Raw genomic sequence first — 56233 nt, forward strand, 5'->3', positions numbered from 1 at the left:
ATTTCCTTGGCCACGGACACACCGTCCTTGGTCACCGTGGGGGCGCCGAACGCGCCGCGAAGTACTCGGTGTGCAGCGCGTCTCCGGGCCAGTCAGTCTTTGCGGCCGCGTCGCGCACCGCCTTCATGAAGCCGCCGGGACCGCAGACGTAGAGGTGCGTATCCGGCGCGCGCTCGGCCAGCAGCGCCTGCAGGTCGATGCGTTGCGATGCGTCGCCCTGGTCCAGATGAAGGCGCAGATGCGCAGCGAGCGCGGGATCGCGCAGCGCCTCGGCGAACGCCAGGTGCTCCTCGCTGCGCGCGAACACGCACAGCGTGAACGACGCGCCGCGCGCCGCGAGCGCCTGCGCCATCGCGAGCAGCGGCGTCATGCCGATGCCGCCCGCCATCAGCAGGTGGTGCGCTGCTTCTTCGCGCAGCGGAAAGGTGTTGCGCGGCGTGCTGATCGCGATGAGGTCGCCCTCGCGCACGCGCTCGTGCATCGAGGCCGAGCCGCCGCGGCTCGCAAGCTCACGCTTCACGCCGATCACGTACGACGGCGCGTTCGACGGTCCCCGCGCCAACGAGTACTGCCGCGAGAAACCCCCCGGCATGTGCACGTCGATGTGCGCGCCCGCCTCGTACCCCGGCAGCGCGCGCCCCCACGGATGCGCCAGCTCGAAGGCCAGGATCTCCGGCGTCTCGCGCGAGATGCGTTCGACGCGGACGGTCAGCGTGCGTTCGAGGCTCATGGTGTGGTGTCTCCCTGCTTTCTTCAGATGTTCTGCAGCTTGCGCGAAACGCGCTCGATGAAATGCGTGCGGTCGCGCGCGGTGACGGCGTTCATGTCGTGCAGCTGCAGCCAGGTCACCTTGCAGCGCCAGGCGAACAGTGCGCGCAAGCCCCGCGTGAACAGCCGCCGCCCCGGGTCGCCGATCACCTGCACGAACCAGCGCGGCGACCCGCCGGTGGTCACCACCGTCAGCCGCCGGATGTGCCGCATGCCCGACTTCGCGAGCTGGCCCTTGCGCTCCGCGGGCAGGAAGGCCACGCCCGGCAGCCACACCCGCTCCAGCCAGCCCTTGAGCATCGAGGGCGGTCCATGGAACCAGGTGGGGTAGACGAACACCAGGTGCTCGGCCCACAGCAGCGCTTCGACATGCGGTTTCACGCGTTCGCGGATGAGCTCGGGGTTCTCGAGGTAGGCGATGCGCTCTTCGCAGGTGAGCGTCGGATCGAACCCCTCGGCGTAGAGGTCGATGGCCTTGACGGGATGCCGCGGCTCGAGTGCTTCGAGCGCGGTGCGATACAGGGCGTGGTTGAAGCTGTCAGGGTTCGGATGGCAATGGACGACGAGCGTTTTCATGGGAGGGCCGGTTCGCCTGTCGGCGAGACGGGGTCAGAGCCCAAGGAACAAAAGGCCGCGCGGTGCCTTATGGCAACCCAGGCGCCGGCATCTGACCCCGGCGCAAGCCCCGCGCGACCCACGGGAAAAAACAGCGATGCGAATTACTTGCCGGTGAGCTTCTTGCGGACGTCGACGCCGACGCCCTTGTTCACGAACTGCGTGGTCACGACCTTCGCGAGATCGACCTCGCCCGTCTTGTAGAGACCGGCCTTGACCATCTTGTCGTAGAAGTCCTTCACGCGGGCTTCGTCCATCGCGCCGATGCCCTTGGTGAGCGACTCGCCGCTGTCCACGATGCCCATCTTCTTCATGAGTTCGATGGAGCCCTGCGAGGCGGCCACGGGCGAGTCGGGGTTGATCTTGGCGATCATCTCGTTGGCGGCCTTGTTGTCGCCGTAGAGGTAGTTGTTCCATCCGATGATCGAGGCCTCGACGAACTTGCGCACCGTCTCGGGCTTGGTCTTGATGAGGTCCGCGCGCGTCTCCACGGTGGTCGAGTAGGTCGAGAAGCCGTTGTCCGCCAGCAGCTGCACCACCGGATCGAAGCCGGCCTGCGCCTTGATCGACAGCGGCTCCGAGATCGCATAGCCCTGCTGGATCGATTTCTTGTCCGCCAGGAACGGGCCGACGTTGAAGGTGTAGGGCTTGAGCTGCGAGTCCTTGAAGCCGTGCTCGGACTTCATCCACTGCCAGAAGCTGAACTGGCCGTCCTTGCCGATGAAGGCCACGGGCGCCTTGGTCATGTCCTTGAAGGTATCGAAGCCCTGGCCCGGGTGCGCGAACATGGCCTGCGGGTCCTTCTGGAAGAAGGCCGCGACCACCACGGTGGGCACGCCGTTCTTCACGTTGTCGAAGGACTGCAGCAGGTTGCCGGTCATGAGGAAATCGACCTTGCCCGCCGGCAGCATCGGCCGGTTGTTGACCATCGGGCCGCCCTGCTGGATGTCCACGTCCAGGCCGTACTTCTTGTACGTGCCGTCCACCAGCGCCTGGTAGAAGCCGCCGTGGCCGGCCTGCGCCTTCCAGTTGGTGGCGAACACCACTTTTTCCTGCGCCTGCGCGGCGAAGGCGGCGCCGACGAGCGCCAGGCCGAAGGCAAGCGGCCGGAGATTGAAAGCGGGGATGCGCATGGGGACGTGCTCCTGTGGAGGTTTTGAAAGTACGGGATGCGGAGACTAAATCTTTTTCTCAGCGCTCGACGGCCATGTCCGGGTGCCATCCGCGCGTTTTTCCGGGGTTCATCAAACCCATCGGGTCGCTGCGCTTCTTGAATTCGATCTGCTGCGTGTCGATGGTCTTCATGCCGCCGTCCTCGATGGTCACCACATGCGGGTTGAAGATCTGGCAGCCGCCCTGCGACTCGATTTCGCGGATCAACTCGTACTGGTGCGCCTCGCCCTTCCAGCGCACGAGCAGGATGCCGAAGGTGCCGCACTCGCCGCCCGCGCGCGCGAAGTCCTGGTGCTGCAGCACGTCGTCGCCGAAGATTTGCAGGTGACGCTCGACCACCGCGGGGTCGAACGGCTGCGCATACGCAACCTGCAGGTAGGTCCAGCCGCGGTCGGCCTTCAGCGCCTGCAGCGTCGTGTGGTTGAACGCGCACTCGTAGGCGGGCGGGAGGCCCTCGGCGAGCAGTTCGGCCTCGGTGCCTGCGACGGAGATCGTGCCGCCGTGCGCATCGGCGAGCGCGCGGAACTCGGCCATCGACTCGGGCGAAACCATGGTGAACACCGCATGCCGGTCGATCGGAAAGCGGTCGCGCATCGCCGTGTAGTACGGCGAGAAGCGCGCCTCCACGGTCGAGAGCAAAAAGATGTCGAGCGTCGGCGCCTGCGCCGCGATGCCGAAGTCCAGCGCGCCGCGGTAGGTCTCGAACAGCACCGTGCAATGCACCCATTCGACGGCCGGGCTCAGCGCCACTTCCACGTCGAGGATCACGCCGTTGGTGCCGTACGCATGGTGCACCTGCTGGATCTCGTCGCCCTGCAGTTCGATGATGCGCGGCGCGTGCTCCACCGTCATCACGCGCGCGCGCAGCAGGTTGCCGGGGTCGCGCAGGATGCCGTGGCGAAACGATCCGATGCCGCCGAAGCCGCCCGCGATGAAGCCGCCGATGCTGGCCACATGCCAGGTCGAGGGCCACATGCGCAGCGCCTGCCCGGTCTCGCGCGCGGCCAGGTCGATGTCGTGCATGCGCGCGCCGGCCTCCACGCGCAGGCGGCCGTCCTGGATGTCGAGCACGCGGCACATCTGCGTCACGTCCAGCACGATGCCGCCTTCGAGCGGCACGCACTGGCCGTAGTTGCCGGTGCCGCCCGCGCGCACGGTGAGCGGCAGCTTCCACTTCGCGGCCACGGCCGCGGCCTGGCGCACGTCGTCCTCGGTGCTGACCTTCACCACGAGGTCGGCCACGCAGCCCGCGAGCTGCGCGGTGAGGATGGGGCTGTACCAGTAGAAGTCTTTCGACAGCTGCTTTCGCTGGCTCGGCGCGGTGACGAGGTTCAGGCCGCGAAGGTCTTCGCGCACGGCATCCCAGTCCGTGGCCGTGTGCATCGCCCTAGCGTTCACGGCGCATTTCGCTTTCATGCCAGTGGCCCAGCACCATGCGGGACAGCGCGGCGAACACGATGAAGATCACGATGCCCAGCAACGACACCAAGAGCAGCGCCGCGAACATCATCGGGATCTCGGTGCGAAAGCTCGATTCGAGAATGCGCGAGGCCAGGCCCGTCTCCTTGCCCGCAGTGCCGGCCGTGAACTCCGCCACCACCGCGCCGATCAGGCTCAGCCCGCCCGCGATCTTCAGCCCCGCCATGAAGTACGGCAGCGCGCTCGGCGCGAGCAGGTAGCGGAAGGTCTGCCACGGCGAGGCCTTGTAGAGCTGGAACAGGTCGCGCAGGTTGCTGTCCGCGCTCTTGAGGCCAATGACGGTGTTCGACAAAATCGGAAAGAACGCCACGATCCATGCGCACAACAACAGCGCCGCGGTGGTGCTCGAGACGTAGATCAGGATCAGCGGCGCGATCGCGATGATCGGCGTCACCTGCAGGATCACCGCGATCGGAAAGAGCCCGATCTCCACCCACTTGAAGAGCGCGAACGCGATCGCCAGCAGCACGCCGCCGACGATGGCCGCCAGCAATGCGAGCAGCGTGAGCTTCACCGTGAACCAGAGCGCGCTGGACAGCGTGTCCCAGTTGTCGAACAGCGTCTTCAGGATGAGCGAGGGCGCGGGCAGGATGTAGTGCGGGATGTTGTTGGCGCGCACCGTCCATTCCCACACGAGCAGCAGCAGCGCGACGATGGCCGCGGGCACCACGATGCGCAGCAGCGATTCGCGCCGGCGCAGCTTGTCTTCATGCGCGCGCAGCGACGCCTCGGAGGGCGCCGCGTCCACGTCGGCGAGGGCGACGGGTTCAGTGATCGATGTCGACGCCATGCAGGGCTCCATGCAGGGATTGCGAGACTGCCGTGCAGTGCGCGTTGTAGCGGCTCGAGGTGCGGAACTCTTCGCCGCGCGGATAGGGCTCGTCGATGCGGATCTCGTCGATCACGCGGCCCGGTCGCGCGGCCATCACCACGATGCGGTTCGAGAGATACACCGATTCGTACACGCTGTGCGTGACGAACACCACCGAGAAGCGGTGCTCGCGCCAGATGGCCAGGAGGTCGTTGTTGAGCTTGATGCGCGTCATTTCGTCAAGCGCCGCGAAGGGCTCGTCCATCAGCAGGAGGCGCGGGTGCGTGACCAGTGCCCGCGCAATGGACACGCGCATCTTCATGCCGCCCGAGAGCTCGCGCGGGTACACGTCGGCGAAGCGCGAGAGGCCGACCATCTCCAGCACCTGTTGCACGACCGGCGCCGCGGCATCGCGGCTCTGGCCGGCCAGCTTGAGCGGCAGCCACACGTTGTCGAACACCTTGGCCCAGGGCATGAGCGTGGGCTCCTGGAACACGAAGCCCAGGTCGCGGTCGCTCTGCGTCTTCCCGGTGTTGGCGCCGGACCAGTGCATGTCGCCCGAGCTCAGGCGCGTGAGCCCCGCGATGAGCCGGAGCGCCGTGCTCTTGCCGCAGCCCGAGGGGCCCAGGAAGCTGATGAAGTCGTGCTCGCCGATGTCGAGCGTCATACCCTGCAGCGCGAGCGTGCCGTTGCCAAAACGCTTGCTGACGTGGCGCAGGCTGACCAGCGGCGGGGTGGATGGCGTGGTGCTTTCCATGGTGGGGGCGAGCCTAGCGCCAGGCCGGTTCGTTGGCGAGGCGCGACAGCGGAAAGCGGTCCACCTCGTGCAGCAATTCGACGAAGCGCCGGCCCACGTGGTCGAGCACGGCGGCGCCCTTCTCCGCGGTGGCGCGCGTGGCATCGCCGGCCGCGCCCGAGGGGTTGATGTCGTGCATCTGCCAGCCGAGCTTGCCGCTGGGGGTGATCGAGAGGAACTTGTTTTCTGCGGCCAGCTGCTCGGTCATCGAGCTGAAGTTCTGGAACTGGTCGCGCCGCACGTAGTCGGGCGTGAGGTGCAGCATCACCGAGCTTTCCAGGTCGCCCGCATGGATGCCGTGCTTGCCCTCGTGCGCGGTGAAGAGGCCTTCGGGCAGCCCGAGCGTGTACCAGTTGGCGGCCACGACCATCATGTCGTGTTCTTCGCGCAGGTCGCGCGCCACGATGTCCATCACGCTCATCTGGCCGCCGTGGCTGTTGTAGAGCACGAGCTTGCGCACGCCGGCTTTGGCGACGCAGGCGCCGATGTCCTTCCACAGCGAGATCAGCGTGTTCGCCGACACGGTGAGCGTGCCCGGGTAGCGCGAATGCTCGTTGCTCTTGCCGTAGGGCACGGTGGGCAGGAACAGCACCGGCAAATCGTCGGGCAGGTGCGGGAGCGTGGCGCGCACCATGCCGTCGATGGTGGCCGTGTCGGTGGACATCGGCAGGTGCGGTCCGTGCTGCTCGGTGGCGCCCACCGGCAGCACGGCGATGAGCCGTTCGCGGTCCAGGCGTGAGAACTCTTCGCTGGTCAGGTCGGACCAGAAGCGGCTGCGCAGGGTGGGCGGATTCATCGGGTGATACCTCGTGATGCGACGGCCGGATGATGACTTAAATCATCCAATCGGTCAAAAAAAGTGGCTCAGCAATTACCCGTACGCCTACGAGACCGCCCGAAAATGCCGTCCAAACCAGATCAACTGGTCAATGGCGCGCGGCTACCAGCGCACGCGCATCCCCACCTGCCCCTGCATGCCCGACTGCTCGCCGTCGTTGCCGATGGCGCGCGTGTACGCGAGGCCGCCATACACCGCCACCGTCCTGTTCACCTGCCCCACCACGCCCGCGCCCACTTCGAGCGCGCTCGCGGTGCGGCGGTTGCCGACCTGGTCGGTCGGGCCGAAGAAGAGCGCGTTGGTGCCGCTGAAGGTGTGCCAGAGATTGGCCTTGAGGTAGGGCTTCCAGGTGCCGCCCGCGGCGCTGAAGCTGCCTTCCAGCCGCGCGCCGACGCGCCCGGTGACGGCGTTGTCGCGCTGGAAGCGCACGGTCGAGAGGCCATCGTCGAAGTCGTCGACCGAGCTGCGCTGCCAGATCAGCTGCACCTGCGGCTGCAGCGAGACGCTGTCGCTCAATGCGAAGGGATAGCCGGCCTCGAGCGAAGCGGTGATCGTCTTGCCGTGCGGCCGGCCGCCGCGCCCGAGCGTGGACTGCGCCTCGGTCTTGAAGCGCGTGGCCATGAGCACGGCGTCGCTGTACCAACCGCTCGTCGCGACACGCGTCCAGTACGCGCCGAGGCTGTAGCCCTCGACGCTCAGGCGCCCCGTGGCGGCGTTGGTGGCGCCGCCGGCGATGCCGCTCGTGTCGCCGCTCGCGCGCGTGTAGCCGCCGAGCACGCCGACGCGGTGGCGCCCGCCCGAGGCATCGGTGCCGACGAGAAAGTCATGGCCCAGCTGCAGCCCGTGGATGTTGCCGTCGAACTGCGGGTTCGCATCGCCGCGCAGGCGCTGGCGCGTGCTCTCGCCGAAGACGCGGCCCCACGAGGCCTGCCGGCCTTCGCCTTGTTCACCTTCCGCGAGCAGTTGCTGGTCGCCCTGCCGGTCGTGAAAGCTGCCCAGCTGCGCGAGCCCGAGCTGGCGCACCACCAGCGGCACGCTGCTGTAGAGCGCCACCTCGGGCCGGTACAGCTTGACCTGCTCGACGGCAGGTGCCGGCGCGCCCGGCACGCCCGGCGTTTCCGCGATGACTTCGTAGGCTTCGGCGAGCGACCCCACCACCACGCCGCCAACCAGGAAACCGTTGTTGCGCAGGTACCAGTTGTCCGGGTTGTTGCCCGCCGCGCCGCCGCGAAAGAGGCGATAGGTGTACGCGCCGGCCTCGACCGGCTGCGTGAGCGAGAACGCGTGGGTTGCCGTGGTGCCGCCGTTGACCGTCTGCACCACCAGGATGCCGTCGGCCAGCGTCGGCGCGCCCATGCCGCCGCGGTTGACCACGCGGATCGCGGTGCCGCCCGAGGCCGTGCCGCCATCGATCACCAGCCGGTCGGAGGGCGCGTTGTCGCCGGCCAGCACGGTGTTGATCTGCATCAGCGCGCCGTTGCCCAGGTAGTTGCCGCGCACCGTGAAGGCGCCGAAGTTCACGCCGTCGTTCGGGCCGGGCAACAGCGTGCCCTGGTTCGTCACGTTGCCCGCGAAGGTGCCGGTGCCGGCGACCGTGGTGCCGGGGAGCACGGCGATGACCGGGCTTGTCAGCGTGGCGGGCAGGTTGAAGCGGCCCGATTCGATGCGGATGCCGTCCGAGAAAGTCGCATCGGTGAGCCACGACCATCCGGCGCCGCGCATCGTCAGATTCTGGAAATTGCGGAAGGCGTTGTCCACCGTGCCGCTGCCTTCGAGAAAGGCGTTCGCGATCGCATTGCCGCCGTCGGCGCCGCCGCGGATGACCGAGCCGGTCTGCAGTATCAGCGTGCCGTTGCCGAGCGCACCCATGTAGAGCGCATCGCTGTTGCCAGCGCCGCCATGGCCTTCGATGGTGCCCGCGTTCACCAGTGTGTCGTTGCCGTTCTGCCCGCGGTAGCCGTAGCCGTTGGCGCTCGAGAGCAACGCGCCGGCCCGGTTCTCCACGCGCGAGAAGAAGCTCAGGCCCAGGGTGTTGGCATGCACCGCATCGGCCCCGCCCGAGGGCGAATTGGCGCCCGTGGTCGCTATGGTGCCGGTGTTGACCAGCAGGTTGGCCGCGAGGTTGCCGCCCTGCAGGTACACGCCCTTGGCCGAATTGCCGCTGGTGGCGATGGTGCCGTTGTTGACGACCGTGTTGCCCGGCCCCAGCGTGGAAATGCCGTGCGAGCTGCCGCCCGTGGTCGCGATGGAACCGTTGTTGGTGATGAGGGTGCGCGTGCTGCTGTTCGACGTCACCAGCATGCCCGAGGTGCCGCCGCTGGTCGTGCGGATGGCGCCGTTGTTGGTCATCGTGTTGTCGTTGCCCGTGGCCACCATCGCCGCGCGCGCCGAGCCCGAACCGCCCGAGACGGTGAGGGTGCCGTTGTTGGTGATGCTGCTCGCATCGCGCACCAGCAGGGCCTGCGTGGCGTTGGTGGTGAGCGTGGCGCCGTTGTCCACGGTGATGGCGACGCCGGTGCTGCCGGGCGCTGCGATCACGCTGGCCGAGCCGGTGGTCGCGTCGCTGCAGACCACGCTCTGGCCCGTACCCGGCGTCGCGGTCGGGCCACAGGCCGACTGGGCGGTGCTGGCCGCGAGCCCTGCGAGGGCCGCCACGAACCATGAAAGAGGAGATGCCGGAATCCGGCAGGAAGATCGGGCGCGCTGCTCCAGACGCATGTCCTTGTTCCTTCTTGTTTTTTGCACGGCGCGGGGCCTTGCATCGGCCCATTATTCAGTGCAATTCACAATTCGGAAACCCGAAAACTTCCGTACTCACCGGGGCGAAGCCCGGTGTTCGCGCCTTCAGCGCCGCACGATATAGCGCGTGACCACGGGCGAGCTCTCGCCGATGTGAAAGGCCAGCCGGCGCTCGCGCAGCGCCATGTCGCTCGCGGTCGCGCGGTTGAAGCGGCGCAGGTGGTCGGTCCACGATTCGTCCACGATCTGCTCCACGTAGCGGCTGGGCTGCGCGATGTCGTGCAGCAGCTCCCAGCCGATCGCGCCCTGGCTCAGGCGCGCGCGGCGCGTCTGCTGCATGACGATGTGGAAGGCCGCGGCGCGCGCCGGCTCGATGAGGTATTCGACCGTGATCACCACGCGCCCTTCTTCCTGCGGTGCCTCGGCCGGGGGACCCGCGGCCCAGCCGGCTTCGGCGGGGCTGGTGTCGTCCTCGCCGGTCACGTCGGTCACCCAGCGCAGGGCGATGAGCATCAGCAGCGTGCCGCTCACCGCGGCCACCGCCAGGCTCAGGTTCAGCGCCGTCATGGTCGCCACCTGGCCCCAGATGGCCGCGCCGATCGCGCTCGCGCCCATGATGGCCATCTGGTACATCGACATGCCGCGCGCGCGCACCCAGTCGGGCAATGCGAGCTGCGCCGACACCGAGAGCGAGTTGGCCACCGTGATCCACGCCATGCCGCCGAAGAACATCGCCGGCACCGCGACCCACGCGTTGGGCGCGAAGGCCATCACCGCCGTGGCGCCCGACTGCAGCAGCGTGCCGCGCAGCACCAGCTGGTCGCGCCCGAGCGCCTGGCGCAGCCGCGGCAGGAACAGCACCGCGACGATCGCGCCCGAGCCCATCGCGGCCAGCAGCAGCGTGAAGGTGCCCGCATCGCCGCCCTTCAAGTTGCGCGCCAGCAGCGGCAAGAGCGCGAGCAGCGCCGTCGAGTGAAAGAAGAAGATCGAGATGCGCGTGAGCACCGCGCGCATGCGCTGTGACTGCCGCACGAACTGCACGCCCACGCGCATCGCGCTCACGAGCTTTTCGCGGCCCAGCGGATTGGGCGTGTGCTCGCGCCGCCAGCGCAGCACCACGAAGCCCGAGGCCACCGACAGCACCGCGTTGAGCGCGAACACCCAGATGGTCCCCGCGCTCGCGATCAGCATGCCGGCCGTGAGCGGGCCGATGATCCGCGAGGCGTTCATCGCGATGCCGTTCAGGCCCAGCGCCGCCGGCAGCTGAGGGCGCGCCACGAGCTCGGGCACGATGGCCGAGAACACCGGCCAGCGCAGCGCAAGGCCGATGCCGTTGGCGAAGGTCAGCGCGAGCAAAAGCGGCGCGGTCATGAGGTCCAGCGCCAATGCCGCGCACAGCACGATGGCCGTGCCCGCGAGCCAGAACTGCGTGGCCACGAGCCAGCGCCGGCGGTCCAGGATGTCGGCCAGCGCGCCGCTCGGAAGGCCCAAAAGAAAAACGGGCAGCGTGGAGGCCGACTGCACCAGCGCGACCCAGATCGGCGAGGTGGTCAGCGAGGTCATCATCCACGCGGCGGCCACATCGTTCATCCACATGCAGATGTTGGCGATGAGCCAGGTGCTCCACAGCATGCGGAACACGGGGAGCTTCAGGGGCTCCAGGGCCGCGAACTTGGAGGGTTGCGGCCGCGTGGGCGGAAGGGGCGTCTCTTCGGTCGTTATGGGTGGCATGTGGCGCTATTGTCGCGCGCGGGTTTTTCTCAACCGCGGTCGCTGCGTGCGAGGCGGTGTTCGAGCCTGCGCAGCATCGTGGTCAGCACCAGCGTCATCACCCAGTAGATCAACGAGATCGCGAGGTACGGCTCCCAGTAGCGCGCATAGGCGCCGGCGACGGTGCGCGCCGCATAGGCCAGCTCGGCGAGGCCGATGGCGGAGACCAGCGACGTGTCTTTCAGCAGCGCGATCGCGTTGTTGCCCAGCGGCGGCAGCATGCGGCGAAAGGCCTGCGGCAGCACCACGTAGCGCATCACCTGCGCGGGCGAAAAACCGATCGAGCGGCCCGCATCGAACTGCCCGCGCGAGATCGACTGGATGCCCGCGCGAAACACCTCCGAGATGTATGCCGCCGAGTTGAGCGTGAGCGCCACAACCCCCGAGATGAGCGCGCCGTGCTCCTGCTTCAAGGTGCGCGCGAGCTCGCCGTCGATGAGGATGCCGCTCGCTGGATGGATGAACACCGGCATCACCGCGAAGTGGATCAAAAGGATCTGCACGAACAGCGGCGTGCCCCGGAAGAAGCTCACGTACACCGTGGCCGGCCAGCGCAGGAAGAAGCGCGCGACCCAGGTCCACGGCGCATGGCGCGGCTGCGCCAGGCGCGCGAGCGCGAGGCACAGGCCCCAGCTCGAACCCAGCAGCACGCACACCACCGTCATGCGCAGCGTCATCCACGCGCCTTGCCAGAACAGGTCCTTGTATTCGACCAGGATGTCCCAGCGAAACCATCCAAACAAGAGGATCGGTTGTTCCATATTCATCGCCTTCGCGTCATCACTCTCGAAAAAACAAACGGCCGCTTCGAGGGCGGCCGTGATCGGGTCACAGGTGCCGTGCGGCTCAGCGCACGTTCGGGTCCTTGTTGAACCACTTCTTGTAGATCGTGACGTAGCTGCCGTCGGCGCGCACCGCGGCCAGGCCCGCGGTGAGCTTGTCCAGCAGGGCCTTGTCGCCCTTCTTCACGACGATGCCGAAGCCCTCTTCGGGAAAGGACTTGTCGTCCAGCGTCTTCAGGTCCGCATGCTGCGCCACGCGGTAGGCGATGACGCCGTTGTCGCCCATGGCCGCATCCACGCCGCCGCCGGCCAGCTCCGAAATGATGAGCGGCGTGCTCTCGAAGCGGCGGATGTTGGGGCTGGTCTTGCCGAATTCGCGGGAAGCGATGTCGTCGGCGGTGGAGGCGCTCACCACGGCGATCTTCTTGCCCGCGAGGTCTTTCAGCGAGGCGACCGTGCTGTTCTTCGGAAGCGCGATCAGCTGGCGCGCCGCGAAGTAGGGCGGCGTGAAGTCGTAGCTCTGCTTGCGCTTGTCGTTGATGGTCACGCCCGAGATCACCAGGTCCACGTCGCCGTTGTTCAGCGCGCCGAAGATGCCGGTGAACGGCGTGTTGACGATCTTGATCTTCAGGCCCTGCTGCTTGGCGATGGCGTTGATGATGTCGATGTCGAAGCCGACGATCTGCTTGTCCTTGTTCTCGAACGCGAAGGGGGCGTAGGTGGCGCTGGAGGCGACGGTGAGTTCGCGGTTCTGTGCCTGGGCACCGAAGGCGAGGGTGGCGGCAAGGCCAGCAAGGCCGAGGGCCAGGGCGCGGCGGATGGGGTTCATTCGAGGGTCCTCTGTGTCCGCTGGGCGCGGTGTGTGGTGGGCGAGGATTTTAGGCTGGCGCTATCGGGCACCCTTTTGTGCGCTTCGCCAAGCGGAATGTGAGTGCTTCGACTGAGTCGTTGCCGCCTGCGCGCCGGCGGGCTAACTAAGGTTCTCCGGGCGGGGCCGGGGGCATCGCGCGATGGCCGTTGCGGGCTGTCAGTATCCGGGGCTTCCCTTTTTCAGGAGCCCCGCATGAACCGGCGACTCGGACCTGTCTTTCTTTTTTGTGGCATCGGCCTCGCATGGAGCGCCACCGGCGCGCTGGCCGCCGACCCGGCGCCGCGCTTCGACCCGCAGCGCCTGTCGCAGATCGTGAAGACCATCTCCGGCGACGACTTCGAGGGCCGCGCACCGGCCACGCCGGCGGAGGCGAAGACGGTGGACTACCTCGTCGCCCAGTTCAAGGCCGCGGGCCTCCTGCCCGGCGGCGACCTGGAAGGCGGCAAGCGCGGCTGGACGCAATCGGTGCCGCTCGTGAAGACCGAGTTCCGCGGCGCGCCGCAGCTCACGCTGCAGGTGGGCGCGCAGCGCGATGCGTTGGTGCAGGGCGAACAGATCGCGGTGCGCGCCGCGATGGATGGCTCGACCTCGGTGTCGATCCAACAGGCACCGCTGGTCTTCGTGGGCTACGGTGTGAGCGCGCCTGAGCGGCGCTGGGACGACTACAAGGGCGTGGACCTCAAGGGCAAGATCGCGGTCGTGCTGGTCAACGACCCCGATTTCGAGACGGGTGCAAACGGCACGGGAGACTTCGGCGGCAAGGCCATGACCTATTACGGCCGCTGGACCTACAAGTTCGAAGAGGCCGCGCGCCTCGGCGCGCTGGGCGTGCTGATCGTGCACGAGACCGCGCCGGCCGCCTATGGCTGGGCCACGGTCAAGAACTCCAACACCGCGACCATGCTCGACATCGAGCGCGACCAGCCGGCGGCCGTGCACCCGAAGCTCGAGGCCTGGATCCAGCGCGACGTGGCGGTCGAACTGATGCGCCGCGCGGGCCTGGACTTCGAGGCGCAGAAGAAGCTCGCGCAGACGCGCGAATTCCAGCCGCAGCTGCTCAAGGACGCGAGCCTCACGGCCGAGTACGCGATCGCGCGCGAGGTGATCGTTTCGAAGAACGTGGTCGGCCGCGTCGAGGGCCGCCGGCGCCCCGGCGAAACCGTGATCTACAGCGCCCACTGGGACCACCTGGGCGTCGGCGCGCCCGATGCCAAGGGCGACAGGATCTACAACGGCGCCGTCGACAACGGCACCGGCCTCGCCGCGCTGATCGAGATGGGCCGCGCCTTCGCGAGCGCGCCGAAGAAGCCCGAGCGCTCCGTCGTCTTCCTGGCCGTGACCGCCGAGGAGCGCGGCCTGCTGGGCTCCGAGTTCTACGGCGCCAAGCCGCTGTACCCGCTCGCCAAGACCGTGGCGGTGATCAACATGGACGCGCTCAGCCCCGAAGGCCCGTCGCGCAACTTCAGCACCTCGGGCAGCGCCGCGTCGCAGCTGCAGGACCTGCTGGTCGAGGAGGCCAAGGGCTTCGGCCTGGCCTACGCGCCGGACCCGCACCCCGAGGCCGGCTACTTCTTCCGCTCCGACCATTTCTCGTTCGCCAAGCGCGGCGTGCCGGCGCTCTCGTTCGACTCGGGCGACGACTGGGTGCAAGGCGGCCTCGCGGCCGGCGAAGCGGCCAGCAAGGCCTACACCGCCGACCGCTACCACCAGCCGGCCGACGAATGGCGCGCCGACTGGTCCTTCACCGGCATGGCGCACGACCTGCCGCTGCTCTACCGCGTGGGCGAGACGCTGGCCAACAGCAAGCGCTGGCCCGAATGGGGGCAGGGCTCGGAATTCCGCGCGACGCGCGAGGCGAGCCGCGGCCAGCGGCGCTGACCGGGGGCGCCTGCCTTCGGGTGCCTTCTCTTCAGCGGCCGAAGAGGAGGTAGAGCGCGACCAGCGCGACCACGACAACGACGATCGTCTTCTTCCAGCCGCTCGCCGGGGTCGCCTCCGAGGTCGAGGACGACGTCCAGGTGAACGTCCGCGTCTGCGTGGCGGGGGATGACGAAGACGATGAAGTCGATGAAGAAGGGGGCAGGACGAACGACCCGGACGGCAAGGACGTCGAGGAGGACGTCGAGGAGGACGTCGAGGAGGACGACGAGGTGCTGAAGTCCAGCGAATCGAGGGAGAACGTCGTCGTGGTCGAGGTCTTGCGCGTCACCGTCGTCGCGCCGTCGATGCGCGCGATGGCGTCCGCGACGATGTCGGGGTGCGACGTGCGGCCGGCCAGCGCCCTGAGTTCGCCGTCGCTCAGAGCGCCCGACCGGAGCACCGTCCAGGCGAGCGTGGCGGGCAGCGAATCGGGCGCGGCCCAGGCTTCCTGGTGGGTGGGCAGCATCGAGAGGCTGTGCGCGTGCTGCGTTTCGTCGATCAATTGCAGGTTCAGCAACTGGTCCAGCGCGTTGGCGCTGACGCCGTCCTGCATGCGGCGGTCCAGCAGACGGATGTGCAACTGCGCCCAGGGCGGCAGCGGGAATTCGCCGCTGAGGAGGTCGGTGGCTTCGGAGACGATGGCCTGGGCTTCGTTCTCCTGGCCCGCGGCGGCGCGGGCGGGGAGGCCGGCGAGCTGAGCCTGCGAAATGATCTCGCGGGCGACGACCCAGGCGAGGGCTTCGGCGGGGGTGCGAAATGTGGCGTTGCCCAGTTCGGGATCGCTGGTGGCTGTGGTGTGTTCGGCGTCGGTCAGCAGGCGGATTTGCTGCAGGTGGTCCATTGCGCGGCGGCTGGGGTCGAGATGCATGCGGCTCCCTCTTCTTGTCTCGGTGAGGGGGTGGATGCTCGCATACCGCTCCCGAAGACCTCGGCCTGGCGGAAACGCCGGCGCGTTGCGCGTCGTTCGCATCGTTGAGCGTCAGCCGAAAAGGTCCTCGCATTGGACGTTCTTGCGTTTCAGCCGCGCCATTTCTTTGGCGGAAATCTTCTTTCGCGTGTCGATACTCCAAACGTTTTTGTAGGGTGCCTCCGCGCCGCACCAAATACCGGCGGGCGCGATGTATTTCCCATCTTTGGATATCACGCGAAGATCATCTGGAATGTCGGTTGAATCATAAGAAATTCGACCATCAAGATGGTCAATTCTTTGCCTGGCCATGCTTTCAGAATCGTGCTTTCTGATGCTGAAGGGGAAGATTATTTCCTTGAGCGATGGCAGTCGCTTCACTGCAATCGAGGTTCTCACGGCAAGTTCATTTCCCCCAGTTTTGTACATGTCCTGCAAATAAGTCAAATAAATCTGGCCTTTTGCATTGAGGTCCAGGATGTTGTCTCCGCTCGATTCTCTGACGAGGCGGATCTTCGGATTTTTTCGGCACTGAGCGTATGCGGTGGATAAATCAATAAAGTGGGTATAAAAAGGAATGCCGTATTGCTTTTCAATGTGCTTGAAAATCAAAAAGTGTCGATCGCCTGAATAGCGAAAACTGTCGAACTCCAGATCGACCGAGCATTTCAGTGACTCCCCGCCCTTATAGAGGGTAAGAATTCGATTGTCGGAATTCAAAACGATCACCTCCTGTGCGTGGCAAACCAGGGAGATAAGGGAAAGCAGAGCAAGGGAAACGATTTTTTTCATTTGAATCTTATTGATCGAGAAGGATTTTTTTGGCCGATCTCGTGTTTATCAGCCGCCGGTCCCAGTCCATTTCTCCCCCGTTGATGGCACGGGTGACCGCCTTGGATATGGTGGTTTCCTGTGCTTGATCGTTGGGCAGGAAATGGTCGGTGGCGGCGCTCGCCGCGCCGGCTGTGCGGGCGGCCGAGCGCAGGTGGCTCGTCGGCTGGCGCGCGCTGGTCGGGGTGCCCGCCGGGAGATAGACGTAGAGGCTTCCGAAGACGCTGTCGGTGCGGCCGTTCGCGGTCGGTGGCGGGGGCGCCGGCGGATCGACCCAGTTCCGTTGTCGGGTGGTGAGCGTCTCGACGTTCCCCGCGTCGCAGCAGATCTCGAAATGGATCTGTCCTTCGTGGCCGTAGATCTGTCCCGGCGTGCCCAGCGCCTCCTTGCGACAGACCCGATCGCCGGCCTTGAGCGGCGCGTGAGTCCCGGCGTGCCGGGCGATGCTGCCCAGATGCATGCACGCGCTGTAGTAGGTGAACTCGGTGGCCACCGTTCCCGCCGCGCCGATCTCGCCCTTGTGTTCGATGACGACGCAACCATCGCTGGTCCATGCGGCGCTGGGCGTGTCGCTGTGGAAGGGGTTGTAGTTGAGCGGGTGGGTGACGTCGCTGTTCGGCGCGGTCGGCGGATGCACGAAGACGACGGTCCCGTCGGCGATGGCGCGCACCGGCAGGTACGCACCGGCCGCCTGCGGCGCCTGGATGTGGAGGCCGTTGTGCCACGCGAGCTGCAGGCTCAGGGGAAAGGAGCCCTCGGGGGCGTTGGTGCTCGAGAGGCGGGACGTCGGCTGCGCCATCGCGGCGTCCAGCCAGGCGGCTTCGGATTGCGAGGCCCGTGCAGGCAGGAAGGGCGGGCTGAGGATCATGCGAACCGTGAAGAAAGTGGAAGGCCGGGCACGTCCCAGCCGGGTCTCCACAGTCTTGTCGGCTCACCGATTTCGCACTGCAAACAATGGTCACCCCCGCATGCGAGGGGCGCACAAAACCCGCGGGAAGCGGGCAAAAGTCATGGGTCGGGCCGCGCGCGCGGCTACTTCGCCAGATGCCCCAGTGGCAACGCGCTGCTCGCCTTCACCTCGCCCAGCGAGAAGCTCGTGTGCAGGTCCTTCACGTTCGGCAGGTTCATCAGGTGCTGGCGCGCGAAGGCCGAGAAGCCGTTCAGGTCCTGCGCCACCACCTGCAACTCGAAGGTGCCGGTGCCGCTGATGTAGTGGCAGGCCACCACCTCGGGCATCTTGCGGATCGCGTCTTCCAGCTTGCGGGTGGCCTCGTTGGTGACGCGCTCGGTGTCCACGCGCACGAAAGCGAGCACGCCCAGCCCGATCTTGTGGCGGTCGATCTCGGCGCGGTAGCCCTTGATGAAGCCCGCCTCCTCCAGCGCCCGCACGCGGCGCCAGCAGGGCGCGGCCGAGAGGCCCACGCGCTGCGCAAGCTCGGCGTTGGTGAGGCGCCCGTCGGCCTGCAGTTCTTGCAGGATTGCGAGGTCGAACTTGTCAATGCTTTCCATATGGGTGGATATTAAGCAAGATTCTTTCTGGAACCGCGTTTTTCAGGGCAAAGAACGCAAACACCTGTCGCGGACCCCGGCATACACTTTGCGTGATCATGGGCTCGCGCCCTACCGGGCACAGACCCACAGCCAATCCAGCCAGGCCCACAAGGCCCTGCCAATACGGAGACAGACAACATGAACGCCCCGCTGCCCGAGCACATTCGCCGCGCGCTAGAGACCGTCACGCTCGACGACAAATACTCCCTCGATTACGGCCGCGCCTTCATGAGCGGCGTGCAGGCCCTCGTCAAGCTGCCCATGCTGCAGCAACTGCGCGACAAGCAGGCCGGCAAGAACACCGCCGGCTTCATCAGCGGCTACCGCGGCTCCCCGCTCGGCGGCTACGACCAGGCGCTGTGGAAGGCCAGCAAGTTCCTGAAGGAACAGAACATCGTCTTCCAGCCGGGCGTGAACGAAGAGCTCGCGGCCACCGCGCTCTGGGGCACCCAGCAGCTGGGCTTCTCGCCGCAGGGCACCAACAAGTTCGACGGCGTCTTCGGCATCTGGTACGGCAAGGGCCCGGGCGTGGACCGCTGCTCGGACGTCTTCAAGCACGCCAACATGGCGGGCACCACCGAATTCGGCGGCGTGATCGCGGTGGCCGGCGACGACCACATCTCCAAGAGCTCCACCGCCGCGCACCAGAGCGACCACATCTTCAAGGCCTGCGGCACGCCGGTGTTCTTTCCGACCAGCGTGCAGGAAATCCTGGACCTGGGCATCCACGCCTTTGCGCTGAGCCGTTTCTCGGGCGTGTGGTCGGGCATGAAGACGATCCAGGAGATCGTCGAGTCGAGCGCCACGGCCATGATCGACCCGGAGCGCGTGGAGATCGTCATTCCCACCGACTTCGAGATGCCGCCCGGCGGCCTGCACATCCGCTGGCCCGACCATGCGCTGGAGCAGGAAGCGCGGCTCATGCACTACAAGTGGTACGCCGCGCTCGCGTACATCCGCGCCAACCGGCTGAACCACAACGTCATCCAAGGGCCGAACGATCGCTTCGGCATCATGGCCAGCGGCAAGGCCTTCAACGACACGCGCCAGGCGCTGCTGGACCTGGGGCTCGATGACGCGGCCTGCCGCCAGCTGGGCATCCGCCTGCACAAGGTGGGCGTGGTGTGGCCGCTCGAAGCGCAGCTCACGCGCGAATTCGCCACCGGCCTGCAAGAGATCCTGGTGGTCGAGGAGAAGCGCCAGGTCATCGAATACCAGCTGAAGGAAGAGCTCTACAACTGGCGCCCCGACGTGCGCCCCAACGTGGTCGGCAAGTTCGACGAAGGCGAAGTGCACGCGGCCGAGGGGTACTCCGGCGGCGAATGGTCGATGCCCAACCCGACCGCGCACACGCTCCTGCGCGCCAACGCCGACCTGAACCCCGCGCTGATCGCCAAGGCCATCGCCGCGCGCCTGAAGAAGACCGGCCTCCTGGCCGCGGCCGGCGCCGACATGACCGCGCGCATCGACGCGCAACTGGCCATCCTGGAAGCCAAGGAGCGCTCGATGGTGGTGCAGCAGGCCTCCACCAGCGTGGCCGACGCCACGCGCCAGCCGTGGTTCTGCTCGGGCTGCCCGCACAACACCAGCACCGTGGTGCCCGAAGGCTCGCGCGCGATGGGCGGCATCGGCTGCCACTTCATGGCCACCTGGATGGACCGCTCCACCATCGGCTTCACGCAGATGGGCGGCGAGGGCGTGCCGTGGGTGGGCCAGCAGCCCTTCACGACCGACCAGCACATCTTCGCGAACCTGGGCGATGGCACGTACTTCCACAGCGGCCTGCTGGCCATTCGCCAGAGCATCGCGGCCGGTGTGAACATCACCTACAAGATCCTCTACAACGACGCGGTTGCCATGACCGGCGGCCAGCAGGTCGGCGAGCGCCCCGAAGGCCACTCGGTGCTGCAGATCGCCGAGAGCCTGCATGCCGAGGGCGCCAAGAAGGTCGTGATCGTGACCGACGAGCCCGAGAAGTACGAGGGCGTCTCGATTCCGGGCGACCACGTGCAGGTCAAGCACCGCGACCTGCTGGACGACATCCAGCGCGAATTCCGCGCGATGGCCGGTACCACCGCCATCATCTACGACCAGACCTGCGCGACCGAGAAGCGCCGCCGCAGGAAGCGCGGCACGGCCGTCGATCCGGCCAAGCGCGTGGTCATCAACGAGCTGGTGTGCGAAGGCTGCGGCGACTGCAGCGTGCAGAGCAACTGCCTCTCGGTGGAGCCGCTGGAGACCGAATTCGGCCGCAAGCGCACCATCAACCAGAGCAGTTGCAACAAGGACATGAGCTGCCTGAAGGGCTTCTGCCCGAGCTTCGTGACCGTCGAGGGCGGCCAGCTCAAGAAGAAGAGCAAGAGCAAGGGCGCGACGCCCGCCGAATTCGGCCTGATGCCCGAGCCCACGATCCCGTCGCTCGCGGGCGGCAAGGTCTGGGGCGTGGTGGTGGCGGGCGTCGGCGGCACCGGTGTCATCACCATCGGGCAACTGCTGGGCATGGCCGCGCACATCGAGGCCAAGGGCATCGTCACGCAGGACGCGGCGGGTCTCGCGCAAAAGGGCGGCGCCACCTGGAGCCACGTGCTCATCGGCGACACGCAGGACGACATCCGCACCACGCGCGTGGGCACGGCAGCGGCCGACCTGATCCTGGCCTGCGATCCGCTGGTCACGGTCAACGGCGAGACCATGGCGCGCATGCGCGAAGGGCGCACGCACGTGGCGCTCAACAGCCACAGCGCGCCCACCGCAGCCTTCGTGCGCAACGCCAACTGGCAGAACCCCGAAGACGCCTGCGCCGCTGAAATTGCGCGCGCCGTGGGCATCGACGGCATCGGCACCTTCGACGCCGATGCGGCCGCCACCACGTTGATGGGCGACAGCATCTACGTCAACCCGATGATCCTGGGCTACGCCTGGCAGAAGGGCTGGGTGCCGCTGGCGCACGAGTCGCTGATGCGCGCCATCGAACTGAACGCCGTGGCCATCGAGAACAACAAGACCGCCTTCGAATGGGGCCGCCAGGCCGCCGTTCGCCCCGAGGAACTGCAAAAGCGCGTGCGCCCGGGCCAGGTCATCGAGTTCAAGAAGCGCGAGACCGTCGAGAGCCTGGTGGCACGCCGCGCCGAGTTCCTCGCGGGCTACCAGAACGCCGCCTACGCCGAGGCCTACAAGCAGTTCGTCGCCAAGGTGCAGCAGGCCGAATCGTCGCTGCCCGGCAAGACGGCGCTCACCGAAACGGTGGCGCGCTACCTCTTCAAGCTGATGGCGTACAAGGACGAATACGAAGTGGCGCGCCTGCACACCGACCGTTCGTTCCTGGACCGCGTCGAAGGCATGTTCGAAGGCGACTACAAGCTCAACTACCACCTGGCCCCGCCGATCATTGCCAAGAAGAACGCCAAGGGCCAGTTGCAGAAGCAGAAGTTCGGTCCCTGGATGCTCACGGGCTTTCGTTTCCTCGCGAAGCTGAAGGGCCTGCGCGGCACGGCGCTCGACATCTTCGGCCGCACCGAAGAGCGCAAGACCGAGCGCGCGCTGATCGCCGAATACCGCGCGAGCATCGACGAGGTGATCGGCGCCCTGCGCGCCGACAACCACGCGCTGGCGCTGGAAATCGCGAGCCTGCCCGAGCAGATCCGCGGCTACGGGCACGTGAAGGAGCGCAACCTGGTGGCCGCCCGCACGCGCTGGAGCGAGCTGATGGCCAAGTGGCGCAATCCGCAGGGGCAGCGCGCGGCGGCCTGATTTTTCAGCCGCTTCAGTCTTCGAAGAGCGCCCATTGGGCGCTCTTTGCTATTCAAAACGTAGCAAATAACGGCCGCGCCGGATACCCGGAAAGCCCTCCCCACCGCGCCGGATAAGCCGGTGGGCGGGCGCCGTGCCCCGAATACAATGCCCGGTGCTGTGCGCGGCGCCAAGCCCCGCCGAGCTTTGACTTGCGGCCCGCGTCCCGTGGCCGCACAGAGATGGAACGGCAGGCCCGGCCCGCGCTCCTCTCGCTTTCTATTCCCTATCTCTCTCTCCTGGAGACGCTCTTGTTCATTTCCTCTGCTTTCGCCCAGACCGCGCCCGCAGCCGCCGGTGGCGGCGACATGTTGTCGTCGCTCGGCAGCATGCTGCCCCTGGTGCTGATGTTCGTGGTGCTGTATTTCGTCATGATCCGCCCGCAAATGAAGCGCCAGAAAGAAGCCCGCGCCATGATCGAGGCCCTGGCCAAGGGCGACGAAGTCGCCACGGCCGGCGGCGTGCTCGGCAAGATCACCTCCATCGGCGACCAGTACCTGGGCCTGGAGATCGCCAACGGCATCGAGATCAAGATCCAGCGCAGCGCCGTGGTGCAGGTCCTGCCCAAGGGCGCCGTCAAATAAAAGCGTGAGCTGATCCTTGCGCTTTGCGGCGCAGGGCCCCAATTCACGCCGTGTCCCGTTTCTTGAAAAGCGCTTTCTCATGAACCGTTACCCGGTCTGGAAGTACACGATCATCGTGATCGTGTTGCTCGTGGGGCTCGTCTACGCCCTGCCCAATTTCTTCGGCGAGTCGCCTGCGGTGCAGGTGTCGGCGGCCAAGTCCACCATCAAGATCGATGCGTCGACGCAGGCCCGGGTCGAGGGCGTGCTCAAGGCGGCGGGCCTCGCGCCCGACCTGCTGACGCTCGAGCCGACCGCCGTGCGGGCGCGCTTCGTCTCCACCGACGACCAGATCAAGGCGCGCGACGCGCTGACGCAGGCTCTGGTACCCAACAAGGACGAAGCCTCCTACGTGGTGGCGCTGAACCTCGTGTCGCGCTCGCCGCACTGGCTCACGGCGCTGCATGCGTTCCCGATGTACCTGGGCCTCGATTTGCGCGGCGGGGTCGACTTCCTGCTGCAGGTGGACATGCGCGGCGTGCTGGACAAGAAGGCCGAGTCCTTCGCCGGCGACATCCGCACGGGCCTGCGCGACAAGAAGGTGCGCGGCAGCGCGGTGAACCGCAACGGCCAGACCGTGGAGATCACGCTGCGCGACGCCGACAGTCTGGAGATCGCCCGGCGCCTGATCCAGGACCAGATGCCCGACCTGAGCATCGTGGAGAGCCAGCAGGGCACCGAGTCGCGCATCGTGGCGAGCATCAAGCCCGAGGCGGCGCGCCGCTTTCAGGACGCGGCGCTCAAGCAGAACGTGACCACGCTGCACAACCGGATCAACGAACTGGGCGTGGCCGAGCCGGTGATCCAGCAGCAGGGCATCGACCGCATCGTCGTGCAGCTGCCCGGGATGCAGGACCCGGCCCAGGCCAAGACCATCATCGGCCGCACCGCCACGCTGGAGATGCGCCTGGTGGACGAAAGCACCGAAGGCCGCGCGGCCGAACAGGGCACGGGGCCGGTGCCGTTCGGCTCCGAGAAATTCCTGGATCGCTCGGGCCGCGCCGTGATCGTGAAGAAGCAGGTGCTGGTCACCGGCGAAAACCTCACCGACGCGCAGCCCGGCTTCGAGCAGCAGACCAACCAGCCCAAGGTCGACCTGACCATGGACTCCAAGGGCGGCAACATCATGCGTGACGTGAGCCGCGAGAACTACAAGAAGCGCATGGCCATGCTGATCTTCGAGAAGGGCAAGGGCGAAGTGCTCACCGCTCCCTCGATCAACGGCGAGCTGGGCAACCGCTTCCAGGTGTCCGGCGCGATGACCGTCTCCGAAGCCAACGACCTCGCGCTGCTGCTGCGCGCCGGCTCGCTGGCCGCGCCGATGGAGATCATCCAGGAACGCACCATCGGCCCGACGCAGGGCGCCGAGAACATCAAGAAGGGCTTCGACAGCGTGATGTACGGCTTCGCCGCGATCATGGTGTTCATGTGCATCTACTACGCGCTGTTCGGCGTGTTCTCGTCGATCGCGCTGGCAGTCAACCTGATGCTGCTGGTGGCCATTCTCTCGATCCTGCAGGCCACGCTCACGCTGCCCGGCATCGCGGCCATGGCGCTGGCGATCGGCGTGGCCATCGACTCCAACGTGCTGATCAACGAGCGCGTGCGGGAAGAGCTTCGCAACGGCGCCTCGCCGCAGGCGGCGATCCATGCGGGCTACGAGCGCGCCTGGGGCACGATTCTGGACTCCAACGTGACCACGCTGATCGCGGGCATCGCGCTCCTGGCCTTCGGCTCGGGCCCGGTGCGCGGCTTCGCGGTGGTGCACTGCATCGGCATCGTCACCTCGATGTTCTCGGCCGTGTTCTTCTCGCGCGGTCTCGTGAACTTCTGGTACGGCCAGAAGAAGAAGCTCAAGAGCGTGTCGATCGGCACGGTCTGGCGCCCCAAGACCGACGGCGCCGACGCCGTGGCCGTGGCCGAAACCAAGTAAGAGGCAGCACAGAGCCATGGAATTCTTCCGGATCCACAAGACCATCCCGTTCATGCGCCACGCGCTGGTGCTGAACATCGTCTCCTTCGTCACCTTTGCGCTGGCCGTGTTCTTCCTGTTCCACCGCGGCCTGCACCTGTCGGTGGAGTTCACCGGCGGCACGGTGATGGAAGTGGCCTACAAGCAGTCGGCCGACGTCGGCAAGGTGCGCGACGTCGTCGCCAAGCTGGGCTACCAGGAGGTGCAGGTGCAGAGCTTCGGCACCTCGGTGCAGATCCGCCTGCCGGTGCAAAAGGGCATGACCTCGACCCAGCAGAGCGACCAGGTGATGGGCGCGCTGAAGGCGGTCGAGCCGACGGTGGAGCTGCGCAGCAACGAGTTCGTCGGCCCGCAGGTGGGCGACGAGCTCACCAGCAACGGCCTGAAGGCGCTGGCCATGGTGGTCGTGGGCATCATGATCTACCTGGCGTTTCGCTTCGAATGGAAGTTTGCGCTGGCTACCGTTCTGGCCAACCTGCACGACGTGGTGATCATCCTGGGCTTCTTCGCCTTCTTCCAGTGGGAGTTCTCGCTGGCGGTGCTGGCGGCGGTGCTGGCGGTGCTGGGCTACTCGGTGAACGAATCGGTCGTGATCTTCGACCGGGTGCGGGAGAACTTCCGCCGCTACCGCAAGCTCACGACGGCCGAAGTGATCGATAGCGCGATCACCTCGACCATCAGCCGCACGATCATCACCCACGGCTCCACGCAGCTGGTGGTGCTGTCGATGTTCTTCTTCGGCGGCCCGACGCTGCACTACTTCGCACTGGCGCTGACGATCGGCATCTGCTTCGGTATCTACTCCTCGTGCTTCGTGGCCGCGGCCATCGCCATGTGGCTGGGCGTGAAGCGCGAAGACCTGATCAAGGGCGGCCCGACCAAGCGCGACGGCGAATCGGAAGACGACCCGAACGCCGGCGCCGTGGTCTGACGGATACTTCAGGGTTCAACAAAGCGGGCGGCACGGCTGCACCGCTGTTCGTATGCAACGCCGGGCATTCTCCGCACTTGTGCGGTGGCGTTTCCCGATGCAAGCTCGCGGTTGTTGCTGACGAACAGTTCCCCTTGAGTTCCCCTTGGCCTTCCCGATCTTTCAATGAGCATTGCGCGGTCCGCCTCTTCCCTGCAGCTCGCACGCGAGACGCGTGAGCGTTTCGTATTGGCCACGGAAGGGGCCATCGTCCCGCTGGCCCGCGCGATCCGCGACCGACTGACGCAGCTGGCTTCCGAGGTGAGCAACGCCCGCGCGATGCAGGAGCACCGCGACGATTTCGTGGCGTTCCAGGGGCAGGCCACGCAATGGGTCACGCTCGCGCAAGCGGGCTGGCGCAAGGCCCTGGGCGCCGGCACCCAGACCGGCGGCCTCACCACCTTTCCCACGGCGCTGCGGCTCGAGCTCATCGGCGACGAGGTCGTCGAATCCAACATCCTCGCCTCGCGCCTGGCGCAGGTGATCCACGACAAGGCCAGCTTCGAGCTGAGCGACCTGCGCCTGCGCATCCAGCACCTGGAAGGCACGAGCGAACTCGATTCGAAGGACGTGCTCAAGCCCGAGACGCTGGCCAAGCTGCTGGTGGAGCAATGGCTCGCGGCGGGCCTGAGCCGCGAGCTCTGGAGCCGCGTCCAGGACACGGTGCAGCTGCAACTGCTCGACGTGGTCGTGAAGGCCTACGAGGGCGCCAATGCCTTCCTGATCGCCAACGGCGTGATGCAGGAGATCGACCTCAAGAGCTTCGTGCGGCGCACCGGCAATGCCGGCGGCGGCGGCAACAGCGGCGGCTTCAACAGTTCGTTCGCGGCCGGGGCCTCGACGGCCACGGCGCCGATGGACCAGGGCAGCCAGCACGGCCAGCAACGGCCCGGCTTCGGCGCCCAGGCGCCGCAACAGCAGCAGGCCTCCGTGCCGATGCCCGCGTCATCGACGATCGGCGGCTCGCCGCTCACGATCGCACGGCAGCGCGCGCAGACCGCGCTCCTGAGCCTCAAGCGCTTCGTCACCGCGCGCATCGGCGGGGACACCACCATCGTCACCGCCCAGAACTCGATCGCGGCCACGGCCCAGGCGGGACGCGCGACCGGCCCCGGCTCGGGCGGCGGCAATGCGGCTGGTGGGGTTGGTGGGGTTGGCGGCACCACCGCGCCCCGTGCGTTCTCCAGGACCTTCGCCGGCGCCATCGCCGATGCCGAGGCGGCCTACCGCATGGCGGCCACGCAGTACATGGAAGCGTCGGGCGAGCAGGCCACGATGATCCAGCAGACCGCGGTCGACCTGCGCCGGCGCAGCGCCGAGCTCAAGAAGCGCGCGCCCACCACGGCCGACAAGGCCACGGTCGAGATCGTCGCGCTCATGTTCCAGGCGATCCTTGCGGAAGAGCGGATTCCGTTCTCGGCGCGCGTGTGGTTCGCGCGGCTGCAGATGCCGGTGCTGCGCGTGGCCATCGCCGAGCCCGAATTCTTCGGCACGCTGCAGCACCCCGCGCGCATGCTGATCGACCGCATGGGCTCCTGCGTGATGGGGTTCGACGCGGCCGCCATCACCGGCAGCGCGCTCGAAGGCGAGATCCGCCGCGTGGTGCAGGTGATCGAGCAGTACCCCGAGACCGGGCAGCGCGTGTTCAAGCTGGTGTTCGACGAGTTCGTCGCCTTCCTCAGCCGCTACCTCACGCAGAGCGACAGCACGCAGCGCGTGATGAGCGTGGCGCAGCAGGTCGAGCAGAAGGAAACGATGGCGATCCAGTACACCATCGAGTTGCGCAAGATGCTCAACGACATGCCGGTGCGCGACGAGATCCGCGAGTTCCTCTTCAAGGTCTGGGCCGAGGTGCTGGCGATCGCCGCGCTGCGCTACGGCGCGCAGGGCGAGCAGACGGTGATGTTGAAGCGCGTGGCCTCCGAACTGGTCTGGGCCGCGAGCGCCAAGCCCAACCGCACCGATCGCGCGCGCGTGATTCAAGATCTGCCGCAGCTCTTGCAGCGCCTGCGCCAGGGCATGGCGCTGCTGGGCATCGTCGACGAGCCGCAGGAAGCGCACATCAAGACCATCGGCGCCACGCTGTCCGATGCGTTCCTCTCCAAGACCGAGGCCATTCCGCAGGCCAAGATCGAAGCCATGGCCGAGCGCCTGGCGCACCTGGAGGATTTCGTGAGCGACATCGGCGGCACCGCCGACCTGCCGCTCGATGCCCACAGCATCGAAATGTTGCTGGGCGTGGATGCCGCCTCGATCGAGGTGGTGCCCGACGCCGCCGGCGTGCAGGTGCCCGAGGACATGCTGGCCTGGGCGCACGAGCTGCAGGTGGGCAACTGGTTCATGCTGGACCACAACGACCGCGTGAGCCAGGTGCAGTTCGTCTGGCGCAGCGATCGGAAGCAATTGCACCTGTTCGCCACGGCGGACGGCCGCAGCTTCCTGATCCAGGCGGGCCGATTGGCGACGTACCTGCAGGCGGGCCTCCTGGTGCCGGCCGAGGAAGAGACGCTCACGGTGCGCGCCACGCGCGAGGCGCTGGCGAAGCTCGATGCGAACCCCGAGCGTTTGCTGAACTAGCGAAGCCCCTTCGAGAACGCCGCGGAACCGGCTTCGCCGGGCCGCAGGCGTTGCCCCCGGAAGGGGGTTGGCGCAGCGGCACGAAGTGCGCGAAGCCTGGGGGAGAGCCTAGTGCGCGGTGCGGCCTTCGCGGCTTTCGCAGAGCTCATCGAGCACCAACGCATCGGGCTCGATGCCGGTGCTCCAGTGCACCATCAGCACGATGATCTTGAGCTCGTCGAGCGCGACCGGATCGCCCGGCGCGGCCATCGCGCGTTCGATCACGATCTCGCGCAGTCCGCACGACAGCACGTCCGACGATTCGAGAAAGCGGATGAAGCCCAGGCACTCGGCGCCCAGGTGCTCCTGCTCGGCCTGGGAGTAGACGCGCATGGCGTCGTCCGACTGGGGCAACGAGGCTTCGGGCGCGCCGCGGAAGCTCACCGTGGCGGTGGCATCGTCGTCGGGATCGAGCTCCAGCTGTATGCCTTGCGTTGCGAGGCTCAGGCCGTCGAGCCAGTGAAGGGCATCGCGGATCTCGTCTGCCTCGAAGCCGTGGGCGCTGAGCTTGCGGCCCAGTTGTTCGGGTTCGGGGCAGGCATCGCCGCGCCAATAGTTTTCGTAGACAAAAACAAGCACTTCGAACATGAGCCCAATATAGCCCACGAACATGCAAGCGGGGCTAGGTGGATGCCATTCGTTGAAAGAGCCCGCCCGGCAGGCGTGAGATGTGCCCGTCCAGTTCGAGCTCGAGCATCTTCGCCTGCAGTGCCGCGGCGCTCCATCCGGTGCGTGCGCTGAGCGCGTCGAGGCTCACGGGCTCGAAGCCGAGCGCGTCGAGCAGCGGGTCTTCAGGCGCGGAGGTGTCGTTGGCTGCGTGGCCGTTCGAGGGTGTCACGTTTGCCGCAACGCTCGTGCGCAACGGCGGCAGCTCCTCGAGGATGTCGGCCACCGACTCGACCAGCTTGGCGCCCTGGCGGATCAGCGCATGGCAGCCGCGCGATTGCGGCGAATGGATCGAGCCCGGAATGGCGAACACTTCCTTGCCCTGCTCCGAGGTGAGCCGCGCGGTGATGAGCGAGCCCGACGCCAGCGCCGCCTCGACCACCAGCGTGCCGCGCGCCAGCCCCGCGATGAGCCGGTTGCGCTTGGGAAAATTCTGCGTGAGGGGCGGCGTGCCGAGCGGCAGCTCGCTCACGATCAGCCCCTGCAAGGTGATGCGGTGCGCGAGGTCCCGGTGCCGCGCGGGGTACACACGGTCCAGGCCTGTGCCGACCACGGCGACCGTGGCGAGCCGCGGCGCATCGCCGGCGGCGTCGAGCGCGCCCTGGTGCGCTGCGCCGTCCACGCCCAACGCCAGTCCCGAGATCACGGGCAAGCCCGCATCGCCCAGCGCGCGCGCAAAGCTGCGCGCGTTGGTGGCGCCCTGCGGTGTCGGATTGCGGCTGCCGACGACGGCGATGCTGTTCTGCAGTTGCGTGAGGTCGAAGTCCGCGGCGCCGAGCACGTAGAGCATCAGCGGCGGGTCGGCCATTTCGAGCAGCGATGCGGGGTAGCCGGCATCGCCGAGCGTGACGAGGCGGCGGGTGACGCCGCCGGCATCGGCCGTCTGCAGCCACTGCCAGGCCAGGTCGATCGATGCCTGCAGGCCGTGAGGCGGCTGCTGCAGCGCCTCGGCCTGCGCGGTGCTCACGACCTGCCGCAGCGCGGCATTGCCCTGCGCAAAAATCCCTTCGGGCAGGCCGAAGGCCGCGAGCAGCTTGCGCGCGGCGCCGTCGCCGATGCCCGGCGTCAGTGAAAGCCGCAGCCAGCCTGCGAGTTCTGCGCGTTCCAAACGGGTACGGGCGAGGACGTGTGCGCCGAAAAGCCGGTCAGGGGTTGACGAGGAAGTCGCCCGCCTTCGGGGTGTCGTTGATCTCGAGCACCAGGGCGTAGGACACCTTCTCGAAGGTGCGGAACACCATCAGGAGGCCGATGCGTTCGTTCGGCAGCTTGATGGTTTCCTTGCGCGCGCCGGTGCGGTCCAGGATGGTTTCGCCGTTCTTCAGGATCGCCAGCACGTGGCCGCTGTCGATGCCGTCGCGCGTGCCCTTGTTGATGGCCACCACCTGGTTCTGCGCCGCGAACTGCACCGCGTTGCCGTAGACCGAGATGATCCGGCCGTCGACCTGCGTCGAAGGCGCGCGCGGTGCGTAGCTCAAGAGCTGGCGCGGCGGCTCGGGCAGCAGGCGGTCGCCGGCGCGCATTTCTTCCCGCGAGGCCACGATGTCGATGCTGGCCGGAACGACCGTGATGATGTCCTTGTCGTCGACCGTCTCGATGGTGGTCGATTCGCCGCGCTGCAGCTGGGCCTTGCCCAGGTACTGCGCCTCGTAGCCGAGGATTTCGCCCGTGCCCGGGTCCTTCAGCGGCGTGGCGTTGCGGAAGATGCGGAAATGCTGCACGGGGCCCGGCACCTCGACCAGCGGCGACTCGGGGTTGCCGCGAGCGTAGGCCCGGTCGCCGCGCGACAGCAGCACGCGGCTGTCGTTGCCGGCAACGATGCGCGGCGCGCTCTCGAGCGTGTTGGCGTCCACGACGATCGGCTCGCTCAGGAACGGCTCGATCAGGCTCGGGTTGAGCGTGGGCAATGCCATGCCGGCCAGCGAGTCGAAACGGGTGCGTGGTGACAGCTTGATGGTGCCGCCATCGCCGCTCACGCCGCCGCGGCGGGTGGTCAGGCGCGCCCGGCCGCCGCTCTTGTCCAGGTACAGGACCTGGCCAGGATAGATGCGGTGGGGGTTGGCGATCTCGTTGATGTTCATGCCCCACAGCTCCGGCCAGCGCCAGGGGCGCAGCAGGTAGAGGCGGGAGATGGCCCAGAGGGTGTCGCCGGGCTTGATCGTGTATTCGTCCGGCGCCTTGGGCGACAGCTCGCTCAGCGGCACGCCCGCCTGGGCGGTCTGCTGGGCCGTGGCGCGCTGCTGGGGCGTGACGGGGTAGTTTTGTGCCCAGGCCGTGGTGGCGCCGCAACTGCCGATTACCGCCAGGGCGGTCAGCGTGGCGAAGAGATTGGGGCGCTGGCGTTCGGTGGATCTGAGCTTTTTCATGTCTGGATGGGTGAGCGCACGACGTATCGTTGCGCATACGAATCTCACAATTTGCTACGAATTCTGCGCCCGAAGCCCTTGAGAGGGCAACGTTTTCGGGCCCGCGGGGCGCCCGGCGTCGCGGAATTGGCGAAAATAGCCACAACTTCCCCCCGATTTCATGGCCAAACGAATCATTCTGAGTTACCCGGACAAGCGCCTGCACACGGTGGCCAAGCCGGTGCAGGGCGTCGATGCGCGCATCAAGGCCCTGGTTGCCGACATGCTGGAGACCATGTACGACGCCGAAGGCATCGGCCTGGCAGCAACCCAGGTCGACGTGCACGAGCGGCTCGTCGTCATCGATGTGTCCGAGGAGCGCAACAAGCCGATCGTGCTGATCAACCCCGAAATCACCTGGGCCAGCGACGAAAAGGTGCTCAATGAAGAGGGCTGCCTCTCGGTGCCGGGCATTTATGACGGCGTGATGCGTTCCACCTCGGTCAAGGTCCAGGCGCTCGACGAGAACGGCGACATGCGCACCATCGAGGCCGAGGGCCTCCTGGCCGTGTGCGTCCAGCACGAACTCGATCACCTGCTGGGCAAGGTGTTCGTGGAATACCTCTCGCCGCTGAAGCGCAACCGCATCAAGAGCAAGCTGCTCAAGCAACAGCGCGAAGAAACGCGCGAACGGGCCTGAATCTCATGACCTCGCGCAGCCTCGGCTCCCTCGCGGCATTGGCGGCTCTCGCGGTTCTGGCGGCCATTGCCGGCTGCGCCAACGAGCCCACCCGCGTCCAGCCCGGCGCCTCCGCCGCCGACACCCTGCAGCGCCTGGGCGCCCCCACGGGCCGCTATCCGCTCAACAACGGCGGCGAGCGCCTGCAGTATTCGCGCATGCCGGCCGGCTTCGAGGTCACCGACATCGACGTGGACGCATCCGGCAAGGTCGTCTCGGTGACCCAGGTGCTCAGCGAGGCGCGCTTCGGCTACGACATCAAGGTCAACGAGTGGCGCCAGAACGACGTCATGGCGTTCTACGGCCGGCCGTACCAGATCGACCGCGTGAGCTCCTTCGACGGCCAGGTCTGGACCTGGCGCTACAAGGCGGTGAACGAGCGCCGCATGCTCTATATCTACATCGACCCCACCGGCGTGGTCCGCCGCTATCACACGGGGGATGACCTCGAATTCGAACGGGTCCGGGATTGAGCCGGCTGAAGGTCGCTTTTGCGGGCACGCCCGAGTTCGCGCGCGTCGCGCTGGAGGCCATCGCCGCCGCCGGCCATGACGTCGTGCTGGTACTAAGCCAGCCCGACCGGCCCGCGGGCCGCGGCATGAAGCTGCAGGCCTCCCCCGTCAAGCAGTGCGCGGTCGCCAACGGCTGGCCGGTGGCGCAGCCGCGCAGCCTTCGCCTCGACGGCAAGTACCCGGACGAAGCCGCCATCGGCCGCGATGCCCTGCAGAAGGCCCAGCCCGACGTGATGGTGGTGGCCGCCTACGGGCTGATCCTGCCGCAGTGGGTGCTCGACCTGCCGGCGCACGGGTGCCTGAACATCCACGCGAGCCTCTTGCCGCGCTGGCGCGGCGCCGCGCCGATCCACCGCGCCATCGAGGCCGGCGACGCCGAAACCGGCATCACCATCATGCAGATGGACGCGGGCCTGGACACTGGCGACATGCTGCTGCGCGAAGCCCTCGATATCGGCGACGACAGCACCGCCCGCCTGCACGACCGCCTGGCCGCGCTCGGCGGCCGGATGATCGTCGAAGCCCTGGCGAACCTCGGCAACCTCGCCCGCACGCCGCAGCCGACCGAAGGCGTCACCTATGCCAACAAGGTCGAGAAGCACGAAGCGCAGATCGACTGGGCCCAGCCCGCCGACGCCATCGTGCGGCGCATCCGGGCGTTCGATCCGTTCCCGGGCGCCAACAGCCCACTCGACGGCGAGACCATCAAGCTCTGGACCGCGCACACGGTGCCCGCCGATGAAGCGGCGGCGCCAGGCACGATCCTGGCCGTCGACGACACCGGCGTCGCGGTGGCCACCGGCAATGCCGGCGTGGTGCTCACCGAGCTCCAGCGCCCGGGCGGCAAGCGCCTGCCCGTGGCCGATTTCCTGCGCGGCTTCGACCTGAAGCCCGGGCAGGTGTTCGGCTGATGTTTCTTTCATCGGCAATCCGCCAGCGCCCCGAATTCCGCAAGGGCATCCGCGACATGTCCTCGGCCGCACTGGGCATCGGCGCCTGGGGCCTGATGACCGGCGTGGCCATGGTCAAGTCGAACATGAGCGTGGTCGAGGCGGTGGCCATGACGCTGTTCGTGTACGCCGGCAGCTCCCAGCTGGCGGCCATTCCGCTCTTGTTCGCGGGTGCGCCGGCCTGGGTGATCCTGGCGACGGGCTTCTGCGTCAACCTGCGCTTCGTGGTCTTCAGCCTGCACCTGCGGCCCTACCTCATGCACATGCCGCGCTGGCGGCGCATGACCCACGGCTACCTGACGGCGGACCTGAGCTACGCGCTCTTCACCCGGCAGTACCCGGCGCCGCCCCTGACCATTGCCGAGCAGCAGTCGCAGGAGGCCTATCTCACCGGCAACTACTTCGTGACCTGGTGCTCCTGGATGGGCATGAGCCTCCTGGGCATCGCCCTGGCCAACTTCATTCCGCAGACCTGGGGCCTGGGCTTTGCCGGCGTGCTGAGCCTGGTGGCGATCGTCTGCTCGATGGCGACGACGCCGCTGCGTATCCTGGCCGCGCTGATCGCCGGCGCCACCGCGGTCGCGGCCTATGCGCTGCCGCTCAAGCTGAACATCGTCGTGGCCATCGGCGCCGCGGTGCTGCTGTGCTTCTGGCTGGAAAAACAGTTCGGGCTCGACCCCGATGCGGAGGACGACAAGTGAAAGGCACCACCGACCTCTGGACGCTGGGCGTCATCGCCGGCCTGGCCCTGGTCACGGTGCTCACGCGCTGCTTCTTCTTCATCCTCGACCGCCCATGGGGCCTGCCGGACTGGGCGCACCGCGCGCTGCACTACGCGCCGGCCGCGGCGCTGGCCGGCGTGATCGCCCCCGAGATCGTCATGACGCAGGGCCACCTGATCACCACGCTGCACGACGCGCGCCTGTACGCGGCCGTCGTCGGCGGCGCTTACTACTACTGGCGGCGCGGCGTGCTCGGCACGATGCTGGCGGGCATGGCGGTGTATTTGCCGCTGCACCTCTGGGCGGGTTGGTAGAGCCTCAGCGCAGGGCAAGCGCCGTGCGCAACGCGGCGGCGATCGCATCGGGCGTGGCCCGCCGCAGCATCGCTGCGCGGTAGGCATCGGGGCGCACGAGCACGAAGCTGCCGGCTTCATGAAGGCCGAGGTGGGCCAACAGTTTTTCATCAGCTTGCAGCGTCGGCAGATCGCTGTCGCCGCCGATGGCGAGCAGGCGCAGCGGCAGCGATGCGGTTGCGTCCATCGCCGCGCTGGCTTCGTCGAGCGTGGGCATGAACCACAGACCGAGGCACTGCGTGCCATCGGCCAGCAACTGCATCAACGTCGTCTCGCGGCCGTCGGCCCAGCGCAGCGGCAGGTTCTGCACCGAGCGCGCGCCTTCGGGCAATTGCGGGGCCGGCGGATAGTCGTTCGCGACCGACATGCGGCCGGTGTTCACCAGCGCCCGTGCGAACGGATGGCGCGCGGCCAGCGCCACCACCGCGCGGCGCAGCGTGTGCTCGGCCGGCGAGCGCGGCGCGAGAAAGCGCGCCGAGCGGCTTGTCACCTCGAGGTTCTGCGCCGCGGCGGGTTGCCGCTCCGCGTCGTAGCTGTCGAGCAGCGCATCGCCTGCCTTCCCTTGTGCGACCAGCGCCAGCTTCCAGCCGAGGTTCGCCGCATCCTGGATGCCGCTGTTGCCGCCGCGCGCGCCGAAGGGGCTCACCACGTGCGCGGCATCGCCGATGAAGAACACATGGCCATGGCGAAAGCGGTCCAGCAGGTGGTCGCGGTACCCGTAGGGGCCGATCCAGACGAACTCGAACTCCACGTCCGGCCCGAGCTGTTCGCGCAGCCGCGCACCCGCCACTTCGGGCTGGCTGATGTAGGCCGTGTCGCAGTCCTCGGGCATCTGGTAGTCGATGCGCCACACGCCATCGGCCATCAGGTGCTGCCAGACGCCGCGGCCTTCGTTGAAGGGCGCATCGACCCAGGTCCAGCGCTCGGTGGGCAGCGGCTTCTTGAAACGCACGTCGCTGATGCACCAGCGGTCGGTGCTGCGCGAGGCGTGCGCCTCGATGCCCAGCTGCGTGCGGATCGGGCTGTTGGCGCCGGTCGCGTCGATGAGCCGGTCGGCCTCGATCGTGTAGCTGCCGGCCGGGGTCTCGATCTCGAGGCGCACGCCGTCGCCCAGCGGCTCGACGTGCGTCACGCGGCTCTTCCAGCGCACGTCGGTCAGCCCGAGTTCGAGGATGCGCTCGACCAGGAACCACTCGACATAGAACTGCTGCAGGTTGATGAACGGCGGTTGCCTGGAGACGCTCGCCGCCTGCAGGTTGAAGTTGTAGACCTCCTGGTCGCCCGAGAAGGTGCGCCCGAACGACCAGGTGATGCCCTTGGCCGCGATGCGCTCGCAGATGCCCAGGCGCTCGAAGATCTCCAGGCTCTTTTGCGCATAGCAGATGCCGCGCGACGAGGCGCCGCGCACGCCGACGGTGTCGTCCTCGTCCAGCAGCACCGCGCGCACGCCGCGCTGCGCAAGATCGCAGGCCAGCGTGAGGCCCGAGGGGCCGGCACCGACGATGACGATGGGGTGGCGAACGATTTTCGCGCTGCCCAGTTCGGGCGGCGGCGTGAAGGGCCAGGCCGGCAGCTCGTAGGCCGGTGCGAAAGCGAAGGTTTCCATGTCTCTTCTACAGCGCGTGGGCGAACTCGGCGATGGCGTCCGCCGCCTTCGGGATCAGTTCTGGCTGCCCGGCCAGGTAGTGGTTGCCGCCGACGATGTCGACGTTGCGGATGCGTGCGCCGCCCGCGGCCATCCACGCATCGCGCGTGCTCGGGAAGGTCGATTGGTCGCCCGTGTAGGTCAGCAGCAGCTTGGGCACCGTGGTGCGCGCGAGGTTGGTGGGGCCGTCGGCCTGCGAGCGCGACGACCACTGCGAGAGGAACGCGGTGAGCGAGGTGGTGCGGCCCATTGCATTGGCCGAGTAGTTCACCTGCCGCGCATCGCCCCACACGCTGCCGGGCAGGCGGTCGTTGGCGTCGAGCGAGAGGTCCACGCAGCGCGGATCGGCATGCGTGCGGTAGACGATGAAGGTCTGGTCGCGCGGCGCGCTCGGCGTGCCGCGCAGCAGCGCGAGGCGGTCGATGCACCACTGCTCGATGCGGTCGAGCCGCGCTTTCTGCGCCGCGCTGAAGCGCGCAAGAAAGTCGCGGTCGTAGGGCATGCGATGGCGCGGGTCGTACATGTCGAGCGCGGGGTCCACCGAGAGCGGATCGTGCTCGTCGGTGACCGACGGGTCGATCCAGTCGCGCATCAGCCGCGTGCGGCCCAGGTGCGCGGCGCACAGCGCGATGCCGTCCACCGGTGGCAAATCGCTGGCGTGCAGGTGCGTGGGATCGCCATCGGGCAGGTGCGTGGCGGTGAGGTGCTCGGCCTGCGCCTGGTAGAAGGCCGCGAGCGCCGCGCCGCCCGAGTTGCCGACGAGAAACACCTTCTCGTAGCCGGCTTCGCGCAGGTGCTGCACGCCGGCGCCCAGGTCCTGGATGGCGCGCTCCATCAGGAGCACCGTGTCGTTGCCCACGAAGCGCGAGTTCAGACCCATGCAGCAGATGCCGCGCTCGGCCAGCGGACCGATGAGGTAATGGCCCATGAAGTTGCTGGTCGGATGCATCACGATGGCCGCGATCTTCTTCGGACCCTGCGGCGCGCGGAAGGCGCCATAGATGCGCGGGCGCAATAGCTGCAGGCCCGACTGGCTTTCCATCGCCGCGCCGGGCTTCACGTCGATGACGGCAAGTTGCAGCTCAGACATGCGGCGTGCCCTTCGCTGCGCGCAGTTCGGCCTTGCGCGCGGTCCATGCGTCGAGGTCCGCATGGGCATGCCGCGCATGCGCATCCATTTCTGCTTGCGTCACCGTCGGCGTCGTCAGTTCCAGGCGAATGCCGTTGGGGTCGAAGAAGTAGATCGATTCGATGATGTGGTGGTCGGTCACGCCCAGCACTTCGACGCCCGCGCCTTCGAGCCGCGCCTTGGCGGCCAGCAGGTCGGCCACCGAATCGACGCGCAGCGCGATGTGGTTCACCCACGCGGGCGTGTTGGGCGATGGCAGCGCGGCGGTGTCGTCGCCCAGGTCGAAAAAGGCGATGTACGAGCCGTCGCGCATCTGGAAAAAGATGTGCACGTAGGGGCAGTACTCGCCCGTACTCGGCACGTGGTCGCTCTGGATGAGGTGCGCGAGCGGCAGGCCCAGCAGGTCTTCGTAGAAGTGGCGGGTCTCTTCGCTGTCGCGGCAGCGCCAGGCGAAGTGGTGCAGCCCCCGGACAGGTGGCGCGGTGTGGGCGGTCGTCGGCATGCGTGTCTCCAATGAACCGCGATTGGGCGACGCCGCGTCTTATGATGCAATCGAAATTAATTCATCGATTGATGAAATAACCATATGAATCTGACCTTGCGCCAACTGCGCGCGTTCGCGGCCGTCGCCGAGGCCGGCAGCTTCACCGCGGCGGCGCAGCAGCTGCACCTCACGCAGTCCGCGCTCAGCGTGCTGGTGCGCGAACTCGAGCGCGAGATGGGCGTGCAACTGCTCGACCGCCACACGCGGCGCGTGCAGCTCTCGGAGGCGGGGCGCGAGTTTTTGCCCTCGGTGCATCGGCTGCTCGGTGACCTCTTGAGCGCCGTGGCCGGCGTGACCGATCTGCGTGACAAGAAGAAAGGCTTGCTACGGCTTGCGGCGCCGCAGCTCATGGCCTGCACGCTGATGCCGCGCGTGATCGCGCTCTACCGCGCGGCGTATCCCGACGTCGATGTGCGCCTGGCCGACACGCTGCCCGAGCACCTGCTGACCGGTGTGATCGCCGGTGACGTCGAACTGGCGGTGGGGCAGGACGTGGCGGTGGACGCCACCATCGAGCGCCGCACGCTGCTGCGCGACCGGCACTGGCTGATCTGCTCGCCCGACCATGCCTTTGCGAAACGTCGCAAGGTGCGCTGGCACGAGCTCGCCCCGTACACCTTCATCGCGCCAACGCGCGACTTCCGCCAGCGCGTGCTGCCCGAACTGGCCCCGGCGGACCGCGAACTCATGCTGCGCGCGGGCACGCAGGAGGTGTCGTACATGACCACCGCGCTCGGCATGGTGGCCGCGGGCCTGGGGCTCACGGTGTGCCCGACGTATTCCGCGCCGCTCGTGCGCGCCCACGGGCTGCAGATGGTGCGGCTCGAGTCGCCCGATTTCCACCGCGAGGTGTGCGTCTACAGCGCGGCGCGGCGCGCGCTCTCGCCGGCCGCGGCGAGCTTTGTCCAGATCCTGGAGCGCTTCGCCAAGGCGCAGCCGAAGGGTTGAAAAGCATCGGAACGCTGCAAGAGGCGCATAGAGCGGCCGCGGGGCGATACCTACAATGCAAGACGACCTGTTTTCCACTATCTCCAGAGACCCATGAACGTCATTCGATTCACCGACCTCTGCGCTGAGGGCAAGGCCGCCGGCCAGCGCGTGTTCATCCGCGCCGATCTCAACGTGCCGCAGGACGACCAAGGCAACATCACCGAAGACACGCGCATCCGCGCCTCGGTGCCCTGCATCCAACTGGCGCTCGACGCCGGCGCGGCCGTGATGGTCACTTCGCACCTGGGCCGCCCGACCGAGGGCGAATTCAAGCCCGAAGACTCGCTCGCCCCCGTGGCCAAGCGCCTGGGCGAGCTGCTCGGCCGCGACGTGCCGCTGGTGGCCAACTGGGTCGACGGCGTCGACGTGAAGCCCGGCCAGCTCGTGCTGCTGGAGAACTGCCGCGTCAACAAGGGCGAGAAGAAGAACGACGAGGCGCTGGCCCGCAAGCTCGCCGCGCTCACCGACATCTACGTGAACGACGCCTTCGGCACCGCGCACCGCGCCGAGGCCACCACCTACGGCATCGCGCAGTTCGCCAAGATCGCCGCGGCCGGCCCGCTGCTCGCCGCCGAGATCGACGCCATCACCAAGGCGCTGGCCCAGCCCAAGCGGCCGCTGGTGGCCATCGTGGCGGGCTCCAAGGTCAGCACCAAGCTCACCATCCTGAAGAGCCTGTCGGCCAATGTGGACCAGCTGATCGTGGGCGGCGGCATCGCCAACACCTTCATGCTGGCCGCGGGCCTTTCGATCGGCAAGTCGCTGGCCGAGCCCGACCTCATCGACCAGGCCAAGGCGGTGATCGAGGCCATGCGCGCGCGCGGCGCCGACGTGCCGATTCCCGTGGACGTGGTCACGGCCAAGACCTTCGCGGCCGACGCGCCCGCCACCGTCAAGGACGCGAGCGACGTGGCCGACGACGACCTGATCCTGGACATCGGCCCGAAGACGGCCGCGATTCTTTCGGCGCAGCTGCACGAAGCCGGCACCATCGTCTGGAACGGCCCGGTCGGCGTGTTCGAGTTCGACGCCTTCGAAGGCGGCACCAAGGCCATCGCGCAGGCGATCGCCCAGAGCAGCGCGTTCTCGATCGCCGGCGGCGGCGACACGCTCGCGGCCATCGCCAAGTACGGCATCGAAAAACAGGTTGGCTACATCTCGACCGGCGGCGGCGCGTTCCTGGAAGTGCTGGAGGGCAAGACCCTGCCGGCCTTCGAGATCCTGTCCAAGCGCGCGGCCGGTTGAACCCGGCGGCGGGGAATCTCGTGAGGGTGACTTCCGTCAGACACACAAAGTGTATACAGTAGCGAATACAAAACGGAGACCCATTTCATGAGCACGGATCGCATCCCCCGCCACGCCACCAAGATCGTCGCCACGCTCGGCCCGGCGTCCAGCACCCCCGAACTGCTGGAGAAGATGATCCAGGCCAAGGTCAGCGTGGTGCGCCTGAACTTCAGCCACGGCACCGCGCAGGACCACATCGACCGCGCCCTGATGGTGCGCGAGGCCGCCCGCAAGACGGGCCGCGAAGTGGCCATCATGGCCGACCTGCAGGGCCCGAAGATCCGCGTCGGCCGCTTCGCGCAGGGCAAGGTGCTGCTCGAAGCGGGCGCCAAGTTCGTGCTCGATGCTTCCCGCACCGAGCCCGGCGACATCGATGCCGTGGGCCTCGATTACAAGGACCTGCCGCGCGACGTGAAGCCCGGCGACCGGCTGCTGCTGAACGACGGCCTGATCGTGCTGATCGTGGACGGCGTCAAGGGCGAGGCGGTCTACACCACCGTCAAGCTGGGCGGCGAGCTCTCGAACAACAAGGGCATCAACAAGCAGGGCGGCGGCCTCACCGCCCCCGCGTTGACCGCCAAGGACATGGAAGACATCAAGACCGCGATGAGCTTCCAGGCCGACTACGTGGCCGTGAGCTTTCCGAAGAACGCCACCGACATGGAAATGGCCCGCCAGCTGTGCAACGTGGCTGCGGCCGAATTCGGCCACAAGCCCGGCATGATCGCCAAGATCGAGCGCGCCGAAGCGATCCCGAAGCTCGAAGAGATCCTGCGCGCGAGCGACGGCATCATGGTCGCCCGCGGCGACCTGGCGGTGGAAGTCGGCAATGCCGCCGTGCCCGCGCTTCAGAAAAAGATGATCCGCATGGCGCGCGACATGGACAAGGTGGTGATCACCGCGACCCAGATGATGGAGTCGATGATCACCAACCCCGTGCCCACCCGCGCCGAGGTGAGCGACGTGGCCAATGCCGTGCTCGACGGCACCGATGCCGTGATGCTCTCGGCCGAAACCGCCTCGGGCCGCTACCCGCTGGAGACCGTGCAGGAGATGAGCCGCATCTGCGAGGCTGCCGAAGCCGCGGAAGACAAGATGCTCGATGCCGATTTCAGCGGCAAGACCTACAGCCGCATCGACCAGTCGATCGCGATGGGCGCGCTCTTCACCGCGCACCACCTGGGCGCCAAGGCCATCGTGGCGCTGACCGAGTCGGGCTCCACGATGCTGTGGATGAGCCGCCACCGCGCGCACATCCCGATGTACGCCCTGACCTCGCGCCTGGCCACGCAGCGCAAGCTCGCGCTGTACCGCAACGTGCGCCCGCTCCTGATGGACTCGCAGACCGACCGCGACACCGCGCTCGAACAGGCCGAAGCCCATCTGAAGAAGCGCGGCATCGTGCAGAGCGGCGATGTCTACGCCATCACCTGCGGCGAGCCGATGGGCGCCCCGGGCGGCACCAACATGCTGAAGATCTGCCGCGCAAGCTGAGCACGCTCTCGGCAAGGCAAAGGCCGGCGCATGCCGGCCTTTTTCGTTGCGCGGTTCCGTCCGCTCAGCCGTTGCGGAAGAGGAAGCTGTAGGCGTTCAGCGCCGGCACGCCGCCCAGGTGGGCGTAGAGCACCTTCGAGCCGGCCGGAAATTCTCCGAGCCGCACCTTCTCGATCATCCCGTGCATCGACTTGCCCTCGTACACGGGGTCGGTCAGCATCCCTTCGAAGCGCGCGCAGAGGCGGATCGCCTCCAGCGTGCCTTCGTTCGGCAGCCCGTATTCGGGACCGCCGAAGCGGCGGTCGAGCACCACGTCTTTTTCGGTGATGTCGCGGCCCAGTTCGACGAGTTCGGCCGTGTTCTTTGCGATGCGCACGATCTGCTCGAAGGTCTGCTGCGGCTTGGCCGAGGCGTCGATGCCGATCACGCGGTCGGCGCGGCCATCGGCTGCGAAGCCCACCACCATGCCGGCCTGCGTGCTGCCGGTCACGGCGCAGACCACGACGTAGTCGAACTTGAAGCCGAGTTCGGCCTCTTGCTGGCGCACTTCTTCGGCGAAGGCCACGAAGCCCAGGCCGCCCTTCGGATGCTCGGAGCAACCCGCCGGAATCGGAAAAGGCTTGCCGCCCGCCTGGCGCACGCTTTCCATCGCGTCTTCCCAGCTCTTGCGGATGCCGATGTCGAAGCCCGCCGCATCGAGCCGCACGTCGGCGCCCAGGATGCGCGACATCTCGATGTTGCCGACCCGGTCGTACAGCGCGTCGGAGTAGTTGACCCAGTTCTCCTGCACCAGCACGCACTTCATGCCCAGGTGCGCGGCCACCGCGGCCACTTGGCGCGTCTGGTTCGACTGGATGCCGCCGATGGACACCAGCGTGTCGTAGCCGCCTTCGAGCGCCTCGGGGATCAGGTATTCGAGCTTGCGGGTCTTGTTGCCGCCGAAGGCCAGGCCGCTGTTGCAGTCCTCGCGCTTGGCGTAGAGATCGACCTTGCCGCCCAGGTGCGCGCTCAGGCGCTTGAGCGGGTGGATCGGCGTGGGGCCGAAGGTCAGGGCGTGGCGGGGAAATTTCTTCAGGTTCATCGACGCAGCTCCGAGGGGGGTTGAAGCTGTCGATCGTAGAAAGAAGGGCTCGCAACGTGCTTGCGAAGTTCATGGCAGTTTCGGGAAAAAAGAAGGCAAGATGCGCCGATAAAAGACTTTCAGTTCAAGGATGCCTCCATGAGCACAACAAAGTTGCGTTCGTCGGTGGAGCTCGATCGCACCGACCGCGCGATCCTGCGCGCGCTGCAGCGCGACGCCTCGGTGTCGAACGTCGCGCTGGCCGCCAAGGTGAACCTCAGCGCCCCGGCGTGCCTGCGCCGCGTCGAGCGCCTGAAGGAAGCCGGGTTCATCAAGGGCATCGTCGCGCTGCTCGATCCGGACGCGCTGGAGGTCGGCATGCTGGTGATGATCGGCGTGGTGCTCGACCGCTCCACGCCCGACTCGTTCTCCGACTTCGAGAAGGCCGCGCAGAAGGTCTCGGGCTGTCTCGAATGCCATGTGGTCTCGGGCGAGTTCGACTACTTCATGCTCGTGCGCACGCGCGACAACGACAGCTTCAACCGCCTGCATGCCGAGCAGCTGCTGTACCTGCCAGGCGTGCGGCAGATCCGCACCTTCGTGGTCTTGAAGCAGGTGCTGTCGACCACGCAGCTTCCGATCTGACGAAACCGCGGCGCGCCCGCGTGCGTACTGGTGCGATGAGCTTTCCCACCTTCGCGTCCCTTCGCCAGCGTCGCAGCGCCATCGCTACCGCTTTCACCGTCACCGCAGCCGCCGTGCTGTCGGCCTGCTCCCCGATCAAGGTGCTCAACGGGCTGGTGCCGGAAGACACCTACCAGTTCCAGGGCGGCATCGCCTATGGCGCGGCGCCCCGGCAGCAGCTGGACGTCTACCAGCCGCTGCCCGCCACGCCGCCGGCACGGGGCGCGCGCCCGCTGGTGGTGTTCTTCTTCGGCGGCACATGGAGCAGCGGTGACCGCGCCAGCTACAAGTTCGTTGGCGAGGCGCTGGCGGCCCGGGGCGCGGTGGTCGTGATTCCCGACTACGGCCTCTCGCCGGTCTACACCTACCCCGTCTTCGTGCGCGACAGCGCGCTGGCCGTCAAATGGGCGCTCGACAACGCGGCGCAGTTGGGCGCCGACCCCAGGCAGGTCTACGTGATGGGCCACAGCTCGGGCGGCTACAACGCCGCGATGGTGGCGCTGGACGATCGCTGGCTTGGCGAAATCGGCGCGAGCCCCAGGCAACTCGCCGGCTGGGTCGGCCTGGCCGGCGCCTACGACTTCCTGCCCATCGGCGACCCGCAGGCGCAGGCCGCCTTCAACTGGCCCAACACGCCGCGCGACTCGCAGCCGCTCGCGCATGCGAGCGCCGCGTCGCCCCGCGCGCTGCTGATGGCGGCGTCGAAGGACAACCTGGTCTACCCCGACCGCAACACCGGCCAGATGGCCACGGCGTTGCGCGCCGCCGGGGTGCCGGTGCAGGTGCGGCTGTTCGACAACCTGAGCCACGTCACGCTGATCGGCGCGTTCGGCAAGCCGATCCAGTGGCTCGGAGGGCCGGTGCTGCCGCCGGTCATGGACTTCCTCGGGTTGGCGTCAGTCCTGTCCCACAAGGGGGCTCGGTAGAATTGCGGTAGTTTTCTCTCGTCTTTCCGCCTTCTTCTTTCCCTCTTTTCTCCCTATTCCCGCGAGGTATTCCCCATGGCACTCGTCTCGATGCGCGAACTGCTGGACCACGCCGCAGCCAACGGCTACGGCATTCCGGCCTTCAACGTCAACAATCTCGAACAGGTCCAGGCCGTGATGGAGGCCGCCAAGGAAACCGGCGCCCCCGTCATCCTGCAAGCCAGCGCCGGTGCCCGCAAATACGCCGGCGAAGCTTTCATCAAGCACCTGATCCAGGCCGCGATCGAGCAGTACCCCAACATCCCGCTGGTCATGCACCAGGACCACGGCCAGAACCCCGACGTCTGCAAGGGCGCCATCGACCTGGGCTTCAGCTCGGTCATGATGGACGGCTCGCTCGAAGCCGACGGCAAGACCATCGCCAGCTACGACTACAACGTGGACGTCACCAAGAAGGTGTCGGACATGGCCCACCGCCTGGGCGTGACCGTCGAAGGCGAGCTCGGCTGCCTCGGATCGCTGGAGACCATGAAGGGCGACAAGGAAGACGGCCACGGCACCGACGACACCATGACGCGCGAGCAACTGCTCACCGACCCCGAGCAGGCCGCCGACTTCGTCAAGCGCACCCAGATCGACGCGCTGGCCATCGCCATCGGCACCAGCCACGGCGCCTACAAGTTCACCCGCGAGCCCACCGGCGACATCCTGGCGATCGACCGCATCAAGGAAATCCACCGCCGCATTCCCAACACCCACCTGGTGATGCACGGCTCCTCGAGCGTGCCGCAGGAACTGCTGGCGATCATTCGCCAGTACGGCGGCAACATGAAGGAAACCTACGGCGTGCCCGTCAAGGAAATCCAGGAAGCCATCAAGCACGGCGTGCGCAAGATCAACATCGACACCGACATTCGCCTGGCAATGACCGGCGCGGTGCGCAAGTTCCTGGCCGAGAACCCCGAGAAGTTCGACGCCCGCGAATGGCTCAAGCCCGCGCGTGAAGCCGCCAAACTGATCTGCAAGCAGCGCTACATCGAGTTCGGCTGCGAAGGCCAGGGCGCCAAGATCAAGGGCGACACGCTGCAGGTGGTCGCCGCCAAGTACGCCAAGGGCGAACTGGCCCAGGAAGTCGTCTAAAAACTTCCCCGCGATTCGAAGGCCACCGTTCGCGGTGGCTTTTTTCTGCGCGCACAATCCGCTTTCCCGTCACCCGCTTTCCCGTCACCCGTTTTCCCACAGCATCTCTGCCCTTGCTCCCATGACCACCGTCCACACCTCCTCCATCCAGAGCCTGCCCCTGCTTGCGCGCGGCAAGGTGCGCGACAACTACGCCGTCGGCGAGGACCGCATCCTGATGGTCGCGAGCGACCGGCTCAGCGCCTTCGACGTGATCATGGGCGAGCCGATTCCCGGCAAGGGCGAGATCCTCACGCAGATGGCGCTGTGGTGGTTCGAGCGGCTCGGCCAGCTCTGCCCCAACCACCTGACCGGCGACGCGCCCGAGAGCGTGGTCACCGCCGAAGAGGTGCCCCAGGTCACCCGGCGCTCGATGCTGGTCAAGCGACTGAAGCCGATTCCGGTGGAGGCCGTGGTGCGCGGCTACCTGGCCGGCAGCGGCTGGAAGGAGTACCAGGAAAGCCGATCGGTCTGCGGCGTGCCGCTGCCCGAGGGCCTGACCAACGCGAGCAAACTGCCGCGCCCGATCTTCACGCCCGCCGCCAAGGCCGCGGCCGGCGAACACGACGAGAACATCAGCTACGACCGCGTGGTCGAGATCGTCGGCCCCAAGCTGGCCCAGCAGATCCGCGAGACCAGCATCGCGATCTACGAAACCGCCGCGCAGATCGCCCTCACCAAGGGAATGATCATTGCCGACACCAAGTTCGAATTCGGCCTGGACGAAGCCGGCACGCTGGTGCTGATGGACGAGGTGCTCACGCCCGACAGCTCGCGCTACTGGCCCGTGGAAGGCTACGAGGCGGCGCTCGCCGCCGGCACCAACCCGCCGAGCTACGACAAGCAGTTCGTGCGCGACTGGCTCGAGGCCACCAAGATCAACGGCAAGCCTTGGGACAAGACGCCGCCGGCGCCGCGCCTGCCGGCCGAGGTGATCGAAAAAACTGCCGCCAAGTACCGCGAGGCGCTGGAACGCCTCACGGGCTGAGCGATAGCGCCCCCCGGCTTTTCACTTCGCTTCGCTGCGTGTAATTCGCCACCTCCCGAGGGGGAGGCGCGGCTCGCCTTGGGGCGGCCCGGCGGCTGCCGCCTTCAGCGGTTCCCCGAGCTCAACGTCGCCACGGTCCGCCCGCCGGCGTCCAGCAGCGCGAGCCGCCCCGGCGCAAGGCTGTAGCTCGAGGTGCTCTGCAGGGCCGAGAGGAACTGCGCTTCGTTGGCGCCGCGCACCGGGTCCGCGCAGGCCATGCGCGTGGCCGCCAGCTGCCCGATCTTCAATGTGATGCCGCTGCGGGTGTAGGTGCCCGAGACGCGGTTGCAGCCGCCCGAGCCGCTCACGCGGCCGCTGCTGCGGTCGAACTGGATCTGCGCATCGCCACCCGGCGTGATGGACTCGTCGCCCAGCTGCGTGAGGCGCCAGAGCGGGCCTTCGATGGGTTCGTCCAGGCTGATGCCGCTCCCGCAGCCGGTCAAGGTGATCAACAGCGCGGCCGTGGCAAGCACGGGGAGCGCAATGTGGCGGGCGAAGGAACGCATGGCCAGTCTTTCCTTTTGAATCTGCAACAAGATGAAATCGGGCGCCATCGTATGCGACGACGCCTAGCTCGCCAATGACGCCAGCGCCACGCCGCCCGCCAGCCGGGCCTCCACGCAACGCCGCACGCTGGCCGGCGTGCCGTCCCGGGCGAGCAGCGCGGGCCATTCGGCCTGCGCCTGGCGCACCGTGTCGCGGGCAATCGCCATGAGCCGCGCCGGGCGCAGCAGGCCCGCCGAGCGCAGCAGGGCGTCGAGCGCCGGCCAATCAAAGGCGCGCAGCTTGGCGTCGATCGCGCGGTTCACGCCGTAGTCGCCGGCCGGCACGTCCTCGAAGAAGGCGGCCACGCACACCGGGTCGTAGAGCGGCGCGAGCACCGGCGCCACGCCGTCCGGGTAGCGCAGCGCCCAGTTCTTCAGGTGCGCATCGCTGTTGCCCAGGAGGATGAAGGCGACGATGCGCCGCACGCATTCGCGCACGTCGGCCACCGGATTGGGCGAGAGCCGGTCGAGCACGCGCAGCATCGCGGGCCAGTCGACCGCCAGGCCCCGGCCGTACTTCTGCCGGGGCTCGTACTGCAGCACCTGCGCGAACTCCTCCATGTGGATGCGCCCGCCCTCGGGGGTGCGGTCGAAGCGGCGCACCGCAAGGATCTGCTCGAAGCGCACCTGTTCGGGCAGGTCGGCGTCGGCGCGGCCGATCACGGTGGCTTCCGCGCAATCGAGGCCCAGCGCGCCGCAGAGGCGATAGCCGGTGAACTCGTTGTCGACCAGGTCCGGATGCCGCGTGCTCGGCAGCTTGAGGATGAAGGAGCCGGCGGCCCCATGCCGCCGCACCACGTAGCGCCGCCCGTCCTGCACCGCGGAAAACTTGGTCACCACGCCCGGGATGGCGGCGGCGTCTTCCACCGGCATCTCGACGAAGCCGGGCTCCAGCACGTCCAGGCCGAGCGCCGTGTGCCAGTGGCGCACGGTGTCGGGAATGCCCTCGGCCGTGGGCACCGGCTCGACTTCCAGCGCGCCCATCAGGTCGTGGCCGGCGGCGGCGAGCAGCTCGAACTCGTCGTCGGCCGCGCAGCCGCGCTGCTGCGCGAGGCGCTCGCGGTTGTGGCCCTCGGGCAGCAGGTTCTGGAAATAGCTCGGCCAGTGGCCGTCGCTGCGCGAGACGCGGGTGTCGCGCGCCGAGGCCAGGATGGCGCGTGTCGCGGCCTCGTCGGCGCCACGGTACGCCAGGGAAAGCGTCGGCCGGCCGGCGTCGGCGATGTACGCCTCGTCGAACGACACGCGCAGGATGTCGCCGTACTGCGAGAGATAGCCGATGGCGCGCCGCCCGCCGTTGGGCCGCCCCGAGGCGGGCGAGCCCCCTTGGGGGGCAGCGCCGACACGAAGTGCGGAAGCGTGGGGGTCTTGTGCATCGCCATCCGGCCCATGCAGGTACATCCGCAGGTAGCGGATGCCGGTGTTGAAGGCGGCGCTCGTGCTCACCGGCTTTCGTCGGCCAGGCTCTGCGCGATGGAGGGCGGCGCGCCCACGCCCGCCGGCTGGCCCAGCAGGCGGCCGCCCGAGCGCACGAAGTCTTCGAGCTGCGGGCGCAGGGTGGCGGGCACGGGCATCAGCTCGAGCCCCAGCACGCGCGCCATTTCGAGCAGCGTCGACAGGCGCGGATCGATCTGACCGCTCTCGATGCGCTGCACCGTCATGCGCGAGAGCCCCGCCTGCGTGGCCAGCGCCTCCTGGCTCAGGCCGCCGGCCTTGCGGGCTTTTTCGAGTTCTTCGGTGAGTTGGAGCATTGGCGTACGCTTTTTCTAAAAATTGAGTAGCAATGCTATCTATCTAAGGCCGAGCAGGCAATAAAAAAGCGACCCTTCAGTCGCTTTTTTAATTCAATGCGCATCAAGCTGCGCATTTTGTAGTGTCAGCTCAGCACGACGCTGCTCAGGCGCCGGCGGTACGTCGCCACGACCGGGTCGTCCGGCGGAATCTGCCCGTCGGCCACCTTCACCTTCGGCGGCTCGATCACATCGAGGATCGCGATGTAGGTCTTGCGGGCGAGCTCTTCGCTCCAGCTCTTGTCGCGCATCAGGATGTCGAGCAGCTCGTCCATCGCGTCGGTCCAGCGCTGCCCGGCCATCAGGAGGCGGGCGCGGCCGAAGCGGGCGTCGAAGTCGCGCTTGTTGGCGGCGATCTTCGCGTCGAACTCGGCGATCGCGGGCGCGGGGCCCGCGACGGGCGCCGCGAAATCGATGGCGTCCATCCAGCGCTGCAGCGCATCGAAGCGGCGCACCAGGGAGGTCTTGGCGATCACGGGGGCGAAGGCCACCTTGGCGTCGTCGACGCGGCCCTCCTGCAGCAGGAGCTTGATGTAGTCGAAGCGGGCATCGTCGTTGGCCGGGTCGGTGGCCACCGCGTGCTGCAGCTTCTCGAGCGCGCCCTCCGTGTCGCCCTCGGCCAGCGCTTCCTGCGCGGCAGCTTCTTCCGAGGCGGCCTCGGCCTCGTCGGCGCCCGGCACGTGCTTGTCGAGGAATTCGCGGATCTTCTCGGCCGGAATGGCGCCCACGAAGCCGTCCACCGGCTGGCCGTCCTTGAACATCACGCAGAACGGGATGCTGCGCACGCCGAACATCTCGGACAGTTGCGACGAAATCTGCGGCACCTTGTCGGCGTCGAGCTTGGCCAGCGTGAAGCGGCCGGCGTATTCGACCTCGAGCTTTTCGAGCACCGGGCCGAGCTGCTTGCAGGGGCCGCACCATTCGGCCCAGATGTCCAGCAGCACCGGTGTGGCGACGGAGCCTTCGATCAGTTCGGCCTGGAAATTTTCGAGAGTGATGTCGATCATCGGAACCAGCTGGGGGTGAAACGTAAAATTGAAACCATGAACGAAACCATTCAGGTCGGTGTAGTGATGGGCTCGAACTCCGATTGGGAGACGATGCGCAACGCGGTCGAGATTCTCCAGCAATTCGGAATCGGGCACGAAGCCAAGGTGGTCTCGGCCCACCGGATGCCCGATGCGCTGTTCGCATATGCCGAAAGCGCCGCCGGGCGCGGGCTCACCGCGATCATCGCCGGAGCGGGCGGCGCGGCCCACCTGCCGGGCATGCTGGCCTCCAAGACCACGGTGCCGGTGCTCGGCGTGCCGGTGGCCAGCCGCCACCTGCAGGGCGTCGATTCCCTCTACAGCATCGTGCAGATGCCCAAGGGCGTGCCGGTGGCCACCTTTGCGATCGGCAATGCCGGCGCGGCCAACGCGGCGCTGTTCGCGGTGGCGATGCTGGCGGTGAACAACCCCGCGCTGCGCGCCAGGCTCGACGCCTTCCGCACGGCCCAGACCGCCGCCGCCGAAGCCATGACGCTGCCGCCGGCCGCCGCCGGCGAGGCCCCCGCGGCCCCGCCCGCCGTTTCTCCTTTCTCGCCGCAAGGCGGAGGTGCCCTGTGACCAAGAACGGCGATCTGCCCATCCTCCCGGGCGCCACGCTCGGCGTGCTCGGGGGCGGCCAGCTGGGCCGCATGTTCGCGCATGCCGCCCAGCGCATGGGCTACTTCACTGCGGTGCTCGACCCCGACGCCGACAGCCCTGCCGGCCGGGTGAGCCATCACCACATCCACACCGACTACGCCGATGTCGACGGCCTCGCCCGCCTGGCCGGCCTGGCCGACGCGGTGACCACCGAGTTCGAGAACGTGCCCGCGCCTTCGCTGGAGCACCTGGCCGTGGCGCGCCCCGTGGCGCCCGGCGCCTCGGCCATCGCCATCGCGCAGGACCGCATCGCCGAGAAGGCCCACTTCACCCGCTGCGGCGTGCCCTGCGCGCCCTACGCGGCCATCGAAACGGCCGCCCAGCTGGCCGCCGTCGAGGACCACCTCCTGCCCGGTATCCTGAAGACCGCGCGCCTGGGCTACGACGGCAAGGGCCAGCAGCGCGTGAAGACGCGCGCCGAGCTGGTCGAGGCCTGGCAGGCCACCGGCTGCGTGCCCTGCGTGCTCGAGAAGATGCTGCCGCTCGAATTCGAGTGCTCGGTGATTCTTGCGCGCGGCCGCGACGGGCAGATCGTGCACTTTCCGCCCCAGCGCAACCTGCACCGGGACGGCATCCTGGCCGTCACCGAGGTGCACGCGCTGAACATGCCCAAGACGGTGGCGCAGGGCGCGGTCAATTCCGCGAAAAGCATCGCCAACGGCCTGGGCTACGTGGGCGTGCTGTGCGTCGAATTCTTCGCGCTGGCCGACGGCTCGCTGGTGGTCAACGAAATGGCGCCGCGCCCGCACAACAGCGGCCACTACACGATGGAGGCCTGCGACGTGTCGCAGTTCGAGCTGCAGGTGCGCACCCTCGCGGGCCTGCCGCTCGCGCCGCCGCGCCAGCACAGCCCCGCGATCATGCTGAACCTGCTGGGCGACCTGTGGTTCACGTCCGGTGAAGAAAAGCCGGTCTCGCCGCGCTGGAGCGACGTGCTCGCGCTGCCCGGCGTGCACCTGCACCTCTACGGAAAGATCGAGCCGCGGCCCGGCCGCAAGATGGGCCACCTGACGCTCACCGGCGCCACGCTGGAGAGCGTGCGCGCCAATGCCTCGCAGGCCGCCCTGCTGCTGGGCCTGCCGGCGGTGGATGTGACCGGTCTCGCATGATCCTCGACGGCCAATCCCCCGAGGCCATCGCCGAGGCCGTGCGCGTGCTGCGCGCGGGCGGCCTCGTCGCCTTTCCGACCGAGACCGTCTACGGCCTGGGCGCCGACGCGAGCAGCGACATGGCCGTGGCCGGGATCTTCAAGGCCAAGGGGCGGCCCGCCGACCATCCGCTGATCGTGCACGTTGCCGCCGGCATGAAAGGCACCGAGGCGCTCTCGCGCTTCGCCCAGCCGCTGCCGCTCTTCGCGCAGAAGCTGGTGCAGGCCTTCTGGCCCGGCCCGCTCACGCTGATCGTCACGCGCCAGCCCGGCGTGGGCGCCGCGGCGGCGGGCGGGCAGGACACCATCGGCCTGCGCTGCCCCTCGCACCCCGTGGCCCAGGCGCTGCTCGAGGCCTGCGCCGAGCAGGGCGTGCCGGGCGTCGCGGGGCCGAGCGCCAACCGCTTCGGCCGCGTGAGCCCGACCACCGCCCAGCATGTCTACGACGAGTTCGGCGAAGCCGTGCCGGTCATCGACGGCGGCGCCTGCGAAGTCGGCATCGAATCGACCATCGTCGACTGCAGCCGCGGCGCGCCCGTGCTGCTGCGCCCGGGCCTCATCACGCGCGCGCAGATCGAAGCGGCCTGCGGCGAAAAGCTCAGCGATCGCGACGTGCTCGAAACCCCCGATCCGCGCGCCTCGGGCACGCTCGAGGCGCACTACGCGCCGAACGCCAAGCTGCGGCTGATGGATGCCAAGGCGCTGCAGACCGGCCTGGACGTGCTCGGCGCCAATGCCGCGCACATCGCCGTCTGGGCGCGCAGCAGCCTGCGCTGCCGCTCGCAGCGCGTGCTGCAGCGGCGCATGCCCGACGACGCGGCGACCAGCGCGCACCAGCTGTTCGCAGTGCTGCGCGAATTCGACGCGCAGGGCGTCAAGCTGATCTGGGTCGAGACGCCGCCCGACACGCCCGAGTGGGAAGGCGTGCGCGACCGCCTTCAGCGCGCGGCAGCAGCCTGATCCGGAAACACCGTGGAACCGGCTTTGCCGGGCCTCAGGTGTTGCCCCCGGCAGGGGGTTGGCGAAGCGACACGAAGTGCGCGCAGCCTGGGGGCGAGCCCTATCCTCCTGCCGCCAGCACGCCCTGGAAGAACCCGCGCGCTGCCGCCAGGCAGAACGGCGGCGCCAGCGTGCCGTGGTACGCGGCGGTGACCGCGCGCGCCTTGTCGGCATCGCTGCCCGCCGTGCTCTGCGCGAGCGAGCTCTTGGCCTGCGCGAAGCCCGCGCGGGCGGCCGAGTAGGCGTCGATCGCGGCGGAATCTTCCAGGTCCACCACCGACAGCGCCGCGGCCGGCATGCCCTTCGCGCGGAAGTAGCCCGCGGTGGCGCGGGTGCTCACGAAGTTCACCGTCGGGTCGTTGGCGCCGCCGCACATCAGCACCGGCCGGGTCGGCACCCAGTTGCGCAGGTCGTTGGCGAGCGCCGCCTTGCGAAAGCCCGTCGAGGGGCTGCAATTGAGCGGCGCCGTCGCGCCGAGCGAAGCCGCCGTCGCGGGCAGCGCGTTGCCGGGGCAGGGGTTGGACTGGACATCGCCGGCCGCCTGCGTGAGGTAGCTCTGGCGCACCAGGTTGTTGGCGCCGTAGAAGATCGAGAGGTCCGGGCTCACCGGCCCCGGCGTGGCGCCCGCCGGGAACAGCGCCAGCTGCGGCAGCTTGCCGCTGGTGAACAGCGTGTCCGGCGTCGCGCTCGGCAGCAGCGTGTCGATGCCGGTGGCGTACTGCGCTTCGTACACGTCGCTGGTGGCGTTGTAGACGTTGCCGAACTGCTGCTGCCAACTGGTCGACAGCAGCGGCACGAAGAGCGTCGCGCCCAGCGCCGGCCAGCCCTGGAAGGTGTAGTCGGTCAGGAGGCTGATGGCCGAGGGGGCCGACAGCGGCGCCGAGGCCGTCACGGCCTTGCCCGTGGCCTGCATCTCGCGGTGCGCGGCCATCGCGACGTAGCCGCCCTGCGAGTAGCCGGTGATGAAGAGCGAGCCCGCGTCGTTCGCGTCGATGCCCGAGAAGGTCTTGCGCGCCGCGGTGAGCGCATCGACCATGTCCTTGCCCTGCTGGTCGCCGTTCAGGTACGGGTGGTAGGCGAGCGTCGACTTGTCGTAGCCCGCGTAGTTGGGCGCCACCACGATGAAACCTTGCGCCGCGAGCATGGCCGCGACCACCACGCCTTCGCCGGCGGCCGCCTGTTTCGTGTCGGTCCACTTGGCCAGGTTGTAGTCGCGCGCGGCGTTCGTGCCGTGCGCATAGAGCACCACCGGCCGCGCGCCGTTGCAGGCGATGTCGGTGCCCGAGGGCACCATGATCGCGGCGGTCGCCGTGGTGGCTTCGCCCTTGCCGCCGACGGTGCGGTATTCGAGGTAGCGCGTGTCGATGCCGCACTTGGGCGTGCCCGCCACCTGCAGCAGCGCGCGGCCCTTGTCGTCGGCGCCCAAGAGCGTTTTGAACTGATCGACCGACAGCCGCGTGACCTGCGCGGGCGGGTTGGTGACGACCGAGCCGCGCCCGGTGTCGGCGACAGGCGGCGGAAAGCCCACGCCGATGCCGCCGCCGCCACCTCCTCCGCCCCCGCAGGCTGCAAGGAGCAGCGTGGCGCCCGCGAGTGCCGCCATCTTGTGCAGCGGCATGGATGGTTGTCGTTGTGGCGTGTTCAAGGCGTGTCTCCTGCTGTCGCTGTGTGGAATCGAACGGTCGTCAGATTCTGGGCAGCGCCATGGCCGCGCGCAAGCGGCGTTCGCCTACAGAAGATTTCAGTACACCGTGGGCCGGCGCGGCCGTTGGTGGTCGTCAGTTGTCCTGTGCGGCCCAATCGACCAGCGCGTCGAACGCGGCGCGCGTGGCGCCCGCGTTCTCGCCGTTGGCGATGGCCACCAGCACATAGCGCCGGCCGCTCGCGCCGTGCACGTAGCCGGCCACGCCCGAGGCGTCGCGCAGCGTGCCGGTCTTCAGGTGCGCAGCGCCCCCCGAGCGCAGCGCGCGCTTCTTCAGCGTGCCATCCACACCCGAGGCGGGCAGCGACGACATCAGTTCCGGCATCACCGGCGAGCGCCACGCCACCTGCAGCATCTTGCCCAGCGCCGCGGCGCTGATGCGCTCGTCGCGCGAGAGGCCCGAGCCGTTCTCGAACACCGGCTGCGCCTCGCCGGTGCCGATGCGCTCGCGCCACCACTGGCCCAGCGCGCTGCGCGAGGCCTCGAAGGTGCCGCGGTTCTTCTGCGTGAGGCCGATGGTGAGGAACACCTGCTGGGCCATCACGTTGTTGCTGTACTTGTTGATGTCGCGGATCACCTCGGCCAGCGGCGGCGAGCCGAACTCGAAGGCGGGCTTCAGGCCCGCGGGCACGCGGCCCTCGCGCATCTGCCCGCCCACGCGCCCGCCCATCTCGGCCCACATGCCGCCGAGCGCGCGCAGGCTGTACGTGCGCGGATCGCCGTAGGCCACGGCCCAGCTCTTCTCGCCGCAGGCGGCCGGAAAAGCGCCGTTGAAGCGGATGCGGTTGACGTCGCTGAAATCGGTCTTGAGCGCGGTGCGCCAGTCGCCGCATTCGCCGGGCGAAAGCGGCACGGTGGCCGGCATCGCCACGCTCGCGAGCGGCGGCTCGTAGCTCACGCGCGCGATCTGTGCGGCGCGGTCGGGCGCGAAGGTCATGTTGACCGACTTGAAGTTGACCAGCAGCGCATCGGGCGATGCGTTGTAGGGCCGCAGCGGCTCGCCGTCGAAGGCGCTCGGGTCGTTCTCCACCGTGTTCTCGAAGGCGCTGCGGTCGATCACGATGTCGCCGCTCACCGTGGTGATGCCAAGGCCCTGCACGTGGCGCAGCATCAGCCACACGCGCTCGAGCACCAGCTTCGGATCGCCCTGGCCCTTGATGTAGAGGTTGCCGTTGAGCACGCCGTTGCTGACCGGGCCTTCGACGTACACCGGCGTGGTCCAGCTGTAGGCGGGCCCCAGCAGGTCGAGCGCCGCGTAGGTGGTGACCAGCTTCATGATCGAGGCCGGATTCACCGGCACCTGCGAGCGCCAGGCCAGGCGCGGCGGGCGCACGCCGTCGGCATCGGCCACCAGCAGCGTCACCGTGTCGCGCGACACCTTGGCGCGCGCCAGGGCGGTTTCGACTTCGGTGGGAAGCGCTTGCTGGGCGAAGGCGCTGGCCGAGGCCAGCGCGGAGAGACAGATGAAGAGCGAAGGGATCAGGCGGGTGGCGAAAGGCATCCGGCGATTATCCCGGCGCGAGCGGGCCGCGCCCGAAACCGCCCCGCGGTCATCGCGCGCCCGGATGCAGCCCCAGCACGTTCGCGCCGATGGACGGATCGACGAAGCGCTCCAGCCGCTGCGGATGCAGGATCACCGTGATCTCGCACGAGCCCGTGCCCACCGTGAGGCCCAGCAGGTGCCCGCCCGCGCCGATGAAGGTGCCGTCGGTCACGATGCCGTGCGCATGGATCGAGGGCTTGCCCTCCTTCCAGGCGATGGAGCCGGTGAGGTTGGCGAGCTCCACGTCCTTGAAGGTCTTCGGGTTGAAGACCTTCTTCGCGAAGTCGTAGAAGCCGAAGGTCGCCTCGCGCATGAAGCCGATGCCCACGATGCTCGCGCTCGGAATCTGCTCGACCACCGCGAGCCTCTCGATGTGCGCGATGACGTCGTCGCCGTTGCGCAGCACCATGAGGTAGCCGGTGGGCGTGCGCGTGACCTTGCCGGTCAGGTCCTGCGCCATGGCCGAGTTGCTTGCAAAGAGCGCTGCGCAAGCCGCGGCCAGGATGAACAGGGTGGATGCGAGGGTCTTCTTGATGAACATGGTTTGTCTCGTTTCTTTGTTGATGGAAATCCAGGAGATGCACGGTTGCGGCTCGCGCCGCGGAAGGCGAACGCCCGCGCGCCGGAATGCGATCCCGGCGCGCCGGTGTTCGACACGGGGTGGCCCGCGGCAGCCGCGGGTGGTTGGAGACGGAAACGGCGGCGGATGCCTAGTGCGCGGGCGCCGTCGGCACGCGGCTCGCTTGCACCTT

Annotated in this window: 51 protein-coding genes (1 of these 51 cut by a window edge); 21 read left to right on the forward strand and 30 right to left on the reverse strand. The window is 67.9% G+C overall.

What is annotated here, in order from left to right:
* Positions 1-31: 31 nt before the first annotated feature.
* The 11 genes from JC881_RS27470 to JC881_RS27520 all read right to left on the reverse strand — a co-directional run bounded on the left by JC881_RS27470 (position 32) and on the right by JC881_RS27520 (position 12600).
* Positions 32-730, reverse strand: coding sequence for a ferredoxin reductase (locus tag JC881_RS27470; RefSeq protein ID WP_233102081.1), 699 nt, complete (start codon positions 728-730; stop codon positions 32-34).
* A gap of 23 nt (positions 731-753) precedes the next feature.
* The gene (locus tag JC881_RS27475) at positions 754-1344 is read right to left on the reverse strand and encodes an NAD(P)H-dependent oxidoreductase (protein ID WP_198788867.1); all 591 of its coding nucleotides are present in this window, start codon (positions 1342-1344) and stop codon (positions 754-756) included.
* A gap of 143 nt (positions 1345-1487) precedes the next feature.
* Positions 1488-2516 (reverse strand): ABC transporter substrate-binding protein, encoded by a 1029-nt coding sequence (locus JC881_RS27480; RefSeq protein WP_198788868.1) that lies wholly within the window; start codon positions 2514-2516, stop codon positions 1488-1490.
* 58 nt (positions 2517-2574) lie between these two features.
* Complete coding sequence (locus JC881_RS27485) at positions 2575-3939, reverse strand: FAD-binding oxidoreductase (RefSeq protein ID WP_198788869.1); 1365 nt, start codon at positions 3937-3939, stop codon at positions 2575-2577.
* Positions 3940-3943: 4 nt separating this feature from the next.
* Positions 3944-4825 carry an ABC transporter permease gene (locus JC881_RS27490; RefSeq protein WP_198788870.1) on the reverse strand — a complete coding sequence of 294 codons (882 nt, stop codon included), beginning with the start codon at positions 4823-4825 and terminating at the stop codon, positions 3944-3946.
* Positions 4803-5603 (reverse strand): ABC transporter ATP-binding protein, encoded by an 801-nt coding sequence (locus tag JC881_RS27495; RefSeq protein ID WP_198788871.1) that lies wholly within the window; start codon positions 5601-5603, stop codon positions 4803-4805. Before JC881_RS27495 ends, JC881_RS27490 begins: the two co-directional genes overlap by 23 nt.
* A 13-nt stretch (positions 5604-5616) precedes the next feature.
* A complete protein-coding gene (locus tag JC881_RS27500; protein WP_198788872.1) occupies positions 5617-6438 on the reverse strand; it encodes a creatininase family protein in 822 nt (273 codons plus the stop codon).
* Positions 6439-6582: 144 nt separating this feature from the next.
* Complete coding sequence (locus JC881_RS27505) at positions 6583-9198, reverse strand: autotransporter family protein (RefSeq protein WP_198788873.1); 2616 nt, start codon at positions 9196-9198, stop codon at positions 6583-6585.
* 126 nt (positions 9199-9324) lie between these two features.
* Complete coding sequence (locus tag JC881_RS27510) at positions 9325-10950, reverse strand: MFS transporter (RefSeq protein WP_198788874.1); 1626 nt, start codon at positions 10948-10950, stop codon at positions 9325-9327.
* 29 nt (positions 10951-10979) lie between these two features.
* Positions 10980-11750: an amino acid ABC transporter permease gene (locus JC881_RS27515; RefSeq protein WP_198788875.1), complete on the reverse strand. Its 771-nt coding sequence runs from the start codon at positions 11748-11750 to the stop codon at positions 10980-10982.
* A gap of 85 nt (positions 11751-11835) precedes the next feature.
* Positions 11836-12600 carry a basic amino acid ABC transporter substrate-binding protein gene (locus tag JC881_RS27520; protein WP_198788876.1) on the reverse strand — a complete coding sequence of 255 codons (765 nt, stop codon included), beginning with the start codon at positions 12598-12600 and terminating at the stop codon, positions 11836-11838.
* Between the two features lie 234 nt (positions 12601-12834).
* On the opposite strand from JC881_RS27520, the gene JC881_RS27525 reads away from it, so the two are divergent.
* The gene (locus tag JC881_RS27525; protein ID WP_198788877.1) at positions 12835-14520 is read left to right on the forward strand and encodes a M28 family metallopeptidase; all 1686 of its coding nucleotides are present in this window, start codon (positions 12835-12837) and stop codon (positions 14518-14520) included.
* Positions 14521-14551: 31 nt separating this feature from the next.
* Here JC881_RS27525 and JC881_RS27530 read toward each other — a convergent pair whose 3' ends face one another.
* The 4 genes from JC881_RS27530 to JC881_RS27545 form a co-directional block, all read right to left on the reverse strand.
* Positions 14552-15430, reverse strand: a complete 879-nt coding sequence (locus JC881_RS27530; RefSeq protein ID WP_198788878.1) for a hypothetical protein — start codon at positions 15428-15430, stop codon at positions 14552-14554.
* 111 nt (positions 15431-15541) lie between these two features.
* Entirely contained in the window at positions 15542-16261 is a 720-nt protein-coding gene (locus tag JC881_RS27535; RefSeq protein WP_198788879.1) for a hypothetical protein, read from the reverse strand.
* A gap of 7 nt (positions 16262-16268) precedes the next feature.
* Positions 16269-17168, reverse strand: coding sequence for a M23 family metallopeptidase (locus JC881_RS27540; RefSeq protein ID WP_198788880.1), 900 nt, complete (start codon positions 17166-17168; stop codon positions 16269-16271).
* 164 nt (positions 17169-17332) lie between these two features.
* Positions 17333-17809 (reverse strand): Lrp/AsnC family transcriptional regulator, encoded by a 477-nt coding sequence (locus JC881_RS27545; RefSeq protein ID WP_042577412.1) that lies wholly within the window; start codon positions 17807-17809, stop codon positions 17333-17335.
* Between the two features lie 180 nt (positions 17810-17989).
* On the opposite strand from JC881_RS27545, the gene JC881_RS27550 reads away from it, so the two are divergent.
* The 5 genes from JC881_RS27550 to JC881_RS27570 all read left to right on the forward strand — a co-directional run bounded on the left by JC881_RS27550 (position 17990) and on the right by JC881_RS27570 (position 27782).
* A complete protein-coding gene (locus JC881_RS27550; RefSeq protein WP_198788881.1) occupies positions 17990-21601 on the forward strand; it encodes an indolepyruvate ferredoxin oxidoreductase family protein in 3612 nt (1203 codons plus the stop codon).
* Positions 21602-21891: 290 nt separating this feature from the next.
* Positions 21892-22224: a preprotein translocase subunit YajC gene (gene yajC / locus JC881_RS27555; RefSeq protein WP_198788950.1), complete on the forward strand. Its 333-nt coding sequence runs from the start codon at positions 21892-21894 to the stop codon at positions 22222-22224.
* A 79-nt stretch (positions 22225-22303) separates the two neighbouring features.
* Positions 22304-24196 (forward strand): protein translocase subunit SecD, encoded by a 1893-nt coding sequence (secD, locus tag JC881_RS27560; RefSeq protein WP_198788882.1) that lies wholly within the window; start codon positions 22304-22306, stop codon positions 24194-24196.
* A gap of 16 nt (positions 24197-24212) precedes the next feature.
* Positions 24213-25166 (forward strand): protein translocase subunit SecF, encoded by a 954-nt coding sequence (secF, locus tag JC881_RS27565; protein ID WP_198788883.1) that lies wholly within the window; start codon positions 24213-24215, stop codon positions 25164-25166.
* Positions 25167-25331: 165 nt separating this feature from the next.
* Positions 25332-27782 carry a DUF1631 family protein gene (locus tag JC881_RS27570; protein ID WP_198788884.1) on the forward strand — a complete coding sequence of 817 codons (2451 nt, stop codon included), beginning with the start codon at positions 25332-25334 and terminating at the stop codon, positions 27780-27782.
* 108 nt (positions 27783-27890) lie between these two features.
* On the opposite strand, the gene JC881_RS27575 is transcribed toward JC881_RS27570, so the two are convergent.
* The 3 genes from JC881_RS27575 to JC881_RS27585 are packed head-to-tail and all read right to left on the reverse strand — an operon-like array spanning position 27891 to position 30850.
* Positions 27891-28409, reverse strand: a complete 519-nt coding sequence (locus JC881_RS27575; protein WP_198788885.1) for a DUF494 family protein — start codon at positions 28407-28409, stop codon at positions 27891-27893.
* Between the two features lie 34 nt (positions 28410-28443).
* Positions 28444-29595 (reverse strand): DNA-processing protein DprA, encoded by a 1152-nt coding sequence (gene dprA, locus JC881_RS27580; protein ID WP_198788886.1) that lies wholly within the window; start codon positions 29593-29595, stop codon positions 28444-28446.
* A 37-nt stretch (positions 29596-29632) separates the two neighbouring features.
* Positions 29633-30850, reverse strand: coding sequence for a LysM peptidoglycan-binding domain-containing protein (locus JC881_RS27585; RefSeq protein WP_198788887.1), 1218 nt, complete (start codon positions 30848-30850; stop codon positions 29633-29635).
* Positions 30851-31010: 160 nt separating this feature from the next.
* Between JC881_RS27585 and def the strand changes: the two genes are divergently transcribed.
* The 5 genes from def to JC881_RS27610 are packed head-to-tail and all read left to right on the forward strand — an operon-like array spanning position 31011 to position 34066.
* Entirely contained in the window at positions 31011-31529 is a 519-nt protein-coding gene (gene def / locus JC881_RS27590; RefSeq protein ID WP_198788888.1) for a peptide deformylase, read from the forward strand.
* A gap of 5 nt (positions 31530-31534) precedes the next feature.
* Complete coding sequence (locus JC881_RS27595) at positions 31535-32041, forward strand: hypothetical protein (RefSeq protein WP_198788889.1); 507 nt, start codon at positions 31535-31537, stop codon at positions 32039-32041.
* A complete protein-coding gene (gene fmt / locus JC881_RS27600) occupies positions 32038-32991 on the forward strand; it encodes a methionyl-tRNA formyltransferase (RefSeq protein WP_198788890.1) in 954 nt (317 codons plus the stop codon). The genes JC881_RS27595 and fmt overlap by 4 nt, the downstream gene beginning before the upstream one ends.
* Positions 32991-33731, forward strand: coding sequence for an AzlC family ABC transporter permease (locus JC881_RS27605; protein ID WP_198788891.1), 741 nt, complete (start codon positions 32991-32993; stop codon positions 33729-33731). The genes fmt and JC881_RS27605 overlap by 1 nt, the downstream gene beginning before the upstream one ends.
* Positions 33728-34066 (forward strand): AzlD domain-containing protein, encoded by a 339-nt coding sequence (locus tag JC881_RS27610; protein WP_198788892.1) that lies wholly within the window; start codon positions 33728-33730, stop codon positions 34064-34066. The genes JC881_RS27605 and JC881_RS27610 overlap by 4 nt, the downstream gene beginning before the upstream one ends.
* Before the next feature lie 4 nt (positions 34067-34070).
* Here JC881_RS27610 and JC881_RS27615 read toward each other — a convergent pair whose 3' ends face one another.
* From JC881_RS27615 to JC881_RS27625, 3 genes are read right to left on the reverse strand one after another with little or no spacing between them, the layout of a single operon-like run.
* Entirely contained in the window at positions 34071-35711 is a 1641-nt protein-coding gene (locus JC881_RS27615) for an FAD-dependent oxidoreductase (protein ID WP_198788893.1), read from the reverse strand.
* A 7-nt stretch (positions 35712-35718) separates the two neighbouring features.
* Complete coding sequence (locus JC881_RS27620) at positions 35719-36840, reverse strand: alpha/beta hydrolase family protein (protein ID WP_198788894.1); 1122 nt, start codon at positions 36838-36840, stop codon at positions 35719-35721.
* Positions 36833-37381: a VOC family protein gene (locus JC881_RS27625; protein WP_198788895.1), complete on the reverse strand. Its 549-nt coding sequence runs from the start codon at positions 37379-37381 to the stop codon at positions 36833-36835. The genes JC881_RS27620 and JC881_RS27625 overlap by 8 nt, the downstream gene beginning before the upstream one ends.
* A gap of 84 nt (positions 37382-37465) precedes the next feature.
* On the opposite strand from JC881_RS27625, the gene JC881_RS27630 reads away from it, so the two are divergent.
* From JC881_RS27630 to pyk, 3 genes are all read left to right on the forward strand, one after another.
* On the forward strand, positions 37466-38371 hold the full coding sequence (locus JC881_RS27630; protein WP_198788896.1) for a LysR family transcriptional regulator: 906 nt from the start codon (positions 37466-37468) through the stop codon (positions 38369-38371).
* A gap of 93 nt (positions 38372-38464) precedes the next feature.
* Positions 38465-39658 (forward strand): phosphoglycerate kinase, encoded by a 1194-nt coding sequence (locus tag JC881_RS27635; RefSeq protein WP_198788897.1) that lies wholly within the window; start codon positions 38465-38467, stop codon positions 39656-39658.
* Positions 39659-39745: 87 nt separating this feature from the next.
* Complete coding sequence (gene pyk / locus JC881_RS27640) at positions 39746-41194, forward strand: pyruvate kinase (RefSeq protein WP_198788898.1); 1449 nt, start codon at positions 39746-39748, stop codon at positions 41192-41194.
* Positions 41195-41258: 64 nt separating this feature from the next.
* Here the strand turns inward: pyk and JC881_RS27645 are convergent, their stop codons facing one another.
* The gene (locus JC881_RS27645; protein WP_198788899.1) at positions 41259-42275 is read right to left on the reverse strand and encodes a 1-aminocyclopropane-1-carboxylate deaminase; all 1017 of its coding nucleotides are present in this window, start codon (positions 42273-42275) and stop codon (positions 41259-41261) included.
* A 138-nt stretch (positions 42276-42413) separates the two neighbouring features.
* Between JC881_RS27645 and JC881_RS27650 the strand changes: the two genes are divergently transcribed.
* From JC881_RS27650 to JC881_RS27665, 4 genes are all read left to right on the forward strand, one after another.
* Positions 42414-42899, forward strand: coding sequence for an Lrp/AsnC family transcriptional regulator (locus tag JC881_RS27650; RefSeq protein ID WP_198788900.1), 486 nt, complete (start codon positions 42414-42416; stop codon positions 42897-42899).
* A gap of 35 nt (positions 42900-42934) precedes the next feature.
* Positions 42935-43864: an alpha/beta hydrolase gene (locus JC881_RS27655; RefSeq protein ID WP_198788901.1), complete on the forward strand. Its 930-nt coding sequence runs from the start codon at positions 42935-42937 to the stop codon at positions 43862-43864.
* Positions 43865-43939: 75 nt separating this feature from the next.
* Positions 43940-45004, forward strand: a complete 1065-nt coding sequence (fba, locus tag JC881_RS27660; RefSeq protein WP_013544161.1) for a class II fructose-bisphosphate aldolase — start codon at positions 43940-43942, stop codon at positions 45002-45004.
* 121 nt (positions 45005-45125) lie between these two features.
* The gene (locus JC881_RS27665; protein WP_198788902.1) at positions 45126-46031 is read left to right on the forward strand and encodes a phosphoribosylaminoimidazolesuccinocarboxamide synthase; all 906 of its coding nucleotides are present in this window, start codon (positions 45126-45128) and stop codon (positions 46029-46031) included.
* Between the two features lie 104 nt (positions 46032-46135).
* Here JC881_RS27665 and JC881_RS27670 read toward each other — a convergent pair whose 3' ends face one another.
* The 4 genes from JC881_RS27670 to JC881_RS27685 all read right to left on the reverse strand — a co-directional run bounded on the left by JC881_RS27670 (position 46136) and on the right by JC881_RS27685 (position 49409).
* Positions 46136-46576: an META domain-containing protein gene (locus JC881_RS27670; protein WP_198788903.1), complete on the reverse strand. Its 441-nt coding sequence runs from the start codon at positions 46574-46576 to the stop codon at positions 46136-46138.
* A gap of 63 nt (positions 46577-46639) precedes the next feature.
* The gene (locus JC881_RS27675) at positions 46640-48013 is read right to left on the reverse strand and encodes a type II toxin-antitoxin system HipA family toxin (protein ID WP_198788951.1); all 1374 of its coding nucleotides are present in this window, start codon (positions 48011-48013) and stop codon (positions 46640-46642) included.
* Between the two features lie 41 nt (positions 48014-48054).
* Positions 48055-48363 carry a helix-turn-helix domain-containing protein gene (locus JC881_RS27680; protein ID WP_013544157.1) on the reverse strand — a complete coding sequence of 103 codons (309 nt, stop codon included), beginning with the start codon at positions 48361-48363 and terminating at the stop codon, positions 48055-48057.
* A 125-nt stretch (positions 48364-48488) separates the two neighbouring features.
* Positions 48489-49409 (reverse strand): tetratricopeptide repeat protein, encoded by a 921-nt coding sequence (locus tag JC881_RS27685; protein ID WP_198788904.1) that lies wholly within the window; start codon positions 49407-49409, stop codon positions 48489-48491.
* A 36-nt stretch (positions 49410-49445) separates the two neighbouring features.
* Between JC881_RS27685 and purE the strand changes: the two genes are divergently transcribed.
* Genes purE through JC881_RS27700 form a run of 3 tightly spaced genes read left to right on the forward strand, consistent with a single transcriptional unit; the run spans position 49446 to position 52197 of the window.
* Entirely contained in the window at positions 49446-50009 is a 564-nt protein-coding gene (purE, locus tag JC881_RS27690; RefSeq protein ID WP_198788905.1) for a 5-(carboxyamino)imidazole ribonucleotide mutase, read from the forward strand.
* Entirely contained in the window at positions 50006-51199 is a 1194-nt protein-coding gene (locus JC881_RS27695) for a 5-(carboxyamino)imidazole ribonucleotide synthase (protein ID WP_198788906.1), read from the forward strand. The genes purE and JC881_RS27695 overlap by 4 nt, the downstream gene beginning before the upstream one ends.
* Positions 51196-52197: an L-threonylcarbamoyladenylate synthase gene (locus tag JC881_RS27700; protein WP_198788907.1), complete on the forward strand. Its 1002-nt coding sequence runs from the start codon at positions 51196-51198 to the stop codon at positions 52195-52197. Before JC881_RS27695 ends, JC881_RS27700 begins: the two co-directional genes overlap by 4 nt.
* Before the next feature lie 100 nt (positions 52198-52297).
* Here JC881_RS27700 and JC881_RS27705 read toward each other — a convergent pair whose 3' ends face one another.
* The 4 genes from JC881_RS27705 to JC881_RS27720 form a co-directional block, all read right to left on the reverse strand.
* Positions 52298-53881: an alpha/beta hydrolase family protein gene (locus JC881_RS27705; RefSeq protein ID WP_198788908.1), complete on the reverse strand. Its 1584-nt coding sequence runs from the start codon at positions 53879-53881 to the stop codon at positions 52298-52300.
* A 133-nt stretch (positions 53882-54014) separates the two neighbouring features.
* Positions 54015-55439, reverse strand: a complete 1425-nt coding sequence (gene dacB, locus JC881_RS27710) for a D-alanyl-D-alanine carboxypeptidase/D-alanyl-D-alanine endopeptidase (RefSeq protein WP_198788909.1) — start codon at positions 55437-55439, stop codon at positions 54015-54017.
* A 49-nt stretch (positions 55440-55488) separates the two neighbouring features.
* Positions 55489-56022 (reverse strand): PPC domain-containing DNA-binding protein, encoded by a 534-nt coding sequence (locus JC881_RS27715; protein ID WP_198788910.1) that lies wholly within the window; start codon positions 56020-56022, stop codon positions 55489-55491.
* 169 nt (positions 56023-56191) lie between these two features.
* Positions 56192-56233, reverse strand: the end of a protein-coding gene (locus JC881_RS27720) for a thioesterase family protein (protein ID WP_198788911.1). Its footprint extends 381 nt past the window's final position; 42 of the gene's 423 nt are visible here — the last part of the coding sequence; its start codon lies off the right edge, out of view; the stop codon is at positions 56192-56194.

Source organism: Variovorax sp. IB41 (assembly GCF_016405905.1).
GTDB lineage: Bacteria > Pseudomonadota > Gammaproteobacteria > Burkholderiales > Burkholderiaceae_C > Variovorax.

Excerpts from the sequence above, each read along its gene's own strand:
- JC881_RS27655 (WP_198788901.1), top strand. The coding sequence starts at position 42,935 with ATGAGCTTTCCCACCTTCGCGTCCCTTCGCCAGCGTCGCAGCGCCATC.
- JC881_RS27510 (WP_198788874.1), bottom strand. The coding sequence starts at position 10,950 with ATGCCACCCATAACGACCGAAGAGACGCCCCTTCCGCCCACGCGGCCG.
- JC881_RS27505 (WP_198788873.1), bottom strand. The coding sequence starts at position 9,198 with ATGCGTCTGGAGCAGCGCGCCCGATCTTCCTGCCGGATTCCGGCATCT.
- secD (WP_198788882.1), top strand. The coding sequence starts at position 22,304 with ATGAACCGTTACCCGGTCTGGAAGTACACGATCATCGTGATCGTGTTG.
- JC881_RS27615 (WP_198788893.1), bottom strand. The coding sequence starts at position 35,711 with ATGGAAACCTTCGCTTTCGCACCGGCCTACGAGCTGCCGGCCTGGCCC.
- JC881_RS27550 (WP_198788881.1), top strand. The coding sequence starts at position 17,990 with ATGAACGCCCCGCTGCCCGAGCACATTCGCCGCGCGCTAGAGACCGTC.
- JC881_RS27625 (WP_198788895.1), bottom strand. The coding sequence starts at position 37,381 with ATGCCGACGACCGCCCACACCGCGCCACCTGTCCGGGGGCTGCACCAC.
- JC881_RS27575 (WP_198788885.1), bottom strand. The coding sequence starts at position 28,409 with ATGTTCGAAGTGCTTGTTTTTGTCTACGAAAACTATTGGCGCGGCGAT.
- JC881_RS27675 (WP_198788951.1), bottom strand. The coding sequence starts at position 48,013 with ATGTACCTGCATGGGCCGGATGGCGATGCACAAGACCCCCACGCTTCC.
- JC881_RS27490 (WP_198788870.1), bottom strand. The coding sequence starts at position 4,825 with ATGGCGTCGACATCGATCACTGAACCCGTCGCCCTCGCCGACGTGGAC.
- JC881_RS27595 (WP_198788889.1), top strand. The coding sequence starts at position 31,535 with ATGACCTCGCGCAGCCTCGGCTCCCTCGCGGCATTGGCGGCTCTCGCG.
- JC881_RS27635 (WP_198788897.1), top strand. The coding sequence starts at position 38,465 with ATGAACGTCATTCGATTCACCGACCTCTGCGCTGAGGGCAAGGCCGCC.
- JC881_RS27520 (WP_198788876.1), bottom strand. The coding sequence starts at position 12,600 with ATGAACCCCATCCGCCGCGCCCTGGCCCTCGGCCTTGCTGGCCTTGCC.
- JC881_RS27645 (WP_198788899.1), bottom strand. The coding sequence starts at position 42,275 with ATGAACCTGAAGAAATTTCCCCGCCACGCCCTGACCTTCGGCCCCACG.
- JC881_RS27495 (WP_198788871.1), bottom strand. The coding sequence starts at position 5,603 with ATGGAAAGCACCACGCCATCCACCCCGCCGCTGGTCAGCCTGCGCCAC.
- JC881_RS27630 (WP_198788896.1), top strand. The coding sequence starts at position 37,466 with ATGAATCTGACCTTGCGCCAACTGCGCGCGTTCGCGGCCGTCGCCGAG.
- JC881_RS27670 (WP_198788903.1), bottom strand. The coding sequence starts at position 46,576 with ATGCGTTCCTTCGCCCGCCACATTGCGCTCCCCGTGCTTGCCACGGCC.
- JC881_RS27535 (WP_198788879.1), bottom strand. The coding sequence starts at position 16,261 with ATGAAAAAAATCGTTTCCCTTGCTCTGCTTTCCCTTATCTCCCTGGTT.
- JC881_RS27475 (WP_198788867.1), bottom strand. The coding sequence starts at position 1,344 with ATGAAAACGCTCGTCGTCCATTGCCATCCGAACCCTGACAGCTTCAAC.
- pyk (WP_198788898.1), top strand. The coding sequence starts at position 39,746 with ATGAGCACGGATCGCATCCCCCGCCACGCCACCAAGATCGTCGCCACG.
- JC881_RS27530 (WP_198788878.1), bottom strand. The coding sequence starts at position 15,430 with ATGCATCTCGACCCCAGCCGCCGCGCAATGGACCACCTGCAGCAAATC.
- JC881_RS27500 (WP_198788872.1), bottom strand. The coding sequence starts at position 6,438 with ATGAATCCGCCCACCCTGCGCAGCCGCTTCTGGTCCGACCTGACCAGC.
- JC881_RS27515 (WP_198788875.1), bottom strand. The coding sequence starts at position 11,750 with ATGGAACAACCGATCCTCTTGTTTGGATGGTTTCGCTGGGACATCCTG.
- JC881_RS27700 (WP_198788907.1), top strand. The coding sequence starts at position 51,196 with ATGATCCTCGACGGCCAATCCCCCGAGGCCATCGCCGAGGCCGTGCGC.
- dacB (WP_198788909.1), bottom strand. The coding sequence starts at position 55,439 with ATGCCTTTCGCCACCCGCCTGATCCCTTCGCTCTTCATCTGTCTCTCC.
- JC881_RS27715 (WP_198788910.1), bottom strand. The coding sequence starts at position 56,022 with ATGTTCATCAAGAAGACCCTCGCATCCACCCTGTTCATCCTGGCCGCG.
- JC881_RS27545 (WP_042577412.1), bottom strand. The coding sequence starts at position 17,809 with ATGGAAAGCATTGACAAGTTCGACCTCGCAATCCTGCAAGAACTGCAG.
- JC881_RS27650 (WP_198788900.1), top strand. The coding sequence starts at position 42,414 with ATGAGCACAACAAAGTTGCGTTCGTCGGTGGAGCTCGATCGCACCGAC.
- JC881_RS27680 (WP_013544157.1), bottom strand. The coding sequence starts at position 48,363 with ATGCTCCAACTCACCGAAGAACTCGAAAAAGCCCGCAAGGCCGGCGGC.
- fba (WP_013544161.1), top strand. The coding sequence starts at position 43,940 with ATGGCACTCGTCTCGATGCGCGAACTGCTGGACCACGCCGCAGCCAAC.
- JC881_RS27605 (WP_198788891.1), top strand. The coding sequence starts at position 32,991 with ATGTTTCTTTCATCGGCAATCCGCCAGCGCCCCGAATTCCGCAAGGGC.
- JC881_RS27570 (WP_198788884.1), top strand. The coding sequence starts at position 25,332 with ATGAGCATTGCGCGGTCCGCCTCTTCCCTGCAGCTCGCACGCGAGACG.
- def (WP_198788888.1), top strand. The coding sequence starts at position 31,011 with ATGGCCAAACGAATCATTCTGAGTTACCCGGACAAGCGCCTGCACACG.
- secF (WP_198788883.1), top strand. The coding sequence starts at position 24,213 with ATGGAATTCTTCCGGATCCACAAGACCATCCCGTTCATGCGCCACGCG.
- JC881_RS27685 (WP_198788904.1), bottom strand. The coding sequence starts at position 49,409 with ATGATCGACATCACTCTCGAAAATTTCCAGGCCGAACTGATCGAAGGC.
- JC881_RS27485 (WP_198788869.1), bottom strand. The coding sequence starts at position 3,939 with ATGCACACGGCCACGGACTGGGATGCCGTGCGCGAAGACCTTCGCGGC.
- purE (WP_198788905.1), top strand. The coding sequence starts at position 49,446 with ATGAACGAAACCATTCAGGTCGGTGTAGTGATGGGCTCGAACTCCGAT.
- JC881_RS27665 (WP_198788902.1), top strand. The coding sequence starts at position 45,126 with ATGACCACCGTCCACACCTCCTCCATCCAGAGCCTGCCCCTGCTTGCG.
- JC881_RS27585 (WP_198788887.1), bottom strand. The coding sequence starts at position 30,850 with ATGAAAAAGCTCAGATCCACCGAACGCCAGCGCCCCAATCTCTTCGCC.
- JC881_RS27525 (WP_198788877.1), top strand. The coding sequence starts at position 12,835 with ATGAACCGGCGACTCGGACCTGTCTTTCTTTTTTGTGGCATCGGCCTC.
- JC881_RS27540 (WP_198788880.1), bottom strand. The coding sequence starts at position 17,168 with ATGATCCTCAGCCCGCCCTTCCTGCCTGCACGGGCCTCGCAATCCGAA.
- JC881_RS27480 (WP_198788868.1), bottom strand. The coding sequence starts at position 2,516 with ATGCGCATCCCCGCTTTCAATCTCCGGCCGCTTGCCTTCGGCCTGGCG.
- JC881_RS27620 (WP_198788894.1), bottom strand. The coding sequence starts at position 36,840 with ATGTCTGAGCTGCAACTTGCCGTCATCGACGTGAAGCCCGGCGCGGCG.
- JC881_RS27470 (WP_233102081.1), bottom strand. The coding sequence starts at position 730 with ATGAGCCTCGAACGCACGCTGACCGTCCGCGTCGAACGCATCTCGCGC.